Here is a 56684-nt window from a genome sequence, read left to right on the forward strand (position 1 = left end):
CGATCGTCTGAGGCATCTCGCATTTGATTTAGGCACAAAACTGCTCCCCGAAGGAGGCTCCAAGCACGCCTTCGCGTTCTTGACACCGCTCGTGAGGTTTCTATTAAGCGCATCCATCGCGTCCCGCGGGGCGCGAATTGCCGCGGCGAAACACGCGCAGGGCGTGCCGCCCGCGCCGATCCAGGCTCATTCGGACGACCGGGGCATGCCGCGCCGCTCGCTCCATTCGCGGGCCGTACTTTCGAGGTGCTGCAGGAACACCGTCGCGACCGGCGACAGGCGCTTGCCGCGCGGGTACAGCGTGAACCAGCTCGACTGCACCGGGAAGCCTGCGACGTCGAGGATCGCGAGCTGGTCGTCGCCGGGGCGCGCCGCCAGCGCGTGGCGCGAGATCACCGCGAGGCCGAGGCCGCCCGCGACGGCCTGCTTGATCGCCTCGTTGCTGCCCAGCGCGAGGCGCACTTGCGGCACGAAGGCGTTGCGGGCGAAGTGCGCGTCGCACGCGAGGCGCGTGCCGGAACCGCGTTCGCGCAGGATGAAGCGTTCGACGGAAAGGTCCGCGAGTTCTAGCCCTTGCCCCGCCAGCGGATGCCCTTCGGGGGCGATCACGACGAGCGGGTTGGGCAGGAAGGCATGCTGCTCGAGATCGAGGTTATCGGGCGGCATCGACATGATGTAGAGGTCGTCGCGGTTTTCGCGCAGGCGGGCGACGACGCCGTCGCGGTTGAGCACCTCCAGGGCGATGTCGATGTTCGGGTGCTCGGCGCAGAAACTGCCGAGCAGGCGCGGCACGAAGTACTTCGCGGTGCTCACGAGCGCGACGCGCAGCCGCCCGCGCTCCAGCCCCTTCATCGCATCGATGCCCTGCTCGAACGCGAGCCATTCGTTGAGCATTGCACGCGCGGTGTCCGCGAGCGCCTCGCCGGCCGCCGTCAGATAGAGGCGCTTGCCGATCTGTTCGTAGAGGGGCAGGCCGACGGCATCGGCGAGCTCGCGCAGCTGCATCGACACGGTCGGCTGAGTGACGTGGCAGGCCGCGGCGGCGGCGGTGACGCTGCCGTGCTCTGCAAGCGCCAGGAAGAGGCGCAGCTGACGGAAGGTGGCGTTCATAGAGTTTTCTCGATGCACATCATCACTAATATCGATTATTTATTATTTTCACCCCTCGGTAACATCGCGGCCAACGTCAATTGCCCGAAGCTGAGCTGCGCCCCGCCATGAAAACCCATACGTCCGAAACCCAGGCCACCGTCACCCCGGCACTTGCGCTGCAGCTCCTCCGGGAGGGCAACGCACGCTTCGTCAACAACCTGCGCATGAGCCGCGACCTGTTGCAGCAAGCCAACGAGACGCGCGACGGCCAGTGGCCGTTCGCCACCATCGTCAGCTGCATCGACAGCCGCACCTCGGCCGAACTCATCTTCGACCAGGGCCTCGGCGACATCTTCTCCGTGCGCATCGCCGGCAACGTGATCAACACCGACATCATCGGCAGCCTCGAATTCGCGTGCCACGTGGCCGGGTCGAAGCTCATCGTCGTGCTCGGGCACACCTCGTGCGGCGCAATCAAGGGCGCGTGCGACCACGTCGAGCTCGGCAACCTGACCGAGCTGCTGTCGAAGATCCAGCCGGCCGTGTACGAAGAGAGCCGGACCCCGGATCCGGCGCAGCGCAACTCGAAGAATGCCGTGTTCGTCGAGAACGTGGCCGACCTGAACGTGCGCCGCTCGGTGCGCTCGATCGTGAACCGCAGCTACATCCTCGAACACATGATCGCCGACGGCCAGGTGGGCATCATCGGCGGCAAACACGACCTGGCCAGTGGCGAGGTGACGTTTTTCGACGACACCTGGTTGCACGACAACGCGTCGATGCAGTTCATTGCCGGCGAGCTCCGCTCCCGGGCTGGCTGAACGCGAGCCGCGCCATGACCGGGAAGTGGTCGGACGGATAGCGCCGGCCCGAGAACCAGGTGTCGGCGCCGGCCGCCACGGTGCGAAAGTGCGGCGAGGCGAGGATCCAGTCGATCGCCTCGCGCACCGCGGCGCGGCCGTAGTCGTGATAGGTGCCGACCGCCGCGCCCGCTTCCTGCAACACCTCGCGCAGCACGCCGCCGGCGGTGAGCTCGCGGAAGGTTTCCGAGTCGCGTTCGGAGTTGAAGTCGCCAGTGACGATCAGCCCCTCCTCCCGCGACAGCGCCTGCGCCCAGTCGCGCAGCTGCCGCGCCGACTCCTCGCGCGCCGTGCCCTGGTAGTCGAAGTGCGTGTTGAGGAAGGTGAAGCGGCTCCCGCTGCCGTCGCGCGGCACGAGCCGCACCCAGCTCGCGGTGCGCGGATAGGCCGCACCCCAGGACTGGCGACCCGGCGTGTCCGGGTCGTCGGCGAGCCAGAAGTGGCCGCGCGCGAGTTCGTCGAAGGCGGCGCGGCGGTACAGCAGCGGCGCCATCTCGATCGCCGGATCGCCCGCGCCGCCGCGCGGCACGCCGACGAATTCGTAGTCAGGCAGGGCGGCGCGCACGAACGCGGCCTGCTCGTCGTCGCGGCACTCCTGCAGACCGAGCAGGTCGGGGTCGAAGGCGCGGATGCGCTCGATCACCAGCGCCTTGCGCTGCGCCCACGCGTGCTCGCCGTCCGGCGCCGAGGCACAGCGGATATTGAAGGACATCACCCCGAGCTGCATGCTCTCCTCCCGTGCGACGCGAGGGCCCGACGCCCCCCGATGAGGCGCGCCGCAATCCTGCTTCGCCCGACTTGCGAAGCAGACCACTAGATCACGGTCCACGCGAGTACGATTGCGCTAGTCTAAGCAGTGCAACAATACTTTCGCGTGACGGGGACGGCCAGATGATCGTTGCAGCGACGCTCGACCGCAGCACGCCGGCACCGTCACGGACGGTCGTGCGCAGCGGCACGGTCGCCTGCACGCAAGCGTCCGACTCGCAACCGGCGCGAGACCGCTGATGGCACCCGCCGAGCCCTCATCGGCTTCCCCACCCGCCGCCCCCGGCCATGCGGTGCGGCGCTTCGCCCGCCTGGCGCTGCCCTACTGGAAGTCCGAGCGGCGCTGGCTCATCGCCGGGGCGACGCTGGCCTTCCTGCTGCTGACGATAGGGCAGGTCGCGCTCGTGATGTGGACCTCCTACTGGAACCGCGCCTTCTTCGATGCGCTGGAGGCCCGCTCGCTCGACGCGCTGCTGCATCAGATCCTCGTCTTTGCGCTGATCCTCGCACTGACGATGGCCGTCACCGCGGTTCACATGCACGTGAAGCGCTGGCTGCAGCTCGATTGGCGGCGCTGGCTCACCGCCAACCTGGTCGGACAGTGGATGACGCACTCGCGCCATTACCGCCTGCAGTTCATCAAGGGCGAGCACGACAACCCCGACCAGCGCATCGCCGAGGACATCCGCATCGCCACCGAAGCGGCGATCAGCCTCGCGCATTCGCTGACCTATTCGCTGCTGGTGGGCTGGGGCTTCATCGCGATCCTCGCGGAAGTTTCGGGCAGCGCACCGATCCCCGGCAGCGAATTCCAGGTACCCGGCTACATGGTGCTGCTGGCCTTCATCTATGCGGGCGGGGGCGCGACGATCGGTTACCTGCTCGGCCGGCCGCTCGTGCGCGCGACGAACCGCCTGCAAAGTGTGGAGGCGAACCTGCGCTTCAGTCTGGCGCGGGCGCGCGAGAACGCTGAGGCGATCGCGATCGCCCACGGCGAGGGCATGGAAAGGCGCAGCGCCGTGCAACTCTTCGGCGACGTCGCGCGCGTCTGGGACCGCCAGACACTGGCCTACCTCGGCATCGTCTCGTTCTCGACCGCCTACGGCAACCTGATGCCGATCTTCCCGATCCTCATCGCGGCGCCGCAGTTCATCGTCGGCGCGCTGACGCTGGGCGGCCTGATGCAGTCCGCCCAGGCTTTCGAGCGCCTGGCTTCGGCCTTGTCGTGGCCGATCGACAAGCTGGGCGAGATCGCGATGTGGCGCACGTCCGCGGGGCGTGTCGTGAATCTGCATCACGACATGGTGAAGCTCGATCTCATCGACAGCCGGGGCGAAACGTCGCGCATCAGGCTCGGGCATTCGCCCCGGCCCGAACTCCAGTTGCGCGGCCTGTCGCTGGACACGCCCGCCGGCGAGCCGCTGCTCCGCGACCTGGACCTGTCCGTGCGGCGCGGCGAACGCATCCTGATCGTCGGCGACGCGCACGTGACGCTCGCGCTCTTCAAGGCGGTGGCCGGGCTGTGGCCGTGGGGCCGCGGCGAGATCCTGCTGCCCGACGGCCAGGAGATGGCCTTCCTGCCGCAACGCCCCTTCCTGCCGACCGATACGCTGCGCGCGGTGCTGTGCTACCCGCAGCCACCCGAGCACTACACGACGAGCGAACTGCAGCGCGCACTCGAATGCGCGGGCATCGGCTGGCTCGCACCGCGGCTAGACGAGACGGACGACTGGAACCACGTGCTGCCGCTGCGCGCGCAGCAGCGCCTGAGCACCTCGCGGCTGTTCCTGCAGCGGCCCGCCTGGGTGTTCCTCGAAGACACTACCGACGCCTTCGACTCCACGGGCGAAGCCCACATCATGGAAATGCTGCACCACGAGATGCCGGACATGAGCCTGCTGTCGGTGATGCGCCACGGCGGCCTGGAAGGCTTCTTCCACCGACGTATCGAGCTCCATCGTGGCAGCGCGGCCGTCGCGATGGAGGGTACGGAGAAGGTCTCGTCGATTGCCGCGCCAGTGGCCTCTTCAGCCGAGATCGGACGCTAGCCAGCCGTAGCTCGACGGCAGCCAACCACGTTCGACGCAGTCGCGGAAGGACCACGCCGGCGTGGTTTCCGTCTTGTAGCTCCAGAAGAACCAGCCGAGGTATTTTTCGAAGGCGAGGAGCTGTGCCGCCGCGTAGCCGCGATTCGCGACGTCCTGCTCGAAGGCGTCCATGTGCTCCAGGGCGTGATTGAACGGCCCCTCGGCCCACAGCGACACGACGCGCAGGTCCAGCCCCAGGCTCCACTCGCCGCATATCGCCGGCAGGCCCAGCCCGGTGATGATCGCGTCGGCCTCGTCGCGCCACTCGCCGCCGGCCTTCGCCATGTGGGCGAAGATGTCGGAGTCGATATCCCTGCGGTCGAAGCACTGGTAGCGGTGCAGGTCGAACATCACGTTACGGTACGCCGGCGCCTGCATGAAGCCGACGTATTCGCGAAAGGAGCGGAAACCGTCGTGGAACACCACGGCGACGCGCTCGTCCGGGCAGTGCCGGCGGATGCGCTCGTAGGCCTCCGTGTAGAAGTCCTTCAGGTAATCGGTCGGCACGTCCCAGCGCGGCTCATTGAGGCATTCGATCGCGTACAGCGCGGGATGGCCGCGGTAGCGCCGCGCCATGCGTTCGAGCACCGACAGTGCGTGCTCGCGATACTCAGCCTTCGTGTGCCACTCGCACACATTGAGGATGCCGCCGTTGTCGAAGCCGTTCTGGCAGCCCGGCGCGGCGTGCAGGTCCAGCATCACGCGCAGGCCGAACTCGGCCGCCCAGTCCATCGCCCGGTCGAGCACCTCGATGCCGCCTTCGACGAAGGGATGCGGGTTCGCCCCGTAAGCGCGGTGGTACGGATAGTCCGGACCGAAGATCCAGTGTCCGAACGGAACGCGCACCGCGTTGAGGCCGCGCTCGGCGATCCACGCGAAGTCCTCGCGCGTGATCCAGCGGTTCCAGTGTCCGCGCAGGCGTTCTGCGGCGGCCGGCCCCAGCTCTGCGCAGAAGCTCGTCTCGTCGGTCGCGGCAAGCCCCTCGAACAGGCTGGGCACCATCCAGCGCTCCAGCAGCAGCCAGCTGCCGAGATTGACGCCACGCAACTCGGGGCTGATCCAGTCCATGTCCTCGCCCTCCTCCGTTTTGCCCTGCCGGCAACCATCCGGGCAGAGGGGGATGCTCCCCTTTCGAATAATGTAGTGCGCGCCCGACGCCCGGTCCCTGCAGTTTTGCACAGAAACAAGCGCCCGCCTGCGGCAGACTGGCGACATGCGATGCACACGGAGCGTGCACGATGGACGACAGATGGTGGCAACGGGCAGTCGTCTACCAGATCTATCCGCGCAGCTTCATGGATACCGACGGCGACGGCATCGGCGACCTGCCGGGCATCCTCGCGCGACTCGACTACCTCGAGTGGCTGGGCGTCGACACGCTGTGGCTGTGTCCGATCTACCGCTCGCCCAACGACGACAACGGTTACGACATCTCGGACTACTGCGCGATCATGGCGGAGTTCGGCACCATGGCCGACTTCGACCGCCTGCTCGCCGAAGCGCACCGCCGCGGCATGCGCGTGATCCTCGACCTCGTCATCAACCACACCAGCGACGAGCACCCGTGGTTCCGCGAATCGCGCAGCTCGCGCGACAACCCGAAGCGCGACTGGTACATCTGGCGCGACGGTCGTGACGGCAATCCGCCGAACAACTGGGAGAGCATCTTCCGCGGCCCCGCCTGGGAACACGACGCCGCGACGGAGCAGTGGTACCTGCATCTCTTCACGCGCCGCCAGCCCGACCTCGACTGGGAGAACCCGGCGGTGCGCGCGGCGATCCACGCGGTGATGCGCTGGTGGCTGGACAAGGGCGTGGACGGCTTCCGCATCGACGCGATCACCCACATCCGCAAGGCGCCGGGGCTACCCGACATGCCCAACCCGCAGGGACTTCCACAGGTCGCCGCCTACCCCTGCCACATGAACGTCGCCGGCATCCTCGACTACATCGACGAACTGTGCCGCGAAACGCTCGCCGGGCGCGACGCGATGACGGTCGGCGAAGCCAACGGCATCGGCCCCGTCGAGGCCGAGGAGTGGACCGGAACCGACCGCCGGCGCCTGTCGATGATCCTGCAGTTCGAGGACTGGCACCTGTGGTCCGACCACCCGCAGGCGGCGCTCGACGTGCTCGCGTTGAAACGCATCCTCGGCCGCTGGCAGCGTGCACTGCACGGGCGCGGCTGGAACGCGCTGTACCTCGAAAACCACGACCTGCCGCGCGTCGTCTCGCGCTGGGGCGACCCGCAGCGCCACCCGCGCGCAAGCGCCACCGCGCTGGCGACGATGTACTTCCTGATGGAAGGCACGCCCTTCATCTACCAGGGGCAGGAGTTGGGCCTAGCGAACGCGGAATTCGCGAACCTGGACGAATTCCGCGACCGCTTCGCGCACAACCGCATTGCCGAGATGCGCGCTGCTGGAATGCACGAGGACGCGATCCTCGACGAGATGCGCCGCACCGGCCGCGACACCTCGCGCACCCCGATGCCCTGGGACGACGGCCCGCAGGGCGGTTTCACGACCGGCACGCCGTGGCTCGCGGCGCACCAGGACTACCGCGGCGCCAACGTCGCCCGCCAGCAGGCCGACCCCGACTCGGTGCTCCAGCACTACCGCGCGCTGATCGCGCTGCGCCGGCGCGAACCGGTGCTGATCCACGGCCGCTACACCGCGCTCGCGCCACGTAGCACGCGCATCTACGCCTACACCCGCGGCGAAGGCGACGAACGCATCGCCGTGATCTGCAACCTCAGCAGCCGCCCCGCGACCTTCCGCCACGCAGGCTTCGCGCTCGCCGCGGAGGGCCTGCTGCTCGCGAACCGTCCCGTGGCACCGCACGGCCCGCGTCACGCGCTGCGCCTCGCGCCGTGGGAGGCGCGCGTCTACCGCGTCGCGGCCGAGTAGGGCGGAAAAGCGCTGCGCCTTCCGCCGGATGGCGGCGGCCGGAACTGCACATTCGGCGGATAACGCCTTCGGCTCATCCGCCCTACGATTCTGAGCCTGTCGAAGCCCTGCCGAGATCCCGCCCTTCAACGCGCCCGGGGCAAACGGGGTATTTGATGGGGGTCAGGAGTCGTCCCCGCCCTCCTCCGCCGCCTCGACCAGCGCTTCCGGCAGCACCTTCGCCGGCTTCACCCCCAACTGCTTCAGCATCTCCGCCTGCCGGATCACGTTGCCGCGCCCGCTCGCGAGCTTGTTGTGCGCGGCGTGGTAGGCCTTCTGCGCCTGCTCGAGGCGGTTGCCGACCGAATCCAGATCCTCGACGAAGCCGACGAGCTTGTCGTAGAGCTCCGCGCCGCGCTTCGCGATGTCCTGCGCGTTGCGGTTCTGCGCCTCCTGGCGCCACAGGTGGGCGACGGTGCGCACGACGAAGAGCAGCGTAGACGGGCTCACGAGCAGCACGTTCTTCTGCCACGCGTCCATGAAGAGCTCGCGGTCGTGCGTCACCGCGAGCATGAAGGCCGGTTCGACCGGCACGAACATCAGCACGAAGTCGAGCGACTTCAGGCCGTACAGGTCCTGGTAGTTGCGCTCCGACAGGCCCTTGATGTGGCCGCGCACGGAGTCGAGATGGCGTTTCACCGCGGCGTTGCGCTCGCCCTCGTCCTCGGCGCTCGCGTAGTCCTCGTAGGCGGTCAACGACACCTTCGCGTCGACGACCAGATGGCGGTCCTCCGGCAGATGGATCACCACGTCGGGCTGCCCGCGCGAACCGTCGTCGCGCGTGTGGCTTTCCTGCACGTCGTATTCTTCGCCCTTCCTCAGGCCGGAAGCCTCCAGCACGCGCTCGAGGATCAGCTCGCCCCAATTGCCCTGTGTCTTGCTCGATCCCTTGAGCGCGCGCGTCAGGTTCTTCGCGTCCTGGCTCAGCGCCTGATTGAGTTCCATCAGCTGGCGCACCTGCTCCGCCACCGCGCTGCGGTCCTTGCCCTCCTGCACATAGACTTGCTCGACCTTGCCCTGGAATTCGTGCAGCTTCACGCGCAGCGGATCCAGCAGCTGGCCGAGGTTGGTCTGGTTCTGCTCGGTGAAGCGCTTCGCCTTCTCCTCGAGGATGTCGTTGGCGAGGCTCTTGAACTGGTCGGTGAGGCTCTCGCGCGCCGCAATCAGCATCGCGAGCTTGTCGTCGGCGGCGCGACGCTCGGCGTCGAAGCGGGTGTCGAGTTCGGCAAGCCGGTTGCGCGCCTCCGCGAGCTGTGCCCCGGTCGCCGCAAGCTGCTGCTCCAGACCTGCGACGCGGGAGGCGCGCTCCGCCAGCTGCGCCCGCTCGTCACGCACCGCGTCGAGCGCGTCGCGCCATTCGCCCGCCTGCCGACGCAGCGCGTCGAACTGGCTGATCGCCTGCGCGCGCCCCTGCTCCAGCGCCCGCACCCGTTCCGTCGCCGCCGCGAGCTCGATGCGCACCTCCGCGCGCCCCTGCTCGACTGCCGCCGCGGCCGCCTCGGCCGCCCGCCCGCGCAGCAGCAGCCACACCAGCACGGCCCCGGCAAGCACACCGCCCAGCACCGCGACCAACGCCGTCACCGCCCCCACCGAACCACTTTCCATCGTCCCGCCATCCCGTTTCGTGCGCCATGCCCCGGGCGGGGCGGGCGAAAGGCGAAATGGTAGCGCCCGCACGTTAGAATTGCCTGATGAGACGCGGACCTTCCACTGCACTGCCCGGCCCCGAGCCGACCGAACGCCACGACTGGCAGACGATCAAGAGCCTGTTCCCCTACATCTGGGCCTACAAGATCCGGGTGCTGTTCGCGCTGTCCTGCCTCATCGCCGCCAAGGGCGCGAACGTCACGGTGCCGCTGATCTTCAAGCGGCTCATCGACGGGCTCGCGCTCACCACCGACCAGGCCTTCATCGTCGTCCCGGCAGCGCTGCTGCTCGCCTACGGCGTGCTGCGCTTCTCGACCTCGCTATTCACCGAGCTGCGCGAGATCGTGTTCGCGCGCGTGACGCAGAACGCCGTGCGCGAGATCGCGCTGCGCGTATTCCGCCACTTGCACGCGCTGTCGCTGCGCTTCCACCTCGAACGCCAGACCGGCGGCCTCACGCGCGACATCGAGCGCGGCACGCGCTCCATCGGCTCGCTGATCAGCTACACGCTGTACTCCATCCTGCCGACCCTGATCGAGATCGGGCTGGTCGTCGGCATCCTGCTCATTAAGTACGACGCGGTGTTCGCACTGATCACGCTCGGCACACTCGTCCTCTACATCTTCTTCACGGTGCGCATCACCAACTGGCGCACCGTGCTGCGCCGCCACGCGAACGAACTCGACTCCGCCGCGAACGCGCGCGCGATCGACAGCCTGATCAACTTCGAGACGGTGAAGTACTTCAACAACGAGGACTTCGAGGCGCGCCGCTACGACGAACAGATGCGCAAATGGACGAACGCGCAGGTCACCAACCAGAAGTCGCTGTCGGCGCTCAACATCGGCCAGGCGGCGATCATCGCGGTCGGCGTCACGGCGATGATGTGGCAGGCCGCGAGCCGCGTCGCCGCGGGCAGCATGACGATCGGCGACATCGTGCTAGTGAATGCCTTCCTCATCCAGCTCTACATCCCGCTCAACTTCCTCGGCGTGCTGTACCGCGAGCTGCGCCAGTCGCTCACCGACATCGAGCGCATGTTCGGCTTGATGCACCAGCACCGCGAGGTCGCCGACGCGCCCGACGCGGTCGCGCTCCCCGCCGGCCCGGCGAGCGTGCATTTCGAGCATGTCGGCTTCGCCTACGACCCCAAACGCACCATCCTGCACGACGTCGATTTCGCGATTCCCGCCGGGCGTACCGTCGCCGTCGTCGGCCACTCAGGCTCGGGCAAATCGACGCTCGCGCGCCTGCTGTACCGTTTCTACGACGTCCAGCACGGCGCGATCCGCGTGAACGGCCACGACCTGCGCGCGCTCACGCAGGCGAGCCTGCGCCAGGCGATCGGCATCGTGCCGCAGGACACGGTGCTGTTCAACGACACGCTGTACTACAACATCCAGTACGGACGCCCCGACGCGAGCCGCGCCGAGGTGGAGGCCGCCGCGCGTGCCGCCCAGCTCACCGACTTCATCGCACGCCTGCCCGACGGCTGGGAGACGCGCGTCGGCGAGCGCGGCCTGAAGCTCTCCGGCGGCGAGAAGCAGCGCGTCGCGATCGCACGGGCGCTGCTGAAGAACCCGGCGATCCTGATCTTCGACGAGGCCACCTCCGCACTCGACTCCAAGACCGAGAAAGCGATCCAGGCCCAGCTCGACCTCGCCGCCGAAGGCCGCACCGCGCTCGTGATCGCGCACCGGCTGTCGACCATCATGAACGCCGACGAGATCATCGTGCTCGACCAGGGCCATATCGTCGAACGCGGCACCCATGCCGAACTGCTCGCACGCGGCAGCGACTACGCCCGCATGTGGGCGCTGCAGCAGCAGGAACGCGAGGAGGCCCTGCTGGCGGGATCCAATCCGTGACACCCGCGCTGCGCGGGCGGCGCGATCGCCCCGTCGGCAGCGTGATCCGCGCGTTCTGAGGACGCACCGATCCGCTAAACTATGAGGCTGGCAATTAAATGCCGTTCGGGCTCAGGGCGAACGGTGGCATTTGATTGCCGCCTTGATAACGGCACATACAAATACAAAGTCCCCCGATGGACGCGCACGACGCACCCGCCTTTCTTCACGAAGTCATCCTCTTCCTCGCGCTCGCCGGCGTGCTGATCCCGCTGCTGCAGCGGCGCAGCATCAATCCGGTGCTCGGTTTCCTCGCGGTCGGTATGATCGTCGGGCCCTTCGGCCTCGGCCAGCACACCGACAACTCGCCGTGGCTGCGCTACCTGACCTTCTCGCGCCAGGAAGACGTCGCCGTCTTCGCCGAGTTCGGCGTGATCTTCCTGATGTTCATGATCGGGCTGGAGATGTCCGTAGACCGCCTGTGGGCGATGCGCCGCCTCGTGTTCGGGCTGGGACACCTGCAGGTGGGCCTGTCGGCACTCACAATCGGCGGCATCGCCTACGCGTTCGGCAACACCATCGAATCGTCCGTCGTGCTCGGCCTCGTCCTGAGCTTTTCCTCGACCGCCGTCGTGATGCAGCTGCTCACGCAACGGCGCGAGCTCGGCACCCCGCTCGGCCAGGCGACCTTCTCCGTGCTGCTGTTCCAGGATCTCGCCGTCGTGCCGCTGCTCGTCCTGGTCGCGGTGCTGGGCCAGAAGTCGGGCGAAAGCGTCGCCGCGCTGATGGCCATCGCCGCGCTCAAGGGCGTCATCACCGTCGGCCTGATCTACTTCATCGGCAGCCGCGTCGTGCGCCCGCTCTTCCACCAGATCGCGGCGAGCCGCCAGTCCGAGTCCTTCATGGCCGTGACGCTGCTGACGACCCTGGGCGTCGCCGTGCTCACGCAAGCCGCCGGCCTGTCGATGGAGATGGGGGCGCTCCTCGCGGGCCTGCTGATCGCCGAGACCGAGTTCCGTCATGAGGTCGAGGTCACGATCGAGCCCTTCAAGGGCCTGCTGATGGGCGTGTTCTTCATGTCCGTCGGCATGGGCATCGACATCAGCGCGATCCTCGCCAAGCCGCTGCTGCTGCCGCTGTCGGTAATCGGCGTGCTCGCGATCAAGGCGCTGATCCTGATCGTGCTGTTCCGCCTCTTCGGCCTGTCCTGGGGGCGCGCGACCGAAGGCGGCATCATGCTCGGCCAGGGCGGCGAGTTCGCCTTCATCGTCATCGGCATGGCGCTCGGCCTCGACCTGATCGATCCGCGGGTCGGTCACTTCATGCTGCTGGTCGTCGGCCTGTCGATGCTCATCACCCCGCCGCTCACCCTGCTCGGACGCAAACTCGGCAACAGCATCGATACACGCGTCGGCAAACCCGTCTTCGAGGAAGACCGGCAACTCGAACAGCTCAGCGGCCACGTCATCGTCGCCGGCTACGGCCGCGTCGGCCGGCTGATCGGGGAGCTGCTGTCCGAACAGGGCATCCCCTACCTCGCGCTCGAATCCGACGCGAAGCTCGTCAAGCAGATGCGCGCGGAGGACGCGCCGATCTACTTCGGCGACGCCAGCCGGCCCGAACTGCTGCGCCGCCTGCACCTCGAGCGCGCCGTCGCAGTGGTGCTGACGATGGACCGCACCGCCGCCGCGCTGCACGCCGTCAAGGGCATCCGTGCGACCTCGCCCAACATCCGCATCGCCGCCCGCGCACGCGATGAAGCGCATGCGCAGGCGCTGCGCGAAGCCGGCGCCACGGTGGTGATCCCCGAGACGCTGGAATCGGGGCTGCAGCTCGCCGGCTCCGTGTTCGAAACCCTGGGCGTCCCGGGCGACGTCGCGACCCGCCTGCTCGAACAGGAACGCGCGCGCCGCATCGCGGTCTTCCGTCCAGGCTGAAACCAAGGGGAACGCGATGCCCACGCTCGCACTGATCGCCACCGGCGGCACGATCGCCGGCGTCGCCGCATCCGCCACCGACACCACCGGCTATACCGCCGGCGCGCTCGGCGCCGACGCGCTGCTCGCCGCCGTGCCGCAGCTCGCAGAGGTCGCACAGATCCGCGCCGAACAGCTGTTCAAGCTCGACAGCAAGGACATGGAGCCGGGCCACTGGCTCGCGCTCGGCAGGCGCGTGCAGGCCCTGCTAGACGACGACGCCATCGACGGCATCGTCATCACGCACGGCACCGACACGCTGGAGGAGACGGCCGCCTTCCTGCAGCTCACGCTCGCCGGCACCAAGCCCGTCGTCCTCACCGCCGCGATGCGGCCCGCGACGGCGCTGTCGGCCGACGGTCCGATGAACCTCTACAACGCCGCCTGCGTCGCCGCCCACCCCGACAGCGCAGGCCGTGGCACGCTCGTGAGCTTCGGCGAAGCGATCTTCCCGGCGCTCGGCCTCAGAAAGTGCCAGACGCACCGCCTCGACGCCTTCGCCGGCACCAGCGCCGGCGCGATCGGCCGCCATGATCCGGTGCGCTACTTCGCTCCCGCTGCCGACGCGCCGGCCCGGACCTTCGCCGCTCCCGCGGACGCAGCCGCGCTGCCGCGCGTCGATGTGCTCTACGTCGGCGCCGGCACGCCGCCCGACCTCGTCGACCTCGTCGTCGCGAACGGCGCGCGCGGCATCGTCCTCGCGCTGCCCGGCAACGGCAGCCTGCCGGCCGGATGGGAAACGCCCATCGCGCGAACCGTCGCCGCCGGCATCCCCGTCGTCTGCGCGAGCCGCGCCGTGCTCGGCGCCGTGAACCGCAAGACGCTCGACGACCGGCCAGGCACCGTCGCCGCCGGCGAGCTGCCCGCCTCCCAGGCGCGCGTTGCGCTGATGCTGGCGCTCGCCGGCGGCGACGCAACCGCGCTGGACCGCCTGCTGGCGGACGGCTACATCCCGTAGTCCTCGCCACCGCCCGCCAGCGCGACATCCACCATGCGCCGCGTCAGGTGCGGCGCGAAGAGCTCGATGAAGGCATACACGTAGCCGCGCAGGTAGGCGTTGCGCCGCAGGCCCACGCGCGTCGTGCTCGACTCGAAGAGGTGCGACGCATCGACCATGCCCAGCGCCTTGTCGGTCGCGGCATCGTAGGCCATGCGCGCAACGATGCCGATGCCGAGGTCCATCGCGACATAGGTCTTGATCACGTCAGAGTCGAGCGCCGTCAGCACCACGTTCGGCCGCAGGCCGCGCCCGAGGAAGGCCTTGTTGATCAGGCTGCGGCCGGTGAAGGCGTCGTCGTAGGTGATCAGCGGATAGCGCGCGATCGCCTCCAGCGTCAGCGGATGTTCCTTCAGGATCGGATGGCGCGGCGCCGCGACGATGCAGCGGTTCCACTGGTAGCACGGCAGCATCACCAGCTCGTCGTACTCGGCGATCGCCTCGGTCGCGATCGCGATGTCCGCCTCGCCCGACATCACCATGTCGCACACCTGACGCGGACTGCCCTGATGCAGCGACAGCTTCACCTGCGGGAAGCGCTGCATGAAGTCGCGGATCACGCGCGGCAGCACGTAGCGCGCCTGCGTGTGGGTCGTCGCGATCGACAGCCCGCCCGCGATCTCGTTGGTGAACTCGTCGCCGACCTGCCGCAGATTGTCGGCATCGCGCAGCATGCGCTCGGCGATCGCCAGCACCTGCCGCCCCGGCGCCGTCACGTCCACGAGGCGCTTGCCGTGGCGCACGAAGATATCGACCCCCAACTCGGCCTCGAACTGCCGGATCTGCTTCGACACCCCCGGCTGGGAGGTGAACAACGCCTCCGCCGCCTCGGACACATTCAGCCCGCGCCGCGCGACTTCATGGATGTAACGCAGTTGCTGGAGGTTCATGACCACCTCTTTATAACCAAAACTTCTTAAAGTTTAACGCAAACCATCTTTCTGATCCCGTTCGTCGCACATACGATGCACTGCAGCATACAAAGGGGAAACTTTCATGGATTTTGCCTACACAGTTGCCGGGTTCGCGGTCGGCGCCATCGTCGGATTGACCGGCGTAGGCGGCGGATCGCTGATGACGCCGCTGCTCGTGCTGCTGTTCGGCATCCACCCCTCGGTCGCGGTCGGCACCGACCTGCTCTACGCCGCCATCACCAAGACCGGCGGAACCCTGGCTCACGGCCTGAAAGGTACGGTCGACTGGACGGTGACAAGACGCCTCGCCACCGGTAGCATTCCGGCCTCCATCGCCACCCTGCTGCTGGTCGGCAAGTTCGCGCCCGGCGGCATCGACGGCGCGGCCGGACTCATCAAGGTGGCGCTGGGCTTCGCTCTGCTATTGACGGCAGTGGCGCTGATCTTCCGCAAGCAGATCCAGGCTTACGCCGTGCGACGCTTCGGCGGCCAGCCCAATCCCGCGCGCACCGCCCGGCTCACGGTCCTGACGGGTGCGGTGCTCGGCGTCCTGGTGACGATCTCCTCGGTCGGCGCGGGCGCACTGGGCGTGACCGCACTGTTTTTCCTGTATCCCCGGATGCCTGCGCTGCGCATTGTCGGCTCCGACATCGCCCACGCGGTGCCGCTGACGCTGGTCGCGGGCGCCGGCCACTGGATGCTCGGCAGCGTCGACTGGTTCCTGCTCGGCAGCCTGATCGTCGGCTCGCTCCCCGGCATCTGGATCGGCAGCCACATTTCGACCAAGGTGCCGGACCGCGTGCTACGCCCGATCCTGGCAACGATGCTGGCGCTGGTGGGCGCCAAACTGGTGAGCCAGTGAGCCGCGACAGAATTTTAGGTATTCAACGAGAGAGACGCGATGTACCGATACGACGCCTATGATCAGAAACTCGTGGATGAGCGCGTCGCGCAGTTCCGCGACCAGATGCGCCGCCACCTCGCGGGCGAGCTCAGCGACGACGAGTTCCGTCCCGTACGCCTGCAGAACGGCCTGTACATCCAGCGCCACGCACCGATGTACCGGATCTCGATCCCCTACGGCCACCTCGCCAGCCGCCAGCTGCGCAAGCTCGCGTACCTCGCACGCACCTACGACAAGGGCTACGTGCATTTCACGACGCGCCAGAACGTCCAGTTCAACTGGTCGCCGCTGGAGGTGATCCCCGAGATGTGCGCCGAGCTCGCCAAGGTCGAGATGCACTCGATCCAGACTTCGGGCAACTGCATCCGCAACTTCACCTCCGACCCCTTCGCCGGCGTCGCGGGCGACGAACACATCGACCCCCGTCCGTGGGCCGAGATCCTGCGTCAGTGGGCCACTTTCCACCCCGAATTCGCCTACCTGCCGCGCAAGTTCAAGATCGCCGTTAACGGCGCGACCGAAGACCGCGCCGTGATCCAGGTGCACGACATCGGCCTCGACCTGAAGAAGAACGAGGCGGGCGAGATCGGCTTCCGCATCCTCGTCGGCGGCGGCCTCGGTCGCACCCCCATCATCGGCCGCGAGATCGAATCCTTCATCCCGTGGCAGCACATCATCACGTACTGCGAAGCCATCCTGCGCGTGTATAACCGCTATGGCCGCCGCGACAACAGCTTCAAGGCGCGCATCAAGATCCTCGTCAGCGCGCTCGGCATCGACGAATTCCGCTGGCAGGTCCGCGAGGAATGGGCGCACATCAAGGACGGCCCGAACACGCTGACCGTAGAGGAAGTGCACCGCGTCGCCGACTTCTTCGAGGATCCTTCCTACGAGAACCTGCTGGCCGACGACGCCGGCTACCACCACCACATCGCCGAGGACCTCGCGTTCGCGTCATGGGTGAAGCGCAACGTGCGCGCGCACAAGAAGCCCGGCTACGCATCGGCCGTGCTGTCGCTGAAGAAACCTGGCGTCGCCCCCGGCGACATCACCTCCGACCAGCTCGACCTCGTCGCCGACTGGGCCGACCGCTTCAGCTTCGGCGAAGCGCGCGTCACGCACGAACAGAACCTCGTGCTCGCCGACGTGAAGCAATCGGAGCTGTTCACGCTCTGGCAGCTCGCGCGCAAGGCCGGTCTCGCGACCCCCAACATCGGGCTGCTCACCGACATCATCTGCTGCCCGGGCGGCGACTTCTGCTCGCTCGCAAACGCCAAGTCGATCCCGATCGCCGCGGCGATCCAGGAACGCTTCGACGACCTCGACTACCTGCACGACATCGGTGACATCGAGATCAACATCTCCGGCTGCATGAACGCCTGCGGCCACCACCACGTCGGCCACATTGGCATCCTCGGCGTCGACAAGAACGGCGAGGAGTGGTACCAGGTCACGATCGGCGGCAGCCAGGGCAACAGCGCGGCGATCGGCAAGGTCATCGGACCGTCCTTCGCGCGCGCCGAGATGGCCGATGTGATTTCCGAGATCATCGAAACCTACATCGAAGAACGCCACGAAGACGAACTCTTCATCGACACCGTGCGCCGCATCGGCCTCGAGCCGTTCAAGGCCCGCGTCTATGCCGAACGTCAGCCCCACAAGAAGGTTGCCAATGTCTAAAGTCATCCAGAACGGCCGCATCGTCTCCAGCGACTGGCAGATCGTCACCGTTGCCGAAGGCGAAGAGGCCGCGGCTGTCGCCATCCCCGCCGGCCGCGTGATCGTGCCGCTGGCCGCGTGGCTCGCGCGCCGCGACGAACTCGCCGCACGCGGCGACGTCGGCGTGTGGTTCGCCAGCAACGAGGGCCCCGAGGCGCTCGCGGCCGACATCGCCCGCATGCCTGTGATCGCGGTGAACTTCCCGAAGTTCGTCGATGGCCGCGGCTACTCGACCGCCGTGCTGCTACGCACGCGCTACGGCTACACGGGCCAGCTCATCGCCTTCGGCGATGTCCTGCGCCAACAGTTCAACTACCTGTCGCGCTGCGGCTTCGACACGCTGCAGCCACGCGAAGGCCGCTACTCCGACGCCGAGCTCGACGCTGCCGTTGCGAACCTGAACGACTACACCGAACCCTACCAGGCCTCGGTGCTCCACCCGCAGCCGATGTTCCGCCGCATCGCGCGCGCCGGAGCGAAGGCATGAACGGCGCGGTCTCGATGCTGCGGCCGCCCGCGACCAACCCCGCGACGCGCCCGGAACTCACCGACGCGCTGCGCGCGAGCGTCGCCGCGAAGTCGGCTGCGGCGGTCGAACTGCTGCGCGCGGCGGTCACCGAGTTCGGCTCGAACGGAGAAGTGACCTTCGCGAACAGCTTCGGCGCCGAGGACATGGTCCTCACCGACCTGATCCTGGGCGAAAAGCTGCCGATCGAGATCTTCTCGCTCGACACCGGCCGCCTCCCCGCCGAGACCTACACGCTGATGGGCGAAGTCGAGCAGCGCTACGGCACCCGCCTGAAAGTCTTCTTCCCGAAGTCCGACGCGGTCGAGACCTACGTGCGCACGCACGGCATCAACGCCTTCTACGAGTCCGTCGACATGCGCAAGGCCTGCTGCCACATGCGCAAGGTCGAGCCGCTGCAACGCGCGCTCTCCGGCAAGAAGGCGTGGGTCACCGGCCTGCGCGCCGCCCAGTCGACGACCCGCACCGGCCTGCCGACACGCGAACTCGACGCGGGCAACGGCCTCGTGAAACTCAACCCGCTGTCGGACTGGTCCGAAGCCGAAGTGTGGGCCTACATCCGCATCCACGAAGTGCCCTACAACGCGCTGCACGAACAGTTCTACCCCAGCATCGGCTGTGCGCCCTGCACCCGCGCGATCGCGGTGGGCGAAGACGTACGCGCCGGACGCTGGTGGTGGGAAGATCCGGCCTCCAAGGAATGCGGGCTTCACGTCAAGAAGGACTGACACCATGAAACACCGACCGGAAACCGCGAACGCGGCGGCAGCCGCCCACCACCACTCGCCGGCGGCCCCTTATTCGCAGCCCGGCCTGCGCCGACGCCTGGCGGCGCTGCGTGCGGGAATGCAGGCAGCAATGCGCGCGCTGCGCGCCAAGAACACGAGTAACTGAGAACCAAGATGTCCACGCTGACCCGTCAAACCCTGTCCCACCTCGACTGGCTCGAAGCCGAGGCGATCCACATCATGCGCGAGGTCGCCGGCCAGTGCTCGAACCCCGTGCTGCTCTTCTCCGGCGGCAAGGACTCGATCTGCATGCTGCGCCTCGCCGAGAAAGCCTTCCGCCCGGGCAAGTTCCCCTTCCCGCTGATGCACATCGACACCGGCCACAACTACAAGGAGGTGGTCGAGTTCCGCGACAAGCGCGCGGCCGAGCTGGGCGAGCGGCTGATCGTCCGCTCGGTGGAAGACTCGATGAAGCGCGGCACCGTCGTCCTGAAGCACGAGAACGAGTCGCGCAACAAGCACCAGTCGGTGACCCTGCTCGAAGCGATCGAGGAATTCGGCTTCAACGCCTGCATCGGCGGCGCCCGCCGCGACGAGGAGAAGGCGCGCGCGAAGGAGCGGATCATGAGCTTCCGCGACGAGTTCGGCCAGTGGGACCCGAAGAACCAGCGCCCCGAGCTGTGGAACCTGTACAACGCGCGCAGCCACAAGGGCGAGAACATCCGCGCCTTCCCGATCAGCAACTGGACGGAAATGGACGTGTGGCAGTACATCGAGCGCGAGAAGCTCGAACTGCCGTCGATCTACTTCGCCCACCAGCGCCCGGTCGTCATCCGCCAGGGCGCGATCGTGCCGGTCAACGTGCCGCTGATGAGCGGCGAACTGACCAACCTGCCCAAGGCCGGGGAGGAAATCGTCGAACGGCAGGTGCGTTTCCGTACCGTCGGCGACATCTCCTGCACGGCGCCGGTGGAGTCGGACGCCGACACCGTGGAGAAGATCGTGATCGAAACCGCCACCACCACCATCACCGAACGCGGCGCCACCCGTCTGGACGACCAGACCTCGGAGGCGTCGATGGAGCAACGGAAGAAGGAAGGGTATTTCTAAGCAGGATACCGGTTGAGGCTTCGGCTGTTTGAAGTGCGGGGTGCTAAACGAGCGGAGCGGGGAATTTGCTCCGTCGGCTGCGGAACTCGCGCAGCGGCGCGCTTCCGCGCCTGCGCTCAAACAGTCCTCGCCGCTCCGCAAACACCCCGACCCGCTCTTGCTGCGTGGTGGCTGAACGGAAAGGCAAAAGCGTATTGAACCTAGCCCGTCGCCAACTCCGAACGTAGCCGGGGACGTGTGGGGTGTTCGCGGCGCGGCGAGGACTGCCTGAGCAGACAGCGCGGAAGCGCGCTGTACTGCGAGTTCCGCAGCCGCAGAGCGAATACCCCGCGCGGCGCCGGCGGCTCAGCAGCACCGACCTGACCAGAACGAACAGCAGCAAAGACAACAGAATTCTCGAAAGATCTGAAGGAAAGAAAACCATGTCCGCCCTCGAAAACCTGCCCGACACCGACCACGGCCTGCTGCGCTTCCTTACCTGCGGCAGCGTCGACGACGGCAAGAGCACGCTGATCGGCCGTCTGCTGTTCGACACCAAGACCATCCTCGCCGACACGCTCAACGCCATCGAGAAGACCTCCGCCAAGCGCGGCATGAGCGCCGTCGACCTGTCGCTACTCACCGACGGCCTGCAGGCCGAGCGCGAGCAAGGCATCACCATCGACGTCGCCTATCGCTACTTCTCCACCGGCACCCGCAAGTACATCATCGCCGACGCCCCGGGCCACGAGCAGTACACCCGCAACATGGTCACCGCCGCGTCGACCGCCAACCTCGCGATCATCCTCATCGATGCGCGCAAGGGCGTGCTCACGCAGACCCGCCGCCACTCCTACCTCGCCAGCCTCGTCGGCATCCCGCACCTGCTGGTCGCCGTGAACAAGATGGACCTCGTCGACTACGACCAAGCCACCTTCGAGCGCATCAAGGCCGACTACCTCGCCTTCGCCGCAAAACTGGGCATCAAGGACGTGCGCTTCATCCCGCTGTCCGCCCTCGCCGGCGACATGATCGTCGACCGCGGCGACCGCCTCGGCTGGTACGACGGCCCGACGCTGCTCGAAATCCTCGAAACCGTCCCCGCCGCACACACCGAACAGGCCGAAAACTTCCGCTTCCCGGTGCAATTCGTCTGCCGTCCGCAGGACTCCGCCAACCCCGAACTGCACGACTTCCGCGGCTTCATGGGCCGCGTCGAATCGGGCGCGATCACGGTCGGCGACGCCGTCACCGTGCTGCCCTCGGGCCGCAGCAGCACCGTCAAGGACATACTGATCGGTGGCACGAGCATCGAGCGCGCAATCCACGAACAGTCGGTCACCCTGCTGCTCGCCGACGAGATCGACATCTCCCGCGGCGACATGATCGTCAAGACGACGGAACAGCCCGAGCAATTGAAACAGATCGATGCAACCCTGTGCTGGCTGTCCGAGACGCCGATGTCGCCCGCACGCACCTACCTGCTGCGCCACACCACGCGCGAAGTGAAGGCCAAGATCGCGAAGATCGACTACCGGCTCGACGTGAACACGCTGGAACAGGAACCAGCGACGGCACTCGCGATGAACGATATCGCACGCCTGACGCTCAAACTTGCGCAACCGGTGTTCGCCGATGCGTACATCGACAACCGCGCCACGGGCGCCTTCATCGTCATCGACGAGAGCACGAACAACACCGTCGGCGCCGGCATGATCGGCTGAACGGCGCGCCCACGGCCCCGAAAACCCACACCCCGGCCGTCGCTGCGACGGCCGGGGTGCAAGCGCTTTTCCCTTTCCGGGCCCGGCTGTGGGAAAATCCCGCCTTGCCGATTTGTCTGCTGGCCGGCACAGCAACGCAATGTAGAAGACACATATGAAATGTCTCGATGATTTCCGCCTGCGGTTCGGGAGCAGGGAATACGTACCGATCATGATTGGCGGGATGGGCGTAGACATCTCCACGTCCGACCTGTCGCTCGAAGCCGCGCGCCTCGGCGGCATCGGGCACATCTCCGACGCGATGATCCCGACGGTGAGCGACCGCCGTTACGACACCAAGTACGTGCGCGACAAGCTCAAGCAGTACAAGTACAACGTCGCCAACACCAACAAGTCGGAAGTGCAGTTCGACCTCGGCCTGCTCGAGGAAGCCCAGAAGATGCACGTCGCGCGCACCATGGAGCGCAAGCGCGGCGACGGGCTGATCTTCATGAACTGCATGGAAAAGCTCACGATGAACGGCCCCAAGGAGACGCTGCGCGTGCGCCTGCGTGCCGCGATGGATGCCGGCATCGACGGCATCACGCTCGCGGCCGGCCTGCACCTGGGCTCCTTCGGCCTGATCGAGGACCACCCGCGCTTCCGCGACGTCAAGCTCGGCATCATCGTCTCCTCGCTGCGCGCACTCGTGCTCTTCCTGCGCAAGTCCGCGCGCACCAACCGCCTGCCCGACTACGTCGTCGTCGAAGGCCCGCTCGCCGGCGGCCACCTCGGCTTCGGCATGGACTGGGCGCAGTACGACCTGCACACCATCGTCGCCGAAATCCGCGAATACCTCGTCGCCGAAAAGCTCGACATCCCGCTCATTCCCGCCGGCGGCATCTTCACCGGCAGCGACGGCGTCTCCTTCCTCGAGGCGGGCTCCGCCGCGGTCCAGGTCGCCACCCGCTTCACCGTGTCGCACGAATGCGGACTGCCGCCCGACGTGCAGCAGCATTACTTCGGCGCAAACGAAGACGACATCGAGGTCAACAACACCTCGCCCACCGGCTACCCGATGCGCATGCTCAAGAGCAGCCCGTCGATCGGCTCCGGCATCCGCCCGAACTGCGAAGCCTACGGCTACCTGCTCGACGGCAACGGCAACTGCGCCTACATCACCGCCTACAACCGCGAACTCGCGCTGCACCCGGACGAGAAGCGGCTCAAGGTGATGGACAAGACCTGCCTGTGCACGCACATGCGCAACTTCGACTGCTGGACCTGCGGCCACTTCACCTACCGGCTCAAGGACACCACGCACCGGCGCGCCGACGGCAGCTACCAGATCCTCACCGCCGAGCACATCTTCCACGACTACCTGTACAGCAAGGACAACAAGATCGCGCTGCCTGCGGTCGAAGCCTGCGAACCGGCCAGGTCCGCCTGATTCCCGCCGGCTCCGGCCGGCTGCACGATCAAGCAGGGCGTGCCCGCCACATCGGCGGCCACGCCCTGCTTGCGTCCACCGTCCGTACACCTGCATTTCCGGCAGGGGAGGGGGAACGCTCGCGGCCGCGCCGCACTCATACGATCGGATGCTTCATGCATGCCGCACACCGGATGCGTTCCGGCGCCAGGAATGCGTATGCGCAGAACGATATGGGCGCTGCTCGCGCTCGCACTGCTGACCCTCGGCTTCCTGCTGCTCGACCGCCCCGCCGCCGCGCCGACGGGACGGGAGGTCGTCGTGCTGCGCATCGACGGCGTGATCGGCCCGGCGACTTCCGACTTCTTCGCGCGCGAACTCCGCCACGCGCACGAGCGGCAAGCCGCCCTCCTCGTGCTCGCGATGGACACGCCCGGCGGACTCGACACCTCGATGCGCGCGATCATCAAGGACATCCTCGCCGCACCGCTCCCCGTCGCCACATGGGTCGGCCCCGAAGGCGCACGCGCCGCGAGCGCCGGCACCTACATCCTGTATGCCAGCCACATCGCAGCCATGGCCCCCGCCACCAACCTCGGCGCGGCGACGCCGGTGGCGATCGGCATGCCCGCAGGCAAGCCCGAAGGCGGCACGCCACGCAAGGACAAGACGGACGGCAAGGCCACGGAAGGGGACGGCAAATCGGCCGGCGAAGCGGCCGGCATCGGCGACGCCATGATGGAGAAGGTCCGCAACGACGCCGCCGCCTACCTGCGCAGCCTCGCGCAACTGCGCGGCCGCAGCGGCGATTTCGCCGAACGGGCGGTGCGCGAGGCCGCCAGCCTGTCCTCCGAAGAAGCGCTCGCCGCGGGCGTCATCGACGTGATCGCCGCCGACCTGCCCGAACTGATGAAGAAGCTGGACGGGCGCGACGTCAAACTCGGCGACGGGCGCACGCTGCGCCTCGCCACCGCCACCGCCGCGCTCACCACGATCGCGCCCGACTGGCGCATGCGCGTACTCGCCCTGCTGTCCAATCCCCAGCTCGCGCTGGTGCTGATGATGATCGGCGTCTACGCACTGTTCTTCGAATTCACCAGCCCCGGCTTCGGCGTGCCGGGCGTAGCCGGCGCAATCTGCCTCGTCGTCGCCCTTTACGCGTTCCAGCTCATGCCCGTGAACTGGGCCGGCGTCGCGCTGCTCGCCCTCGGCGCGATCCTGATGCTTGCCGAGGCCTTTATCCCGAGCTTCGGTGCGCTCGGCGTGGGCGGCATCGTCGCCTTCGTCGTCGGCGGACTGTTCCTGATGGACACGGAAGCCCCCGGCTTCGGCATCCCGCTCGCCTTCCTGCTCGGTCTCGCGATCTCGAGCGCGCTAGCGATCGGAGCCATCGGCAGCTTCGCCGCCCGCACCCGGCGGCAGCCCGTCGTCAGCGGCCGCGAACAGCTGACGGGCGCCGTCGCCACGGTCAGCACCGTCACGCCCGCGGGTACCTGGGCGAACGTGCAGGGCGAATCCTGGCGCGTGCGCTGCGACTCGCCCCTCGTTCCCGGCGCACGTGTGCGCATCACCGGCCTCGACGGCCTCACCCTGCTCGTCGAACCGCTCGACACCGACCCGACCACCCACCGCGGAGGACACCCCTCATGATCTTCGATCTCAACCTGGGCCTCGGCACGATCCTGCTCGTGATCGTCGCACTCGTCGCGAGTTCGCTGCGCATCCTGCGCGAATACGAGCGCGGCGTCGTGTTCATGCTCGGCCGCTTCTGGAAGGTCAAGGGCCCCGGCCTCATCATCGTGATCCCGGGCATCCAGCAGATGGTCAAAGTCGACCTGCGCGTCGTCACACTCGACGTGCCAAGCCAGGACGTGATCTCGCGCGACAACGTCTCCGTGAAGGTCAATGCGATCATCTTCTTCCGCGTCATCGACCCGCAGAAGGCGATCATCCAGGTCGAGAACTACCTCGTCGCCACCAGCCAGCTCGCGCAGACGACGCTACGCGCGGTGCTCGGCAAGCACGAGCTCGACGAGATGCTGGCCGAACGCGAGCGCCTCAACCTCGACGTGCAGCAGATCCTGGACGCACAGACCGACGGCTGGGGCATCAAGGTCGCCAACGTCGAGATCAAGCACATCGACCTCAACGAAAGCATGATCCGCGCGATCGCCCGCCAGGCCGAAGCCGAGCGCGAGCGGCGCGCCAAGGTCATCCATGCGGAAGGCGAAAAGCAGGCGGCGGAGAGCCTCATGAACGCGGCCGAGATGCTCTCGCGCGAGCCCGCCGCGATGCAGCTGCGCTACCTGCAGACCCTCACCCAGATCGCCGGCGACAAGGCTTCGACGATCGTTTTCCCGATCCCGATCGACCTGTTGAAAGGACTCATCGCCGAGGCGGCAAAGAAAACGCCACCGGCTTGATCAGGGCAGCACCATCGCCAGCGCGATCGGCAGGAACGCGACCGCCGCGACGTTGCCGATCAGCACCATCGACGCGACCGCCTCCGGTTCCTGATCGTAGCGCTCGGCGAAAATGTAGTTCAGCACCGCCGGCGGCAGCGCGCCGAACACGATCACCAGCGCGCGCTCCTGCGCCGCCAGGTCGAAGAACTGCAGCACCGCGAGCGCCAGCAGCATGCCGACGACGGGCCGCGCGATGGCCGCATACAGGCCCAGGCCGAGCGAGGCGATGCGCGAATCGGTCAGCCGCACGCCCAGCGCGAACAGCATCAGCGGAATCGCGATATCACCCAGCATCTTGATCGCGAGCATCAGCGGCGGCCACACCTCGATGCCGGCGATCCCGACCGCGAGGCCCGCGAAGGTCGCCAGCACCGACGGCACCCGCCACACCGTCCACACCTTGATGCGGTGGTCGAGCAGCCACGCGCCGAAGGAAAAGTGCAACAGATTCGACACCATGAACATCACCACTGCCGGGGCCAGCGCCGCGTCGCCGAAGGCTAGCACCGCCAGCGGCAGACCCAGGTTGCCGCAGTTGTTGAACATCAAGGGCGGCACGAAGCTCTTCGGGGCGATGCCCGACAGGCGCGCGAGCATGTAGCCGACCGCACCCGAACCGATCACCATCAGCAAGGTCGCAAGCGTCAGCGAACCGAACTCGGCGATGTGGAACTCCTTGTTCGCCAGCGCCGCAAAGACAAGCGCCGGGATGAACACGTCCATGTTGAGCTTGTTCGCATGCGACAGATCGGGCCGCATGCGCCTGCCGACGAAATAGCCGAGGGCGGTCAGCGCGAACAGCGGAAAAAGGATGGCGACGATGCGAATCAGCATGGAAGACAGGCCGGCTCAAGGGATACGCTGCCGGATGGCAGAAACGAAAAGGGCCCGACCGGGCCCTCGCGACGACGAGCCGGGAGGCTCAGAAACTTGCGCCGATCACGAACTGGTGCAGGTCGATGCCGTCGTTGGGCATCTCGATATCGCCGTTCGAATAATGCGAAAAGCGCCAGCCCACCGAGAAGCGATCGCCCAACTCGAGGCCCAGCCCCACGTGCTCGGAAAACTGGAAATTGGTCGAAAACTCCTTCGACCCCAGATCGGTCCGGCTCAACAGTGCGCCACCGAGCCCCAGCTCGGCGTAGGGCCGCAAGCCGCTCTTGCCACGCACTAGGCGCAGCATGCCGATCGCACCCGCCTGGTTCATCGTGTCTGCCCCGCTGCTCGAACCGTCGTAGCGGAAGCGGCTCAACTCGAACTCCGGATGCAGGCCGACGTGCCACGCACCCCAATCGGTCGCCCACATCGGCGCCAGCCGCAGCGACAGGCCCGTCCGATCGTAATTTTCGTACTCGCTGTGAAATACGCTGATTGCCGGCTCCGCCGCCGAAACCGAACCGGCCGCCAGCAGCGGCAACGCCAGGCACATCAGGAACTTCATTCGGCACCTCACAGGACATAGCGCGCGAGATCCTCGCGCTGGGCCAGCACATCGAGCCGGGCATCGACATAGACGGCGTCGATCAGCACCTTGTCGAGGCCGCTCTTGCCGGCATCGAAGGACACTTCCTCGAGCAGCCTCTCCATAACCGTGTACAAGCGGCGCGCACCGATGTTCTCGGTCTTCTCGTTCACCTGGAAGGCGATCTCGGCGAGGCGCCGGATCCCGGCGTCGACGAATTCCAGCATCACCCCGTCGGTCGCGAGCAGCGCCTGATACTGTCGCACGAGGCAGGCGTCCGTCTGCGTCAGGATGCGTTCGAAATCCTCCACCGACAGGCTCTCCAGCTCGACCCGAATCGGGAAGCGGCCTTGCAGTTCCGGGATCAGGTCGCTCGGCTTCGACAGGTGGAAGGCGCCGCTGGCGATGAACAGGATGTGATCCGTCTTGATCATGCCGTACTTGGTCGACACGGTCGTGCCTTCGACCAGCGGCAGGAGGTCGCGCTGCACGCCCTGGCGCGACACGTCCGCGCCGTGCACATCCGAACGCGCGGCGATCTTGTCGATCTCATCGAGGAACACGATGCCGTTCTGCTCCACCGCGCGGATCGCCTCCGCCTTGATCTCCTCGTCGTTGATCAGGCGTGCGGCCTCCTCGTCGGCCAGGGCCTTGAGCGCCTCGCCGATCTTCATCTTGCGCAGCTTCTTCTTGCCGCCGCCGAGGTTCTGGAACATGCCCTGGATCTGCTGCGTCAGCTCCTCCATTCCGGGGGGCGCGAAGATCTCGGCCGTCATCGCGTGCGCGGCGACTTCGATCTCGATCTCCTTGTCGTCGAGCTCGCCCTCGCGCAGCTTCTTGCGGAATTTCTGCCGCGTCGCCGTGTCCTGCACCTCCGGTTCCGCGGCGAAGCCGACCGGCCGCGCCGACGGCAGCAGCGCGTCGAGCACCCGATCCTCGGCCCCATCCATCGCCCGGTCACGCACGGCCTTCATCGCCCGTTCGCGCCCGTCCTTGATCGCGATCTCCGCCAGATCGCGGATGATCGTCTCCACATCGCGACCGACATAGCCCACTTCGGTGAACTTCGTCGCCTCGATCTTGATGAAGGGCGCGTTCGCCAAGCGCGCGAGCCGGCGCGCGATCTCGGTCTTGCCGACGCCGGTCGGCCCGATCATGAGGATGTTCTTGGGCGTGATCTCGCTGCGCAGCGGCTCCTCGACCTGCGCACGCCGCCAGCGGTTGCGCAGCGCAATCGCAACGGCCTTCTTCGCCTTGCCCTGTCCGACGATATGCTTGTCGAGTTCGGAGACGATCTCCGGCGGGGTCATCTGCGTCATCCCTCGATCACCTCGATCACATGGCTCTGGTTGGTATAAATACACAGATCGCCGGCGATCTGCAGTGACTTCTTCACGATGTCCTCGGGCGACAGGTCGGTGTTCTCGAGCAGCGCGCGCGCCGCCGACTGCGCATACGCGCCGCCGCTGCCGATCGCGACGATGCCCAGCTCCGGCTCCAGCACGTCGCCGTTGCCGGTGATCACCAGCGAATTGTCGCGATCCGCGACCGCCAGCATCGCCTCCAGGCGACGCAGGATGCGGTCGGTACGCCAGTCCTTGGCGAGCTCCACCGCACTGCGCAGCAGGTTGCCTTGATGCTTCTCCAGCTTCGCCTCGAAGCGCTCGATCAGCGTGAAGGCATCGGCCGTGCCGCCCGCGAAACCCGCAAGGATCTTGCCCTGGTAGATCGGCCGCACCTTGCGCGCCGTCGCCTTGATCACGATGTTCCCAAGCGTGACCTGGCCATCGCCGCCCAGTGCGACGCGATTGCCTCGGCGCACCGAGAGGATCGTGGTGCCGTGATACTGTTCCATTCGATATTCCTTGAGTCCGAGAGGACGGCAAACCCGGTCAGCTGCGCAGCAGCACCACCGCAACCTGATCGACGCCCATCATCCGCAACAAGGCCGCGACCATCGCATTTACATTGCGCAGCACGACCGTCTTACCCTGCGCCTGCAGGGTTGCAAGAATATTGAAAAGCGTCCCTGCGCTGACGAAATCGATACGGCGCAACTGACCGCAATCGACCCCCAGGCTCTGCAGACCGCTCGCGTGCGCGGCCAGCTTGCGGATCTTCTCGACCGCGGCGCTGGTGATCTCGCCGTCGAGCACGAAATCGCCGCTCACCGGCGCATCGAGATCGAGCGCGACCTCATGGACCATCGTCGTCGAGGCCACCTGAGCGACCCGCGCCTCCCAGGAAGGCGGCGACTCCTCGAAGGTGATCGCATAGTCCACCGCGAGGTCCTCGAAACGCTCCTGCTCGCCTGTGTGCTGCAGCATCTCCAACAGCAGCAGCCAGATATCGCGCCCGCTGGGCTCACCCGTGCGCACCTGCCCGGCCAGCATCTCCGCGAGCTGGCCGCAGTTCAGCAGCGACACCTTCACGCGCTCCGCCACGAGTTCGCGCAGCAGGTCGCGGAACAGCGTGCATCCGTTTTCATCGACCGAGCGCAGACGCCCCAGATCGATGCGGATCGCGCCGCTTTTCTTGCCGATGACGCCCATTTGCTGAAACTGCGCCGCGGCCTGCCCGGAAAGGCTGCCCGACATGTTCACCATCGGCGCCACGTTCGAGCGCGCAGTCTCCGGCGCACTCGACAAGTCCGTCCACGGCGGCGGCGAACGCTCGAAGCGCGTCGCGTAGTCCAGCACCCGCACTTCGAACCGCTGGCGCTGCCCGGTCAACCGGTACAGGTCCAGCAACATCATCCACAAGCCTTCGCCCGCATGGCGGCCCTGCCCGTCCAGCACCGCATTGAGCGCTGCCTCGGCCTCCACCGTGTTTCCGTTTGCGTACAGCACGGCGGCTTCCTCGTAGGCGGCGCCGATGCCCGCCCCCATTTCCTGGACTTCGACCTGGCCGGCGCAATGCGCCAGCGCGTGCGTCGGATCGCCGACCGAAAAATCCAGTTTGGACAGCTCCGGCGGCTCCGCCGGAGGCGCAGCCGACGAAGGCACCGTACCGGCCGACGCACCTGAAGGCTGCGTGCCGGGAGCTGGCTTCTTGCCGAAGAATGGAAGAACCACGTTACGACCTGTACGAACGGAAATCGACTAATCGGGGATGCGGAAGGATAGCATCTCGGACCCCGCTCTTGCGCTCCCTGAGAGGCGCGGACAGCCGCAAGATCTACCGCACCTTACCTTTTGCAAAACAGTGCGGGCGCCACAGGTGTAAAAGAATGCACACCGTCGGCTAGAATGTTGCGATGCACCCATCTCGCCCGTCGTCGATCTCCGGCGAAAACTGCGTATTTTCGCTGCCGGTCCGCGTGTATTACGAGGACACAGACGCCGCCGGAGTCATCTACTACGCAAACTACCTGCGCTACTGCGAACGCGCGCGCACCGAATGGCTGCGCGCGGCGGGCTTCGAACAGCAAGCCCTGCTGACCGAGCAGCGCATCGGTTTCGTCGTCCGATCCGTCACCGGCGATTATCTGTCAGCAGGAATGCTCGATGATGCGTTACATGTCACGGCGGGGGTCGAAGCGCTCCGCGGAGCAAGCCTGGTGTTCGTGCAGAAGGTGATGCGCGGCGACGAAGTCCTGTTCCGCGGCCGCTTCATCATCGCGTGCGTCGACCTCGACAGGAAACGCCCCACCCCCCTCCCCGCAGACATGCGCATAAAACTGGAAAAAATCGTACAAGCATGACCGTCACCAACGATCTCTCGATCATCAGCCTCATCGGCCAGGCCAGCGTCCTGGCCCAGCTCGTCATGGCCCTGCTCGCAGGCCTGTCGCTCGTTTCCTGGTACTGGATCTTCCGCAAGTCCTTCCAGATCCGCGCTGCCCGCAACAAGACCAATGGCTTCGAGCGCGACTTCTGGAGCGGCGGCGATCTCAACGCATTGTTCCAGTCGGCCGCTGCCGCACGCCACGATACCGGCGGAATGGAGCGCATCTTCGAATCCGGCTACCGCGAATTCACCAAGCTGCGCAGCAAGAACCACGACCAGGCCTCGATCATCGACGGCGCACGCCGCGCGATGCGGGCAACCTACCAGCGCGAGGTAGACGACCTCGAAGCGCACCTCGCCTTCCTCGCGTCGGTCGGCTCGGTGTCGCCCTACATCGGCCTCTTCGGCACCGTGTGGGGGATCATGAACGCCTTCCGCGGCCTGTCGAACGTCCACTCGGCGACCCTCGCGAACGTCGCCCCGGGCATCGCCGAGGCACTCGTTGCCACCGCGATCGGCCTCTTCGCGGCGATCCCCGCGGTCGTCGCCTACAACCGCTTCGCGCACGACATCGACCGCATCAGCATCCGCTTCGAGAGCTTCATGGAAGAGTTCTCGAACATCCTGCAGCGCCAGTTGCGCTGAGCGGGAGGAAACACCGATGCGCCAGCGCCGCCTGATGAACCAGATCAACGTCGTGCCCTACATCGACGTGATGCTGGTGCTGCTCGTGATCTTCATGGTCACCGCGCCGATGATCCAGACCGGCAGCGTCGATCTCCCCACCGTGGGTGGAGTGCCGCAGCCACCGGCCGAAGCGATGGTGGTGTCCGTGAAGAAGGACGGCTCGCTGACCTTCAAGGGCACGAGCAACTCGACCGAACAGAAGATGAGCAACACCGAACTGCTGCGCGAACTGCACAACGCGCTGCAGCGCAATCCGCAACAGCCTATCCTGGTCGCGGCGGACAAACAGGTGTCGTACGAACGCGTAATGGACACGCTCGACAGCATCCGCAAGGCCGGATTCCAGAAGGTCGGCCTCCAGACGAGCACCAGCAGCACCCGATGAAAGACACGCATCTTGACCTGCAGCGCGACGAGCCCGGCAAATGGGCCTCGATGGCGCTGACGGCGGTCGTTCACCTGGGCCTCGCTGCCTTCCTGATCTTCGGCATCCGCTGGCAGAGCAGTCCGCCCGCGGCGCTCGAGGTCGAACTCGTCGCCCCGCCGGCGGCCGAACCGGCACTACCGCCGCCCGCGCCGCAGCCCAAGCCCGAACCGAAACCGGAACCCAAGCCCGAGCCGCCCAAGCCCCAGCCCAAGCCGGAACCGAAACCCGAGCCCAAGCCCGAGCCGAAGAAACCCGAGCTCAAGCCGGACATCGCAACGAAGGCCCCCGAAGTCAAGAAACCGCCGAAGCCGGAACCGAAGCCCGAGCCCAAACCCGAGCCGAAGAAACCCGAGCCCAAACCGGAGCCGAAGAAGCCCGAGCCCAAGCAGGTGACGCCGCCCAAGGACGACTATCTGGCGCAAAAGCTCGCACAGGAAACGGCTCAGACCCGCGCCCGCTCCGACCTCGAACGCATGATGCGCGAGGACGCAGCCCGCTCGTCGGCCGCGCGCACGAAGGGCATCGTCGAGGCTTACCAGAACGCGATCCGCACCAAGGTGCGCGGCAACCTGCTGCGCCCGCCCGGCCTGAGCGGCAATCCCGAGGCGGTGTTCGAGGTCGATCAGCTTCCCAGCGGCGAAGTGCTCGCGATCCGGCTCAAGCGCTCCTCGGGCGTCGCCACGCTCGACGACGCGATCGAGCGCGCGATCCGGCGCTCGAGCCCGCTGCCGCTGCCCAAGGACCCGGAGCTGTTCGAGCGCACGCTCGAACTGCGCTTCCGTCCGCTCGAAGAATAAGGGAACCAATTCGAATCAGTTTCGATCTTTAAGCATCGCGTTCGACTCCATTCGCTATAATCCGCCTTTAGGCAAGCCCCAGCCATGAGAAAACTCCTCTCCGCATACCGCCTGCTCATCGCTGCCACGCTGACGCTGGTCAGCGCCGTCGCGCATGCGCAGCTCTCGATCGAGATCACGGGTGCCGGCGCGAGCCGCTTCCCCGTCGCGATCCCCGTGTTCGAAAACGAAGGCACCCTGCCGCGCGGCGTCACCGACGTCGTGCGCGCCGACCTCGAGCGCAGCGGGCTCTTCAGCCTCGTCGACACGGGCCTGGCCGCCTTCCCCGTCACGACCGTTCCCGACATGGCCTCGGTCCGCGGCCGCGGCGCGGACGCAGTGCTGACCGGCAGCATCTACCAGCAGGGCGACGGCCGCTTCGAAGTGCGCTTCCGTCTCTTCGACACGCAGAAGCAGACCGAACTGGGCGGGCTGTCGATGCGCATGGCCCCGGCGCAGAACCGCGCCATCGGCCACAAGATCGCCGACTTCGTCTACGAGAAGCTCACCGGCCAGCCCGGCTACTTCTCGACCCGCATCGCGTACGTCGTCAAGAGCGGCCCGACCGCCGCACCCCGCTACGAACTCCAGATCGCCGACGCCGACGGCATGAACTCTGCGACTGCACTGGCCTCGCGCGAACCGATCATCTCGCCCGCCTGGGCGCCGGACGGCCAGCGCATCGCCTACGTGTCCTTCGAGGCCAAGAAGCCGGTGATCTACGTTCATACGCTGGCGACCGGCCAGCGTCAGGTGGTCGCCAACTTCAAGGGCTCCAACTCCGCCCCCACCTGGGCTCCGGACGGCCAGCGCCTCGCCGTCGTGCTCACGAAGGACGGCCAGTCCCAGCTTTACGTCCTCAACGCCGACGGCTCGGGCGTGCGCCGCCTCGCCACTTCCCCCGGCATCGACACCGAACCCGCATGGTCGCCCGACGGCGCGTGGATCTACTTCACGTCCGACCGCGGCGGCAGCCCGCAGATCTACCGTACCTCATCCAGCGGCGGCAGTGCCCAGCGCGTCAGCTTCGAAGGCAGCTACAACGTGACCCCGCGCCTCTCGGCCGACGGCACCAGCCTAGCCTTCATCACGCGCAACAGCGGGCGCTTCCAGGTGGCCATCATGGACCTCGCCAGCCGCCAGACCACGATCCTCACCGACTCGGCACGTGACGAGTCGCCCAGCTTCGCGCCCAACGGCCGCATGATCCTCTACGCCACCGAAACCGGCGGGCGGGGAGTGCTTGCAGCAGTTTCGTCCGATGGCCGGGTGAAGCAGCGCCTGTCGGTGCAGGCCGCCGATGTCCGCGAGCCCTCCTGGGGCCCGCAGATCCGGTAACTCCCTCCCGCACGCAACAACACTGTTCGACTAGATCAGGAAACCCCCATGAAAAAAGTGCTCGTCCCCGTCCTCCTTGCAACCCTTCTCGCCGCTTGCAGCAGCACCGGCACCTTCGACCAGCCCGCCGGCGGCGCCGCTGTCGATGAGCGCAGCAAGGGCGAAGGCTCCGGCGTCGCGACCGTGACCGCCCCGAGCGCATCGGGCTCCGGCATTGCCGCGCTGACCGATCCGAAGAACATCCTGTCCAAGCGCAGCGTGATGTTCGACTTCGACAGCTACATCATCAATGACGAGTTCCGTCCGCTGGTCGAAGCGCACGCCAAGTTCCTCGTCCAGAACCCGACGATGAAGATGCTGATCCAGGGCAACGCCGACGAGCGCGGCAGCCGCGAGTACAACCTGGCCCTCGGCCAGAAGCGTGCCGACGCCGTGCGCAAGGCCCTGACCCTGCTCGGCGCGAAGGAAGCCCAGATCGAGTCTGTCAGCCTCGGCGAGGAAAAGCCGCGCTGCACGGAAGCGACGGAAGCCTGCTACGCGCAGAACCGCCGCGGTGACATGCTCTACTCGGGCGAATTCTGATGAAGCGCCTCCTGCCGCTCGCTGTCGTTGCCGCCCTGTCGCACATGGCGCCGTCCCACGCGGCGCTGTTCGACGACGACGAGGCACGGCGCGCGATCACCAACCTGCGCACGGACATCACCCCCCGCGTCGAACGGCTGGAGGCCAGCAGTCGCGGGCAGCTCGAACTGGCGAACCAGAACGAGCTGCTTCGCACCGAAGTATCGAAACTCCAGGGACAACTCGAAGTCCTCCTGCACGAGATCGAATCGCTGAAGCAACGCCAGCGTGATTTTTACGTCGATCTCGACAACCGCGTGCGCAAGCTCGAGACCACCCCGGTGGCGGCCACGCCCGAGAATCCCGCGCCCGACCCCGCGGCGGAGTCGCGCGACTACGAAGCCGCGCTGAACCTGCTCAAGGAAGGCAAGTACAAGGACGCACAGGCCGCCTTCGACCAGTTCATCAAGCGCTACCCGCGCAGCGCCGTGCAACCCGGAGCGCACTTCTGGGCCGGCAATGCCGCGCTGCAGGCGAAGGACGTCGCGGTTGCCAACAACTATTTCAAGAACGTGCTGGCGAACTGGCCGAACGACCCCGTCGCGCCCGACGCCATGCTCGGCATGGCCAACTGCCAGCAAGCCCTGGGCGACGCCAAGTCGTCGCAGGAAACGCTGAAGAAGCTCGCCGAGCGCTTCCCCGACAGCGCGGCAGGCAAGGCGGCCAAGCAGCGTCTCGCTCGCAAGCCCTGAAGTTCGCATGAACCTTTCCGAAACCGCCGGCCCCAGGCTGCGGATTACCGAGATCTTCGCGTCGATCCAGGGCGAGTCGACGCGCGTCGGCCTGCCCACGGTGTTCGTGCGCCTGACCGGCTGCCCGTTGCGCTGCAGCTGGTGCGACACCGAATACGCTTTCCAGGGCGGCGAAAGCCGCAGCGTCGCGGAGGTGTGCGACGCGGTCGCCGCGCACGGCATCCCGCACGTCTGCGTAACCGGGGGCGAGCCGCTGGCGCAGAAATCCTGCCTCGCTCTGCTCACGGCATTGTGCGACGCAGGCTTCTCCGTGTCGCTCGAGACCAGCGGCGCGCTCGATATCGCTGCGGTCGATCCGCGGGTGTCGCGCATCATGGACCTCAAGGCCCCCGGCTCGGGCGAAGTCGCGCGCAACCGGTGGGAAAACCTCGCCCACCTCGCAGCGCACGACGAGATCAAGATCGTCCTCGCCGACGAGGCGGACTACGCCTGGGCGAAGGCCCAGATCGCGCTGCACGATCTCGCCGGGCGTTGCACCGTCCTGCTGTCGCCGGTACAGGGCAGCCTCGACCCGACCGTGCTCGCCGAATGGATCGTGCGCGACCGCCTGCCGGTGCGCTTCCAGCTGCAACTGCACAAGATCCTGTGGAACGACGCCCGGGGACGCTGAGCCCCGGCAGCACCCTTCAGTTTTCGCCTCCCCCCGGAGCCCCATCCCATGACCGACCATCCCAAGCGCGCCGTCATCCTGCTGTCCGGCGGACTGGACTCCGCCACCTGCCTCGCGATCGCGCGCGACATGGGCTTCGAGACCTACGCGCTGTCAGTCGCCTACGGCCAGCGCCACGCGGCCGAACTCGACGCTGCACGGCGTGTCGCTGCCGCACTCGGCGCGCGCGAGCACCGCGTCGCGAGCGTCGAACTGGGGCAGTTCGGGGGCTCCGCGCTGACGGACGAGAAAATTCCCGTTCCCGTCGAAGGCAGCTCCACCGGCATCCCCGTGACCTATGTCCCGGCCCGCAATACCGTGATGCTGTCGATCGCGCTGGCCTGGGCCGAGGTGCTCGGCGCGAACGACATCTTCGTCGGAGTGAACGCGGTCGACTACTCCGGCTACCCGGACTGCCGCCCCGAATTCATCTCCGCCTTCGAAAAGATGGCGAACCTAGCCACCAAGGCCGGCGTCGAGGGCACGCACCTCGCAATCCACGCTCCGCTGATCGCACTGTCCAAGGCCGACATCATCCGCCGCGGCAGCGCCCTGGGTGTCGATTACAGTCAGACCGTGTCGTGCTACCAGGCCGACGACGCCGGACACGCATGCGGCGTGTGCGACGCCTGCCGCCTGCGCCGTGCGGGCTTCGAGGCGGCCGCAGTTCCGGACCCCACGCGGTATGCGTAAGGTCTGATCACGGACGGCCCCGGCCGTTGCCTGCCGATCATGACCTGCGGCGGGTCCGCCGTCCCCGGCCGGCCACCCATTTCGTCATAGGTGGCCCGTCAGAACCCTTTGACATAAGTCATCCCTGATTGCAGAAAGGTTTTGTAACATGTCCTGCTGTGACCTTGCGTCCTTGCGGGAGGCCTTTCGATGCAGTTCCGTCTAGTCCGGTATTTCACGCTCGCCAGCCTGGGCATGTTCGCCCTCGTCGCACTGAGCCTCATCTACTTCGAACGTCAACAGGGCAATTTCTTCCGCCAGACCGGTGACGAACAGCGGACCTTTTTCGGCGAAGTTCAGCAATCCTTCGCGAAGCAGCAGGAAGAATCCGCGCGGCGCGACCTGCTAACGATTCACGAATCAGGCAACGTCAACCTCACGCGCCTGTTCGCGAACGCGCTGTGGGAGAAGGATTTTGCCCCCTTCGTCGCCCAGGTCCAGGCCATCGACGTCGATGGCTGCCAGGCGATCGCCGATATCACCGACGACCAGGGCAAGAAGGCCGTACCGCCCGAAAAGAAGGCCTGCTTCGCCGACATCGGCAAGCGCATCACGACCCTGCCCGGCTTCAAGGCGATCGACGCAAAGGTGTTCGACTCGATGAAGAAGAGCACCGTGTTCAAGATCAAGGTGTTCGACCTGCGCGGCATCACCGTGTATTCGTCCGAGCACGCGCAAATGGGCGAAGACAAGAGCACCAACGAAGGCTGGCGCAGCGCCGCCTTCGACGGCGTGCCCAAGAGCGAACTCACTCACCGCGGCAAGTTCAGCGCCTTCGAGGGCGTGGTCGAGAACCGCGACCTGATCAGCAGCTACCTGCCCGTCCTCGACCCCGGCAGCTCGCGCATCGTCGGCGTGTTCGAGGTGTATTCCGACGTGACGCCCTTCCTGAAGCAGATCCAGCAGACCTCGGCGCAGATCCGCGCCACCGCGGCCGGCAACCAGCAGAAGCTCGAAGCCGCCGGGGCCGAAAACCAGGCCGCCGTCGACGCCACCTCCCACCGCCAGCTTGCCACCATCGCGGCCCTGCTGGCCCTGCTGTTCGGCGCGCTGCTCGTGATCGTGACGCGCGCCGACAGGATCATCCAGCAGCAGGAAGCCGACCGCGCCCAGGTGCACCAGCAGCTCGCACAATCGGAAAAGATGGCCTCGCTCGGCCAGATGGTCGCGGGCGTCGCTCACCAGCTCAATACCCCGCTCGCGTTCTCGCAGAACAACATCCTGATGGTCAAGGACGCGCTCCAGAGCATGGAACTGCCGATGAAGGTCGCCGGCAGGCTCTCCTCCATCCTTGAGGACGTCGAGGGCGACAAGGTCACGATCAAGGTGTCGCAGCTCAAGGCGAACCTCGACAAGCTGCAGGATGGCAATGTCGACGTCGCCATGCTGCAGGAAATGCTCAAGGACGTCCTCGGCGGTATCGACCAGATGTCCGAACTCGTCGTGAACCTGCGCGACTTCACCCGCCTCGACCGTGCCGCAACGACCAACGCGGACCTCAACAAGTCCCTGCACACCGTCGCCTACATCGCGCAGACGGTGATCCCGAAGAACATCGAACTGATAGAGGAATACGGCGAACTGCCCGAGGTCGAATGCAACCCCTCGCAGCTCAACCAGGTGTTCCTGAACCTCATCAACAACGCCGCCCAGGCCATCGAAGGCCCCGGCCGCATCCGCGTCCGCAGCTCGGCTGCCGGCGACAAGGTCCGCATCGAGGTGCAGGATAACGGCCGCGGCATCCCGGACCATGTGCTACCGAATATCTTCGACCTCTATTACACGACCAAGCCTGCCGGCGAAGGCACCGGTCTCGGTCTCGCCATCGCGCGTAACATCGTCACCGAACACGGCGGCGATATCAGCGTCAGCACGCGCGTCGGCGTCGGCACCACCTTCACCGTCACGCTGCCCGTGCGCCAGCAGCCCCCCCTGGCCAAGGCCGCCTGACGCAGGCAGGAGAAACCCATGACACGACTGGCCGGCAAGGTGCTCTGCGTCGACGACGAACCGGGCATAGTCCGCTCCCTGCAGTGGCTGCTGCAGAAACAGTTCGAGGTATTCACGGCGACCGGCGGCGCCGAAGCGCTCGAACTCGTGAAACAGCATGACTTCGACGTCGTCATCAGCGACCAGCGCATGCCGGCGATGACCGGAGTCGAGGTCCTGCGCGAAGTGCGCAGGCTCTCGCCGCGCACCATGCGCATCCTGCTGACCGGCTACACGGACATGCAGGCGATCGTGCGCTCGGTGAATGAAAGCGAGGTGTTCCGCTTCATCAACAAACCGTGGAACATCTCCGAACTCCCCAAGGTCGTCGCACAGGCCATCACGATCGCAAAAACCCAGCCCGTCGAGGCACCGGCCCCGGAGGTCTCCGACGACGCGCCGATCGTTGCGAACGGCGAACGCATCCTCGTCATCGACGACGACCCCGACATGGGACGCGCCGTGTCCGATCTCGTCGGGGCGAGCGCAATAGTCTCCTACACGCGCAACCTTGCCGACGCGGTGGGAATCCTCAACGCCGAGCCGATATCGGTGATCATCTCCGAAACCCGGGTGGGCTCGATCGACGCCACGCGGCTCGTGCGCCTGATGAAAAGCAAGCACCCCGAGATCGTCACCGTCATGCTCACGGCCGAGAGCGACGCCGACACCATCACAACGCTGATCAACCAGGGCCAGATCTACCGCTTCGTCCCCAAACCCATCCGCACCGGCTACCTGAAGCTCGTGCTGCAGTCGGCGCTGCGCAAGCACAGCGCGCTCGCGAGCGACCCGGCCCTGACCTTCCGCCACACGGTCGAGGCCACCTCGGCAGGCGCCATGGAGTCCCTGATGTCCGACGTGCGGCAGGCCGCGCCGCACGCCGAAACGGCCGCAGCGGCAAAGAGCGGCGGCTTCATGGCCTCGCTCGGCGCAGGGTTCCGCCGCCTCTTCGGAGCCGGATAACGCATTTCCTGTCACAATTGCTTGACGGACCTCGAGTCGTTGCATAAAATTCGGATCCTTCTGCACGGGGGGTCGTTAGCTCAGCTGGTAGAGCAGCGGACTTTTAATCCGTTGGTCGCAGGTTCGAATCCCGCACGGCCTACCACCGAATGGTGGAACTTCCTGCAGAACTCCGGGGGTATAGCTCAGTTGGTAGAGCAGTTGACTCTTAATCAATTGGTCGTAGGTTCGAATCCTACTGCCCCCACCAGATAATCAAGCACTTAGGCCAGCTCTTCGGAACTGGCCTTTTGCTTTTCTGGGGATTGGGGAGGAATTGGGTAGGAATAAAAATCGTCGACCGCTTCCGAGGCAACTCCGGTTGCTCCCGTGTCCGCTGCAAGCTCGCCGTACCGACTCGCTGCACGGGAAGACGTCACCAGTGAATGGTGCGATATGCCGCCGCCCTTGCGCGCTCCACGAGCTCTTCCATGATGAGCGCGGGGTATAGATCGAGGATCTTGCGGTCCTCACCGCTCGCATTCGCCCCGCCGGCCTTTCGCCATGCCGCGATCAGCGCCTCGAGCGTTTCGTCGGGCAAGGCGTGGAACGCCTGCTCCACTGCGGGCAGAAAGTGGTCCTGCGCCGGATACCAGGTCTGATACCCGGCGTCGAAGATCTGCCGCTTCAACTCCCACCACGCCCACCTGCGTCGGCGCCGCACCTTGGCGATGGTGTCGCGCAGCAATCGCTGCTGCTCACGATTCATTTCCGCACCCCTTCGTCACTGGTTCATAAATCCCGCCTTCAGCATCGCGCCTGCAATCCCCCGCGTCGCGTCGCCCCCCTGTCGCCGGACTTGCCGCCAAGGACGCCAATGCCCTTCCCAGACCAGCCGTTGCTTTGGGTATGCGCGATCGATCGGTCGCGCCTGGTAGGCGTATCGATTTCAATTCTGGCAAACATATTGCCCATCGTATAATCCAGCGGCATAGAGTAAGCTACTGAAGCAGCAGATACCGCGCCAACGGAGTCCGATGAACCAAGACCTGAGCGAAGCCTGCGCGTTCGGTAAGCTTGACCGCCACCCCGACGGTGTGACGTGGCACCCACTCGTCGATCATCTAGCGGACGTCGCGGCGGTTTTCGAGGCGCTCTGTACCTGCCGGGGGATCCGCCGATCGCTTGAAACTGGCGCAGGTCGCTCGCTGGATGAGCAGGACATTGCTCGACTCTCCACCCTCGTCTTCCTTCACGACTTTGGTAAAGCAAATGCAGGGTTTCAGGCCAAACGCTGGCTTAACGACGAACGGCCGCGTGGCAGGCTGTCCGCCGGGCACGGTGCTGAGGCAGTCGCACTGCTCGAGGCGAGCGATTACAGCGAGGAAGCAGAAGGACTGCTCCTGCGCCTGCCCCTCCTGGAAATGTGTGAATGGGGTAGTCCTGAAACGCTGAACAACCTCCTGCGCGCAAGCATTGCGCACCACGGCCGCCCGATCGCCGAAGCTCCTGACTGGTTCAACGCGCGGATCCATTGGACGGCACACGATGGCTACGATCCCGCCGAGCAACTTGATTGCATCGGCGCGACCTTGAAGCGTTTTCTACCAAGGGCCTTCGCAGAAGGGGGACTCCCCCTGCCTGATACCCCGCGGTTTGCACATTATTTCGCAGGCTTGGTGCAGCTGTCCGACTGGCTGGGGTCCGAAACACGGTTCTTTCGTTTCTCGGAATGCGGCGAGGACCGCCTAGTCACGAGCCGTACGCGCGCTCGCGACGCGGTGCGCGATATCGGGCTGGATGCGGAACCATACCGGCAGCAACTCGAGCACACTCTGCCATCTTTCGCCGACGTGTTCGCTGCCCCCGCCGCCTATCCTTCTCAAGCAGCGATGGCTGACGTGGCACTTGGTAGGGTCGTCGCACTCGAAGCCGAGACTGGCAGCGGCAAAACCGAAGCTGCGTTGTGGCGCTTCTTTCATCTCTTCGAGCGGGGCCACGTCGATAGTCTCTACTTCGCGCTACCGACCCGGGTCGCTGCCACACAGGCCTACCGACGCGTTTGCGATGCCGTCGCGCGCGTTTGGCCCACAAGCACACCAGTCGCGGTGCGCGCGCTTTCTGGTTACGCAGCAGCCGACGGAGAGACTGCGCAGGCATTGCCCGACTTCAAGGTATTGTGGAGCGACGAGCCTTCCGATGCTGACGCCGGCCGCCGGTGGGCGGGCGAAAGCGCCAAGCGTTTTCTCGCCGCGCCGGTTGCCGTCGGCACCGTCGATCAGGCCCTACTCGGCACACTGCAGGTCAAGCACGCCCACCTGCGCCACGCGCTGGCCGCGCGTTCGCTTCTGGTAATCGACGAGGTGCACGCCTCCGACGCCTACATGGGCGTCCTGATCGAACAGTTGATTGCTGCGCAGGTTGCGCTCGGCGGCCACACGCTGCTGCTGTCGGCGACCCTCGGTGCGGCGGCCCGCGCGCGCTACCTTGCTGCCGGCACACGCAAGGCACTGCAAACTCCGACGCTCGCCCAAGCGAGCGCGATGCCCTATCCGGCAATCAGCGACGTCACGGGCCTGCGCGCCACAAGCGGCGCTCAGCGCGAGAAATGCGTCGCCTGGAGATGCGAGGATGCCATCGATGACGTCGACCGTGTCGCCGCGCTCGCGCTCGACGCAGCTGCACAAGGTGCCCGCGTGCTAGTGATCCGCAACACCGTGCCGGCCGCTGTCGCCACACTTGCTGCGCTGGAAGCGTCCACACCAGACGCCAGCTTGCTGTTTGGTCACGCTGGGGTCATCACCCTGCACCACAGCCGTTTTTCGCGCGAAGACCGTCCAATGCTCGATATGGCCGTCGAAACCCAGCTCGGCAAGAAGCGGCCGAACGGGCCGCTGATCGTAGTCGGAACGCAGACGCTCGAGCAAAGCCTGGACCTCGACGCCGATTTTCTGATCACCGACCTGTGCCCTATGGATGTGCTGCTGCAGCGCATCGGTCGGTTGCACCGTCACCTGCGCCCACCCGAGGCGAGACCGACGCCGTTCCGCGAGGCACGCGTGGTCGTGTTGGCGCCATCGGGTGGCGACCTAGAACCATATCTTGCCCGCCCGCGACACGGCCTTGGCCGCTTCCGGGACGGTGGCGGGGTGTATGCGGATGTGCGCACTCTTGAAGCGACGCGCCAGCTGATCGACAGCGAACCGCACGTCCGCATCCCTGCCGACAACCGGCGATTGGTCGAGTCTGCCACCCATCCCGACGCCCTTCAGGCCATGGCGGCGCTGGGCGAAGCCTGGGCGGCGCATGGTCAGCAGATCGACGGCGATACCGGCGCTCGTCGCACCAGCGCCAAGCTCGGGCTGCTGCCGTTGGACACGGCGTTCGCCGAACTCGCTTTCCCAAAAGAGGTGAAACTCGCCACCCGCCTCGGCGCCGCTGACCGGGTCGTGAACTTTTACCCGCCTCCGCTTGGCCCCTTCGGCAACCGCATTCGTGAATTGCCGATCCGGCACCACCTTCTTCCCGTTGGACTTCCGCTGGAAGCCCAGTCAGAAGACATAGAAGCGGAAAGCGGAGGGTTCACCTTTCGCCTCGGCGAGGCACGCTATCGATACAGCCGCCTTGGCCTCGAAAGACTCGCGCAACCCGCCACCCCGGAGTAATGCATGGAGAGCCCCCGCCTGAACCTGCTCGATGAGCCCCTGATCCGCATCCGCGACTTGGAAGGCAAATTGCAAAAGGTGTCGCTGCCAGAGCTCTTCGTTCTACTCGGCCAAGACGCCGTGCGCGATTACCCCGCCCTGCGCCCGCATCAGCGTCACCCATGGCACGCGCTGCTCGTACAACTGGCCGCGCTCGCGCTGCACGAAGCCGGCAGGACTGTGCCGTGGGATAACGCGGCCGACTGGCGAGCCGGACTACTTGCTCTGACACCCGACTATCCAGACGGTTGCGCCTTCAGCCTTCTCACTCCGCACGACAAGCCCGCCTTTCTGCAGGCGCCGGTGCCGGGCGGCAAGCTCGATGGGTGGAAAGAGATTTCGACGCCCGATGCGCTCGACATGCTCGTAACGTCGAAGAACCACGACCTCAAAGGCGAGCGAATGCGACATGCCGAAGAGGACGATTGGCTCTTTGCCTTGGTGAGCTTGCAGACCCAAGAAGGCTTTCTTGGGGCCGGAAACTACGGCATCTCACGTATGAACGGCGGCTTTTCGAGCCGCCCCGCAATCGGCGTAGTGCCTGCTGGCGGGACAGGTGTGCGGTGGCGCCGCGATGTCGCGGCGCTGCAGTCCGCGCGCGACGAAATTATCGAGATTCACGGACTAAAAAGAGAAGGTGGGCTCAGGCTGCTCTGGTTACCCTCTTGGGATGGTTCGAAGAGTGTAGCTTTTGAAGCTCTCGACCCGCTCTACATTGAGATATGCCGTCGGGTCAGATTCACCGTCGGTCAATGCTGCGAGCTCAGTGCGCGCGGCACTGGATCAAAGGCGGGACGTGTCGATGCTTCGGTGCGTAAGGGTGTCACGGGGGACGCGTGGATTCCTGTCGAAGAGGACAAGGCCCTCACGCTCGGTGCTGACGGATTCAACTACAGCCTCGGTGCTGAATTGGCCTGGGGATCGAAGTATCGCAAGACGGTCGCTCAAGTACTGCGGCCAGAGGACGGAACATCCGGCATCGCGCTACTCGCACAGGGCCTAGTGCGTGGGCAAGGCAAGACCGAGGGCTACCACGAACGCCGGATTCCGCTCACGAAGAAATCGATCGCCTTCCTTCGCAGCGGTCGGACAGACCTACCTGCGACGATTGCAGCCGCGAGGGTGAAGGACGTGGCCACGATGCGCGGTTCGGTGCTTCGCACCGCGCTCTTTTACCTTCTCGAAGCAGGAACCGACAAGATCGACTTTGATCGCCGCACCGCCAAACAGCAGATCGAAGCCTTCACGCAGGCTTTTGAACGCACCGAAGACGGGCGCTTCTTCGACGACCTAAATCAGGAAATCGAGGCCGGCGATCCCAATGCAGAACGGTTGACGTGGCTGATCGGCCTCGCCGAGCGTGCCGAAGCGGTGCTGCGCAGCGCCTTCGCAATCGGCCCTCAATGTGGCGAGCGGCGTTACCGCGCCCGTTCGCGCGCACTGTCCTACTTTCATGGCGCCTTGCGCGGCGATAAGCACTTCCCCGCGCTCGCTCTCCACCTTCGCGCTCAACCGGCGGCAGAGGAGGCCGCATCATGACTGAACAAAATTCGACGGCGCCCACTTCCCCGCTCGTCCGCCTGGCCCAAGTCATCGCGAAGCCGCCGCGTTTTCGCGGTGACACGGCCGCTCTGGACAAGGGCGAACAGGCTGCACTGGCACGCCTCGACCCCGACGGTCTACGTCCGCATCAAATCGGCGCGCTAGCTCGCGCTTTGGTGCTGGCCGGCATTTCCCCGGACGACTGGTCACCTGAGACCTGGCAGCGTTGGGCGCTCATTGCCCACGGCATCGCCCTCGCAGGCCACGACGGAACGGCACGCCTCGGCACGCAACTAGCCGCGCACGGAGACTCCAAACGTGCCGTATCCGAAAGTCGCGTAACGCGGTTTCTTACTTCACGCGGAGACGCCTTCCGCCAGCAGGTGCCGCGCCTTTTGCGCCTGATGGCAAGTCGCGGGCTCGCCCCTAACTGGCTGGAATTTGGGGGATTGATCCTCGCCACGGACCGCGAAGAAGCGCACGCCGAGACGCTCCGTTTGCGCATCGCCGGCAGCTATTACGCCGCCGCCCATCGTTGAATCGAACCCATCCAATCGACTTCGTCTAGGAAAACACCATGAGCCTTCCTCGCTTCATTCAGATTCACACGCTTCATACCTACCCCGCGGCCTTGCTCAACCGTGACGATGCCGGTCTCGCCAAGCGTCTGCCCTACGGCGGAGCGATTCGCACACGCATCTCCTCGCAATGCCTCAAGCGCCACTGGCGTGTTGCGGATGACGCCTTTTCCCTGGCACAACTGGGCGTTCCGATGGCGACGCGCACGCGTTACGTAGCCGAGCTCATCCGCCAGCGGCTCGTGGCACAACAGATAGACGAATCGCGAGCCTTCGCGACCGCGGAAGCTCTGCTCGAAGCCATGTTCGGCGAAAAGGCCGACAAGAAAAAGGAGGGCACCAAGGCCTTGCAGACCGGTCAGGCCGTTCTCTTTGGCAACGAAGAAATCGCTTACCTAGCGCGCCGGTGCCGCGACATCGCGAGCGATTTCTCCGAACCGGCAGAACTGAAGGCCGCCGTCGGGAAATTCCTCAAGGAGGAAAAGAAGAACATCGAGACAATGAAACTTGGCAGCGGTCTCGAATCTGCGCTGTTCGGCCGCATGGTCACATCCGACGCACTCGCCAATCGCGATGCATCGGTTTCGGTCGCGCACGCCTTCACTGTGCATGAAGCGCAGGTCGAGAACGACTATTTCACTGTGGTCGACGACTTCGCCCAAGAGGAAGACGGCGCCGGTTCGGCCGGCATCTTCGACACCGAGCTCGCATCGGGGCTCTACTATGGCTACGTCGTGATCGACGTACCGCAGCTCGTTGCCAACCTTGAAGGCATCGATGCGAAGGACGTCTTCGCTACCAGCACGGCACCTGCTACCCGCGAACTAGCCGGCAAGGTGGCGCAGCACCTCCTGCATCTCATTGCCACCGTAAGCCCCGGCGCCAAGCGCGGCTCCACCGCCCCGTATGACTGGGCCAAGTTCGTATTGGTCGAAGCTGGCGATTGGCAGCCCCGCAGCCTCGCCGCAGCCTTCCACGACCCGCTCCCGCTCAAGGGCGAGCTTCCGATCCGCGCCCGCGCTGTTGGTAAGCTGACGAGCGAAATCGGCGCGTTGGACACGGCCTACGGCATGCCCACTGCGCGACGCTTCCTGTCGCTGGATGAAATTGCAGTGCCGTTGGCTGAACGTGCCACGCTCACGCAACTTGGCCAGTGGATCACAGAAATCGTTCGGGACGGGGCGTGCTGAAATGGCAAGGCACCTGTTGCTGCGCCTCGAAGCGCCACTGATGGCCTTCGGCGGTGAGACCATCGACAACCTCGGCGTAATCCGCGACTTCCCGGCACAGTCGATGTTCACGGGACTGATCGCGAATGCGCTTGGGTGGCGGCGCGAGGACGCAGCAGAACACGATCGGCTGCAGGCGCGGCTCGTATTTGGGGCGCGGCTGGACCGGCCGGGCGCGCGGCTCCGAGACTATCAGACTGCTCGATTGGGGATGAATGACCGAGGGTGGACGACAAGTGGGGAGCCTGAAGGGCGCGAGCCGAGTCCATCCTATCGGCCCGACCAAACCGGAGAAAAGGTTCTGACTTTGCAGCGTTATCGAGATCATCACGCCGACGCAGCCGTAATGGTTGCCTTGCGTCTCGAACCTGCTGACGAAGCCCCCACGCTTGAGATGGTGGCCGACGCCCTGCAACGCCCCGCACGTCCGCTCTTCCTCGGACGCAAACCCTGTCTCCCCGCTTCACCGTTGTTTGCCGGCTGGTGCGATGCGCCGGATCTGCTCACCGCCCTGCAGAAGGCCGCTCCACTGGCCACCAATGCGCACCCGCGCGTGTTGTGGCCGGCCGGCGAGGGCGAGTTGCACGGTAGCCGGCAACTCGATGTGTGCGATGAACGCAACTGGACCAGTGGCGTTCACGGTGGCTGGCGCCCCGTGTGCGAAGGCGTTTTGTCGCGGGAGGCCGACGCATGAGCTTGAATCTGATTCAATGCCATCCCGACCCGCGCAGGCTGGCTGCATGGGCCACACGCTTCGGTTTGACTGCAGGCGGCGATGACCTGGGCTATGCACTTCACGCGCTGCTCACCGCTACCTTCGGCGAGGCCGCGCCCAAACCTTTCCGCCACTTCGGCGATGTCCGCGGTCTATTGGCCTACACCGCGCACGACGCCGAGGGACTAAAACTGGCTGCCGAAATGGCCGCGCCTGACGTCCATGCTGCGCTCGGACTGGACCGCTTCGCCACACGCAATTTCCCGGCCGAATGGGCCTCCGGTCGACGTCTGGGATTTGAGGTACGCGTGCGTCCGGTGCTGCGTACCCGCGAGGGCCGTGAACGCGACGTCTTCCAGATGGCCGCCGAGACTTTCGGTGATGGTGGGTTCAGCGAAGCGCGCGAGGCCGCTTATGGAGAATGGCTGGCACGCGAGCTGGCACGTAACGACGCCGCGCAGGTCGAACATGCGCGGCTCGACGCATTTAAGCTTACTGCTAGCCTGCGCAAGGGCCGCGCCGCCGAAGGTAAGCGCCCCGCCCAGCGAGTGACCGGGCCCGATGCGCTGTTTTCCGGCGAGCTCACGGTGCGCGACCCAATCGGGTTTGCAGCCCTGCTCGCACGGGGTGTCGGCCGCCATCGCGCATTCGGTTTCGGCATGCTGCTGCTGCGCCCGCCCGCCGCATGCTGAAGGGTCGCCTGGGGTTAGAGACGGCCCGCATACCGCATGCAGACCGTCATGGTCTGCTGTGGTTGGAGCGTGGTGAGCTGTGCGTCATCGACGGCTGCCTGCACTTCATGGCCGGCAAGGACAGCCTCACGCCCTACATCGACCAGATCCCGCACCAGGCGGTATCCATGATCCTCCTGGGCCCTGGCAGCAGCGTCACGCACGATGCGCTGCGCCTCCTCGCGCGTCACGGCACGCTGATGGCAGCGGTAGGGATGGATGGCGTACGCAGCTATACGGCGCCGCCGCTTCTTCCGGATCGGTCGGACGTAGCGCGCCGTCAGGCGGAACTCAGGGGTAATCCGCGCCGGCGCATCGCTGTGGCCCGCCGCATGTACGCCCTGCGCTTGGGTGAGATCCTCCCCCACCGCGACCTGGACACGCTGCGCGGCATCGAAGGTTCGCGCGTCAAAACGCTGTATCGGCTGACCGCGGAACGCTATGGTATTCCGTGGAAAGGTCGACATTACGACCGCGCGGCCCCCGATGCAGCGGATACACCGAATCAAGCTATCAATCATGCGGCAACGGCAGTGCAGGCTGCAGCGGCGATTGCGGTACAGTCCCTCGCGGCAATCCCGCAGCTCGGTTTCATCCACGAGGACTCGGGTCAATCCTTCGTTCTCGACATCGCGGACCTGTACCGCGACTCGATCACGCTGCCAATCGCATTCGCCGCTGCGCGCAAGGCGCTCGACGGCGCTCCGGACACCATCGATCGCCTAGTGCGGCGGGAAGCTGCAACTGTGTTCCGTAAGAAATCGGTGATCCCGTCGATGATCGACAGCATCAAGTCCGTTTTGCGCATGGAAGAAGTCGATGCCGCTGGCAGTGATAGTAACGCGTGACGTCGCCGACCGCTTCCGCGGTTTTCTCGCCTCCGTAATGCTAGAGATTGCACCCACCGTCTTCGTCTCGCCCCGAATGACCAAAGGCGTGCGCGAACGAACTTGGAAGGTCCTCACCGATTGGCATGACTCTGAGCCGCGCGGCAGCATCGTTATGGTCTGGCGCGACAACAACGAAACTGGAGGCGTCGGACTTGCCCATCTCGGTGAACCGCCAAAGGAGTTGATCGAATTGGACGGCATGTGGGTGGCGCGAGCCAGACGGCAGGTCCAAGTTCTTTAACAATTTGGGAGATGGTACAGTCTGTTTTTCTTTTGAAGTCATGAACTTGACTTCAAGAGGCTCCCCCGCCCACGCGGGGATAGGCCGTTGGACCACCGCGTACTCCGCCGCCTCCCCGGGCTCCCCCGCCCACGCGGGGATAGGCCCCGTTCCCACCCCCCCGAGCATTTTTGATTGCGGGCTCCCCCGCCCACGCGGGGATAGGCCCGAGGACGGCGCGACCGTCGCCCCCGTCAGCCAGGCTCCCCCGCCCACGCGGGGATAGGCCCCACCGAACAGATACCAGTCGTTCTCATGACCAGGCTCCCCCGCCCACGCGGGGATAGGCCCTTCGCCGCTCAGGATGGTCTTGATTTCGAGCAGGCTCCCCCGCCCACGCGGGGATAGGCCCTGACCAATCTGCTGCAGGAATCAACCGAGACGGGCTCCCCCGCCCACGCGGGGATAGGCCCCTGACATTCACGCCATCCGCTTCAGTCGGCTCGGCTCCCCCGCCCACGCGGGGATAGGCCCTCATCACCTTCAGAAAAGTCGCCGTATTTCTTGGCTCCCCCGCCCACGCGGGGATAGGCCCTGGAGAGCAGCCGTGATCCGCCGAACCCATCAGGCTCCCCCGCCCACGCGGGGATAGGCCCTTGTTATCGACCGTTGCGCCGGCCCCATCGATGGCTCCCCCGCCCACGCGGGGATAGGCCCGTTGGCGATCTCGTCGCGCAACACCCGACCAAGGCTCCCCCGCCCACGCGGGGATAGGCCCGCGGGCTGGAAATCTTCGCGTTGGCAGAAGTTGGCTCCCCCGCCCACGCGGGGATAGGCCCAAACTGCTGCACATCGGACAGCGCCCGTTGCAGGCTCCCCCGCCCACGCGGGGATAGGCCCCGTTGCGACCTACCTCGATGAAGGGCAGGCGGGGCTCCCCCGCCCACGCGGGGATAGGCCCCGTGTATGGAGTTCAGGTGTGCAATGCAGTGTGGCTCCCCCGCCCACGCGGGGATAGGCCCTATGTCCAGTGGGCCAGCCCGACAAACAACTGGGCTCCCCCGCCCACGCGGGGATAGGCCCTTCAACGCCGCAATCGACGCCGCCAATGCCGCGGCTCCCCCGCCCACGCGGGGATAGGCCTTCATCAAGAGCGGCGAGGCCGTCGTGACCTTCGGCTCCCCCGCCCACGCGGGGATAGGCCCGTACCGTGCGATATCGGCAAACACACCAGAGGGGCTCCCCCGCCCACGCGGGGATAGGCCCATGGTGGGTTTGTTCCGCGTCGATGATGCAATGGCTCCCCCGCCCACGCGGGGATAGGCCCTTCGCGGACGGTGCGTTGAATACCGCTGTCGGGGCTCCCCCGCCCACGCGGGGATAGGCCCTTCGCGCTCGCCGAACTGCGCGGCCTGTAAGCGGCTCCCCCGCCCACGCGGGGATAGGCCCGACGGAATCCGGTACCCACTGTGCGTTTGCGAGGCTCCCCCGCCCACGCGGGGATAGGCCCCACTGTTGCCGATCATCGACACCCGCGGTGTTGGCTCCCCCGCCCACGCGGGGATAGGCCCGACCCCACTACCCCGGCAGCATCGCGCCGGCCGGCTCCCCCGCCCACGCGGGGATAGGCCCCGATCAGCCATCGCATCCGCTGATTCTGAGTAGGCTCCCCCGCCCACGCGGGGATAGGCCCGCTGTTTGGAGTGGCTGGAAATTGGCGGCAGTGGCTCCCCCGCCCACGCGGGGATAGGCCCTACGCAGCACGACGCCGCCCGGCCAGCCCGACGGCTCCCCCGCCCACGCGGGGATAGGCCCTTGTGCGTGTGGACCGTGGCCGACTTGTAAGCGGCTCCCCCGCCCACGCGGGGATAGGCCCCCGGCAAAGGCCGTCGTGACGCTGATCGAGCTGGCTCCCCCGCCCACGCGGGGATAGGCCCTCGACCATGCCCGTCGCAGACGCGCCGATCAGGGCTCCCCCGCCCACGCGGGGATAGGCCCTTGCGCATGGCGTGATGGGTGCGGCGGATCATGGCTCCCCCGCCCACGCGGGGATAGGCCCTTGGCCTCGGCCTGGGCCGAGCGCGGCAGATCGGCTCCCCCGCCCACGCGGGGATAGGCCCTTTGACGATGGACGCTGCCCTTACCGCGTTCTGGCTCCCCCGCCCACGCGGGGATAGGCCCTGCTAGGCCACGCCAGCGAGACGACGACGGCGGGCTCCCCCGCCCACGCGGGGATAGGCCCGTCACGGCGGATACGTTCCAGCTTGAGGGCGTGGCTCCCCCGCCCACGCGGGGATAGGCCCGGCAGGCCGTAGCGCGTGAGCTTTCCGAGAGAGGCTCCCCCGCCCACGCGGGGATAGGCCCGATTGAAGCTTCCAGCGCGCCCCATCCGATGCGGCTCCCCCGCCCACGCGGGGATAGGCCCGGCGCGACGGCACAAGCAGTAACCGTGCAGATGGCTCCCCCGCCCACGCGGGGATAGGCCCGACTCCGGCATCCGCGACCAGTCGGGCGAATTGGCTCCCCCGCCCACGCGGGGATAGGTGACGACAAGTTGGGAAGGTCTTCCCGAGGTATGACGAGCAATACGCCGAGAACTCCCGCGCCAAGTGCTACTGCTTGCGCGGCGACCTCACGCGGATGATGTTTCCGGTACGAGGATCGTGGAGGCAGAAACCGCTCTCGCCGTGCTGGCGTCGGGCCTCCCAGTAGCGCCGGGCACGATACTGGTGGATCGCCTTGAGGACTTGCACGATCAGGTACAGCACCATACCTAGGCCCATGATTCCGATGAGAAGCCGTACCGCAAAGTTTTCCATGGACTGTGATTCTATGTGGTCCGCATTAACGTGCGGAGCCTAGCAGAGATCGTCGTGCTGCGCAGGGAACGGCGGGCAATAGGAGGGGCCGAGGGCGGTGATACCTACCCTTTCGGCCAGCAATGCAGTCCAGCTGCACGCCCACCGCACCATCGTGGCTACTGTTCTACCTGTCGGGCGCCCATAACGTGGGCCAGTCGCCTTGCATCACCATGCCATTGCCCGTTTTCTGCGGTCGCCAGTAGAACGCCGCTGCGCCGGCCCCTCAGTGCAAGCGCATCCGCTTTTCTGCAGGGCCGCCACGGACATGGGCGCGCGAACTCTCGTGCTGCGGACGGTCGTTCGGGACGCCTACAGCAAGAAACCCGCGATGCACATGGGTGGACCTTGGCCTTGGCAGGGCAGCATGGAGCGGCTGAGGGACGCGGAATCAGCAAACGCGAGGCCGTACCATGCCGTGCAAGGCCCACCGATGAACACCGCGGGCTTCGTTCGCTCAATCTATTTTCCTCTGCCGCACGGTGCCACCCGAACAACGGCAGAGAAATTACGTGAGCTCACGTATGCGTTTTGCCTATCCGACCTATTTCGGGGGCAAACGCGAAAATAATCCTTTGCAGGCCGCCCCGCGGGCGAGAACACGCGGCCCCGGCGCTCCTTGCGAGTGCCGCGGAATCATGCCGATCCGACGCTCGTACGACCTGCGCCGCGCTCCGTCGAAAGCGAGTCGCCTCGGCATCCGCTCGCGCGCAGCAGAGGATACGGATAGCATAGAAGCGGAATCACTGACCTCGCCATGAAAACGATCATCCTCGCCGTCATCACTCTATTGCTGCAGCCCGGCGTCGCCTTGGCCGTCGCCGGCTCGCACAACGCAGACAGCGGCGGCGACACGCTCAACGGCCCTGTTTCGCTGGTCGGACTGCTGATCGTCGGCGGGCTCTTCTGGTTCTTCGGGAGGAAATGACTGTGCCCTTCACCCCTATTCACTTCGGTGTCGGCGCTCTCGGGAAAGCCGCCCTGGGCCGTCGCTTCTCGTTTGCCGTCTTTGCCGGCTCACAGGTGCTGATGGATCTCGAGCCCGGGATCAAGATCCTTGGTTTGCTGGACGGCCCGCTGCATGGCCCCACGCACACCGTCCTCGGCGCACTGCTGATCGCGGTCGCGACCGCTGTGATCTGGGAGGTGTGGCAGCGATATGGGCCGAGCGCAATTGTCGATCGCATCGGCCGCGCACGGCACGGTATTGTCGTCGGCACGGCCCTCTTCGGGACACTATCGCACGTTGCGCTCGACTCGATCATGCACAGTGACATGGGGCTTAACGCGGAAATGCGGGCGGCCTTCGGGACAGGCGACCTTCCGGCGCAGTGGGCCGACATCATCTGTTTCGTCGCGCTCATGAGCTCTCCCGCCGCTTGGCTCGTCCGCCGCTGGATCGAGCAACTGAACGCGGACAGGCTGTTTCCGGCCTTCAGTTCGATTGTGGTGCGCCCTCCTTCGACAGACGAATGAGAGCTTGGCGCGCGTCACCGCGCTCCAGCAGGGCGTAGCAGAAAGCGGGGAAGGACCCGAATTCTGCGATGGCTTGCTCCAGCGAGTAACCGAAGGTGGCGCAACAATCCGTGGCAGTGCCACCAGCACGCGCATACCCGCTACTGGCAGCCTCTATCGCGGCAACCCTTTTCTCAAGCCGCTTCATCAACCAACCTCCACTCCCCATTACCTGCCACTTCGTATTTGGTCTGGTGACCGTTTTCATCGAAGACGATACGCGACGTCTCCGCCATCGTGTCTGCATCGACAAAGCGGATATCGAAGGCCACAGCCCCGGAATCCGAACCTCCTTGCCGTTCAAGCTTCTGAATACGACGTTCGAGATTCCTCATGCAGCGCCCTCCATGACGCGATACCCGCAGTCACCAAGCCTAGGTAAGGCCGCCGCAAGGTGACGGTGCGGCCATGATCCGTGTAATGCGTTGCCTTCGAACGGCTGGCTGCGGCGGGCGGCGAACCGGCACCGCGGCGCGTCCGGGACAATCAGAGCATCAACTGCCTTGCTCGCCGCCAACCATTTGATCGAGACCTCCGCGTGCATCAGCTGCCCGTCGCACGGTCAATGTTCTCGAGTGCGGAAATGCGTGCTTCGAGCTCCTGCGTCTCGAGCGCCTTCCGCCGCGCTTCGACGATTCCGCTGAGCGTGCTTGCCTCGCCCGGCGTGAGGGCACCAGCAGCCACCGCCTCCAGAATGTGCTGTTGAGCCTGAGACACGCCGGCCGCGGTCGCAGTATCGGGCAGTTCCGGGAGATCGACGCGCCGCTCCTTCGCACTGGGAATCAGCTTGTCGAGCACGATCCTCGCCGCCATCAGATCGCCGCCGCGCGCCGCCTCGACGACCACGCCGGCCACGTCTTCGATGCCGCTCTCGAGCAGCTCCATTGCCAGTGTGGTCGCGCGGTGCTTCGCGCCCCGCGGCTTGCCGGCATTGCCACGAGTGAAACGACCTTTCGCGTCACGTCCGTCCGTTTTCATTCCGATTTTTCGGTTCTCGCTGCTCAATTTTCAATCCTCATGCTTCAGTGTTCTACACAGTTCCGTTCGCTGCGCGACCCTGCGTAATGCCCGAAATCCCTTTCCCGAAATTCCCGAAACGGGAAAAAACGGGAAAGAACGGGAACGCCGGGATTTCCCGATCTTCCCGCCGCCCCCTATAGGGGGGCGGGAAAACGGGAAGGCGCGGAATACTGATCAGGGAAGCCATATCCACCCACCGTCGAAGGCGAGGTTCTTGCGGCTAACCAGTGACGTGATGGCGTCCTGAGCGCGCTCACGCTGGCGCTTCGACTCGCAGGGAAGACATTCCGCCGCAACGGCGACCGCCTCGTCAAACCTGATGCAGGGCCGCCCAGGCGGGGCGGACGCCTGACCGAAGCTGCGCGCGTCCTTCAACGCGGCCGAGATGGCATCGAAGGTCAGGCCCATGTTCCCGCGACGAGGCGGTGCAGCACGACGTACTTCTTTCGGTCGTTGCACATCGGGCTCGACAACACAACTGGTCACCGTCTCACCGTCCCTGTCCTCGCCGAGTTCCACGACCGCCAGACTGAACGGGCGCGAAACCCCGTCCTCACCGTCCTTGGACTTGGCGACACGCCATGCCCGGCGGTCGCCCTCGCGCGTAACCTCGATCGCGGCATCAAGGGCGGCGAAAAGGCTCGAGTGCCCCCGCATGCCCTTGTTCGAGTCCTTGCCGGTGTGATGCACCAGGATCACCAGTCCGCCCACATCGGCCTGCAGCCGCTTCACGCTGGAAATGATTTCGCCCATATCCGCGGAGCTGTTCTCGTCGGCGCCGGGCGCGCTGGCGTTCAGAGTGTCGATGATGACCACGCCATTACCCGCACCCGCCGCGAGAATTGCAGCGCCGAGCTCCTGCACGTCCTCCCCCTCCAAGACGGACAGCGGTGCGGTGATGAAGCGGACATTGGAGCCTGCACCGCGTCCGCACGTACTGCGGTAGGCGCGCACACGCTGCGCCAGCCCGGCCGCCCCCTCGAGCCCGACGTAAGTCACCGGGGCGGCGCGCACTCTGTAGTCGAACCAGGGCAGCCCGTCGGCAATACTCATTGCCGCATTCAGAAGCAGGAACGTCTTGCCGCTGCCGCTCGGTCCATAGACGGCGGCGATGCCCTGCTCGGGCAGGATGTGCTTGATCCGCCATTCGAGCGGCGGCTGCGATGCGAGCACCTCCGCAGTCAGAAGCGGGAAGCGTTGCGGCGGCCCCTTCGGAGCGGCGAGCAGCGCGGCCAGTGCTTCAAGACCGTTGTCTGCCGCGTAATCGTTCGCGTCATAGTTCGACGACGACCCGGCGGGCATCTCGACCCACAACGCGCCAACGTCCTTCGAGATCCTCGCGCAATGGAGCTCCTTGCCGGCATCGGCGACGAGCACGAGACGCGCAGCGGCATAGCGCATGCGGATTTCGCGCGCGACAGCCTCCATGCGACCGGCGCCGAAGCACACCACCGCCGCGGATCCGGTCGCCTGCCGACATGCCCACGCTACGCCAATGCCTTCGCCGACGTATACGGTCTGCGCCTCGCCGGGCGGGGCGAGCTGCCCGACAGTGAACACGCCATCCATCGAATGACCCGGCGCATTGACCTTCTTGCCGACGGGCGGAATGAACTGCACCGTGCGGAGAGCACCGTCGAAACCGAGAGCAGGCACCATCAGCGCACCATCCAGCGCCTGACCCGCGATGACGAGCGGGCCGCGATACACACGCAGTCCGACCGGATCACCGCGCTTCTTGGCGACATAGGGGTGTTCGTCGTTTGCGAGCTCGCCCGCCTTCCACACCTCTTGGACGTCGAACGCGGCCAACGTG

52 protein-coding genes, 2 tRNA genes and 1 CRISPR repeat array (1 of these 55 cut by a window edge) are annotated in these 56684 nt (G+C 66.1%); of the genes, 39 read left to right on the plus strand and 15 right to left on the minus strand.

Going from position 1 to position 56684, the window contains the following annotated elements; genetic code table 11:
- Nucleotides 1-186: 186 nt before the first annotated feature.
- Nucleotides 187-1110: a LysR family transcriptional regulator gene (locus F464_RS0103305; protein WP_018988353.1), complete on the minus strand. Its 924-nt coding sequence runs from the start codon at nucleotides 1108-1110 to the stop codon at nucleotides 187-189.
- 107 nt (nucleotides 1111-1217) lie between these two features.
- Between F464_RS0103305 and F464_RS0103310 the strand changes: the two genes are divergently transcribed.
- Nucleotides 1218-1913, plus strand: a complete 696-nt coding sequence (locus F464_RS0103310) for a carbonic anhydrase family protein (RefSeq protein ID WP_018988354.1) — start codon at nucleotides 1218-1220, stop codon at nucleotides 1911-1913.
- Here the strand turns inward: F464_RS0103310 and F464_RS0103315 are convergent.
- Nucleotides 1879-2679: an endonuclease/exonuclease/phosphatase family protein gene (locus F464_RS0103315; protein ID WP_018988355.1), complete on the minus strand. Its 801-nt coding sequence runs from the start codon at nucleotides 2677-2679 to the stop codon at nucleotides 1879-1881. The genes F464_RS0103310 and F464_RS0103315 overlap by 35 nt on opposite strands.
- A gap of 280 nt (nucleotides 2680-2959) precedes the next feature.
- Here F464_RS0103315 and F464_RS0103320 point away from each other — a divergent pair, with 280 nt between their 5' ends.
- Nucleotides 2960-4768: an ABC transporter ATP-binding protein/permease gene (locus F464_RS0103320; protein ID WP_018988356.1), complete on the plus strand. Its 1809-nt coding sequence runs from the start codon at nucleotides 2960-2962 to the stop codon at nucleotides 4766-4768.
- Here the strand turns inward: F464_RS0103320 and F464_RS0103325 are convergent.
- Complete coding sequence (locus tag F464_RS0103325) at nucleotides 4748-5875, minus strand: glycoside hydrolase family 5 protein (protein ID WP_018988357.1); 1128 nt, start codon at nucleotides 5873-5875, stop codon at nucleotides 4748-4750. The two genes, F464_RS0103320 and F464_RS0103325, sit on opposite strands and share 21 nt — an antisense overlap.
- A 170-nt stretch (nucleotides 5876-6045) precedes the next feature.
- Here F464_RS0103325 and F464_RS0103330 point away from each other — a divergent pair, with 170 nt between their 5' ends.
- Nucleotides 6046-7716 carry a glycoside hydrolase family 13 protein gene (locus F464_RS0103330; RefSeq protein ID WP_018988358.1) on the plus strand — a complete coding sequence of 557 codons (1671 nt, stop codon included), beginning with the start codon at nucleotides 6046-6048 and terminating at the stop codon, nucleotides 7714-7716.
- Nucleotides 7717-7878: 162 nt separating this feature from the next.
- Here F464_RS0103330 and rmuC read toward each other — a convergent pair whose 3' ends face one another.
- Nucleotides 7879-9360, minus strand: coding sequence for a DNA recombination protein RmuC (gene rmuC / locus F464_RS0103335; RefSeq protein ID WP_018988359.1), 1482 nt, complete (start codon nucleotides 9358-9360; stop codon nucleotides 7879-7881).
- Nucleotides 9361-9446: 86 nt separating this feature from the next.
- Here rmuC and F464_RS27790 point away from each other — a divergent pair, with 86 nt between their 5' ends.
- From F464_RS27790 to F464_RS0103350, 3 genes are all read left to right on the plus strand, one after another.
- A complete protein-coding gene (locus F464_RS27790; RefSeq protein WP_018988360.1) occupies nucleotides 9447-11270 on the plus strand; it encodes an ABCB family ABC transporter ATP-binding protein/permease in 1824 nt (607 codons plus the stop codon).
- A gap of 176 nt (nucleotides 11271-11446) precedes the next feature.
- Complete coding sequence (locus F464_RS0103345) at nucleotides 11447-13186, plus strand: cation:proton antiporter domain-containing protein (protein ID WP_018988361.1); 1740 nt, start codon at nucleotides 11447-11449, stop codon at nucleotides 13184-13186.
- A gap of 16 nt (nucleotides 13187-13202) precedes the next feature.
- Nucleotides 13203-14183 (plus strand): asparaginase, encoded by a 981-nt coding sequence (locus F464_RS0103350; protein WP_018988362.1) that lies wholly within the window; start codon nucleotides 13203-13205, stop codon nucleotides 14181-14183.
- Here F464_RS0103350 and cysB read toward each other — a convergent pair.
- A complete protein-coding gene (gene cysB, locus F464_RS0103355; protein WP_018988363.1) occupies nucleotides 14171-15112 on the minus strand; it encodes an HTH-type transcriptional regulator CysB in 942 nt (313 codons plus the stop codon). The two genes, F464_RS0103350 and cysB, sit on opposite strands and share 13 nt — an antisense overlap.
- A 106-nt stretch (nucleotides 15113-15218) precedes the next feature.
- Between cysB and F464_RS0103360 the strand changes: the two genes are divergently transcribed.
- The 10 genes from F464_RS0103360 (at nucleotide 15219) to F464_RS0103405 (ending at nucleotide 25657) form a co-directional block, all read left to right on the plus strand.
- Nucleotides 15219-15998 carry a sulfite exporter TauE/SafE family protein gene (locus F464_RS0103360; protein WP_018988364.1) on the plus strand — a complete coding sequence of 260 codons (780 nt, stop codon included), beginning with the start codon at nucleotides 15219-15221 and terminating at the stop codon, nucleotides 15996-15998.
- A gap of 39 nt (nucleotides 15999-16037) precedes the next feature.
- Nucleotides 16038-17720 (plus strand): nitrite/sulfite reductase, encoded by a 1683-nt coding sequence (locus F464_RS0103365; protein WP_018988365.1) that lies wholly within the window; start codon nucleotides 16038-16040, stop codon nucleotides 17718-17720.
- Complete coding sequence (locus tag F464_RS0103370; RefSeq protein ID WP_018988366.1) at nucleotides 17713-18246, plus strand: DUF934 domain-containing protein; 534 nt, start codon at nucleotides 17713-17715, stop codon at nucleotides 18244-18246. Before F464_RS0103365 ends, F464_RS0103370 begins: the two co-directional genes overlap by 8 nt.
- Nucleotides 18243-19013 carry a phosphoadenylyl-sulfate reductase gene (locus tag F464_RS0103375; protein WP_018988367.1) on the plus strand — a complete coding sequence of 257 codons (771 nt, stop codon included), beginning with the start codon at nucleotides 18243-18245 and terminating at the stop codon, nucleotides 19011-19013. Before F464_RS0103370 ends, F464_RS0103375 begins: the two co-directional genes overlap by 4 nt.
- A 4-nt stretch (nucleotides 19014-19017) precedes the next feature.
- A complete protein-coding gene (locus F464_RS30805; protein WP_018988368.1) occupies nucleotides 19018-19179 on the plus strand; it encodes a hypothetical protein in 162 nt (53 codons plus the stop codon).
- Nucleotides 19180-19187: 8 nt separating this feature from the next.
- The gene (cysD, locus tag F464_RS0103385; protein ID WP_018988369.1) at nucleotides 19188-20123 is read left to right on the plus strand and encodes a sulfate adenylyltransferase subunit CysD; all 936 of its coding nucleotides are present in this window, start codon (nucleotides 19188-19190) and stop codon (nucleotides 20121-20123) included.
- 422 nt (nucleotides 20124-20545) lie between these two features.
- Nucleotides 20546-21826 (plus strand): sulfate adenylyltransferase subunit CysN, encoded by a 1281-nt coding sequence (cysN, locus tag F464_RS0103390; RefSeq protein ID WP_018988370.1) that lies wholly within the window; start codon nucleotides 20546-20548, stop codon nucleotides 21824-21826.
- A 154-nt stretch (nucleotides 21827-21980) separates the two neighbouring features.
- The gene (locus F464_RS0103395) at nucleotides 21981-23255 is read left to right on the plus strand and encodes a nitronate monooxygenase (protein ID WP_026295707.1); all 1275 of its coding nucleotides are present in this window, start codon (nucleotides 21981-21983) and stop codon (nucleotides 23253-23255) included.
- Between the two features lie 198 nt (nucleotides 23256-23453).
- Nucleotides 23454-24884, plus strand: a complete 1431-nt coding sequence (locus F464_RS0103400) for an NfeD family protein (RefSeq protein WP_018988372.1) — start codon at nucleotides 23454-23456, stop codon at nucleotides 24882-24884.
- On the plus strand, nucleotides 24881-25657 hold the full coding sequence (locus F464_RS0103405) for a slipin family protein (protein ID WP_018988373.1): 777 nt from the start codon (nucleotides 24881-24883) through the stop codon (nucleotides 25655-25657). The genes F464_RS0103400 and F464_RS0103405 overlap by 4 nt, the downstream gene beginning before the upstream one ends.
- Here the strand turns inward: F464_RS0103405 and F464_RS0103410 are convergent, their stop codons facing one another.
- The 5 genes from F464_RS0103410 to F464_RS0103430 form a co-directional block, all read right to left on the minus strand.
- Entirely contained in the window at nucleotides 25658-26533 is an 876-nt protein-coding gene (locus F464_RS0103410) for an AEC family transporter (protein WP_018988374.1), read from the minus strand.
- A gap of 88 nt (nucleotides 26534-26621) precedes the next feature.
- Nucleotides 26622-27140 carry an acyloxyacyl hydrolase gene (locus F464_RS0103415; protein WP_018988375.1) on the minus strand — a complete coding sequence of 173 codons (519 nt, stop codon included), beginning with the start codon at nucleotides 27138-27140 and terminating at the stop codon, nucleotides 26622-26624.
- An 8-nt stretch (nucleotides 27141-27148) separates the two neighbouring features.
- Nucleotides 27149-28480 carry an ATP-dependent protease ATPase subunit HslU gene (gene hslU / locus F464_RS0103420; protein WP_018988376.1) on the minus strand — a complete coding sequence of 444 codons (1332 nt, stop codon included), beginning with the start codon at nucleotides 28478-28480 and terminating at the stop codon, nucleotides 27149-27151.
- Entirely contained in the window at nucleotides 28477-29016 is a 540-nt protein-coding gene (gene hslV, locus F464_RS0103425; protein ID WP_018988377.1) for an ATP-dependent protease subunit HslV, read from the minus strand. Before hslV ends, hslU begins: the two co-directional genes overlap by 4 nt.
- A gap of 37 nt (nucleotides 29017-29053) precedes the next feature.
- The gene (locus F464_RS0103430; RefSeq protein ID WP_026295709.1) at nucleotides 29054-30235 is read right to left on the minus strand and encodes an STAS domain-containing protein; all 1182 of its coding nucleotides are present in this window, start codon (nucleotides 30233-30235) and stop codon (nucleotides 29054-29056) included.
- Between the two features lie 182 nt (nucleotides 30236-30417).
- Between F464_RS0103430 and ybgC the strand changes: the two genes are divergently transcribed.
- The 13 genes from ybgC to F464_RS0103495 all read left to right on the plus strand — a co-directional run bounded on the left by ybgC (nucleotide 30418) and on the right by F464_RS0103495 (nucleotide 40137).
- Nucleotides 30418-30864: a tol-pal system-associated acyl-CoA thioesterase gene (gene ybgC, locus F464_RS0103435; RefSeq protein WP_026295710.1), complete on the plus strand. Its 447-nt coding sequence runs from the start codon at nucleotides 30418-30420 to the stop codon at nucleotides 30862-30864.
- Nucleotides 30861-31535: a protein TolQ gene (tolQ, locus tag F464_RS0103440; RefSeq protein ID WP_018988380.1), complete on the plus strand. Its 675-nt coding sequence runs from the start codon at nucleotides 30861-30863 to the stop codon at nucleotides 31533-31535. The genes ybgC and tolQ overlap by 4 nt, the downstream gene beginning before the upstream one ends.
- 16 nt (nucleotides 31536-31551) lie before the next feature.
- Entirely contained in the window at nucleotides 31552-31962 is a 411-nt protein-coding gene (gene tolR / locus F464_RS0103445) for a protein TolR (RefSeq protein WP_018988381.1), read from the plus strand.
- Nucleotides 31959-32801 carry an energy transducer TonB gene (locus F464_RS0103450; protein ID WP_018988382.1) on the plus strand — a complete coding sequence of 281 codons (843 nt, stop codon included), beginning with the start codon at nucleotides 31959-31961 and terminating at the stop codon, nucleotides 32799-32801. Before tolR ends, F464_RS0103450 begins: the two co-directional genes overlap by 4 nt.
- An 84-nt stretch (nucleotides 32802-32885) precedes the next feature.
- The gene (gene tolB, locus F464_RS0103455) at nucleotides 32886-34178 is read left to right on the plus strand and encodes a Tol-Pal system beta propeller repeat protein TolB (RefSeq protein WP_018988383.1); all 1293 of its coding nucleotides are present in this window, start codon (nucleotides 32886-32888) and stop codon (nucleotides 34176-34178) included.
- Nucleotides 34179-34226: 48 nt separating this feature from the next.
- Nucleotides 34227-34760: a peptidoglycan-associated lipoprotein Pal gene (gene pal, locus F464_RS0103460; RefSeq protein ID WP_018988384.1), complete on the plus strand. Its 534-nt coding sequence runs from the start codon at nucleotides 34227-34229 to the stop codon at nucleotides 34758-34760.
- Complete coding sequence (gene ybgF / locus F464_RS0103465) at nucleotides 34760-35491, plus strand: tol-pal system protein YbgF (RefSeq protein WP_018988385.1); 732 nt, start codon at nucleotides 34760-34762, stop codon at nucleotides 35489-35491. The genes pal and ybgF overlap by 1 nt, the downstream gene beginning before the upstream one ends.
- A gap of 7 nt (nucleotides 35492-35498) precedes the next feature.
- Nucleotides 35499-36161, plus strand: a complete 663-nt coding sequence (gene queE, locus F464_RS0103470; RefSeq protein ID WP_018988386.1) for a 7-carboxy-7-deazaguanine synthase QueE — start codon at nucleotides 35499-35501, stop codon at nucleotides 36159-36161.
- 48 nt (nucleotides 36162-36209) lie between these two features.
- Nucleotides 36210-36893, plus strand: coding sequence for a 7-cyano-7-deazaguanine synthase QueC (gene queC / locus F464_RS0103475; RefSeq protein WP_018988387.1), 684 nt, complete (start codon nucleotides 36210-36212; stop codon nucleotides 36891-36893).
- 189 nt (nucleotides 36894-37082) lie between these two features.
- A complete protein-coding gene (locus tag F464_RS0103480) occupies nucleotides 37083-38882 on the plus strand; it encodes a sensor histidine kinase (protein ID WP_018988388.1) in 1800 nt (599 codons plus the stop codon).
- Nucleotides 38883-38900: 18 nt separating this feature from the next.
- Nucleotides 38901-39887 (plus strand): response regulator, encoded by a 987-nt coding sequence (locus tag F464_RS0103485; protein ID WP_018988389.1) that lies wholly within the window; start codon nucleotides 38901-38903, stop codon nucleotides 39885-39887.
- A 69-nt stretch (nucleotides 39888-39956) separates the two neighbouring features.
- A tRNA-Lys gene (locus tag F464_RS0103490) sits at nucleotides 39957-40032 on the plus strand.
- A 29-nt stretch (nucleotides 40033-40061) separates the two neighbouring features.
- Nucleotides 40062-40137 (plus strand) — tRNA-Lys (locus F464_RS0103495).
- A 165-nt stretch (nucleotides 40138-40302) separates the two neighbouring features.
- On the opposite strand, the gene F464_RS0103500 is transcribed toward F464_RS0103495, so the two are convergent.
- Entirely contained in the window at nucleotides 40303-40635 is a 333-nt protein-coding gene (locus F464_RS0103500; protein WP_018988390.1) for a hypothetical protein, read from the minus strand.
- A gap of 268 nt (nucleotides 40636-40903) precedes the next feature.
- Between F464_RS0103500 and F464_RS0103505 the strand changes: the two genes are divergently transcribed.
- The 8 genes from F464_RS0103505 to cas2e are packed head-to-tail and all read left to right on the plus strand — an operon-like array spanning nucleotide 40904 to nucleotide 49496.
- Nucleotides 40904-43531 (plus strand): CRISPR-associated helicase/endonuclease Cas3, encoded by a 2628-nt coding sequence (locus F464_RS0103505; protein ID WP_018988391.1) that lies wholly within the window; start codon nucleotides 40904-40906, stop codon nucleotides 43529-43531.
- Between the two features lie 3 nt (nucleotides 43532-43534).
- Nucleotides 43535-45109: a CRISPR-associated protein Cse1 gene (locus F464_RS0103510; RefSeq protein WP_018988392.1), complete on the plus strand. Its 1575-nt coding sequence runs from the start codon at nucleotides 43535-43537 to the stop codon at nucleotides 45107-45109.
- Nucleotides 45106-45651, plus strand: a complete 546-nt coding sequence (gene casB / locus F464_RS0103515; protein ID WP_018988393.1) for a type I-E CRISPR-associated protein Cse2/CasB — start codon at nucleotides 45106-45108, stop codon at nucleotides 45649-45651. The genes F464_RS0103510 and casB overlap by 4 nt, the downstream gene beginning before the upstream one ends.
- A gap of 38 nt (nucleotides 45652-45689) precedes the next feature.
- Entirely contained in the window at nucleotides 45690-46880 is a 1191-nt protein-coding gene (cas7e, locus tag F464_RS0103520) for a type I-E CRISPR-associated protein Cas7/Cse4/CasC (protein WP_018988394.1), read from the plus strand.
- 1 nt (nucleotide 46881) lies between these two features.
- The gene (cas5e, locus tag F464_RS0103525) at nucleotides 46882-47613 is read left to right on the plus strand and encodes a type I-E CRISPR-associated protein Cas5/CasD (protein WP_018988395.1); all 732 of its coding nucleotides are present in this window, start codon (nucleotides 46882-46884) and stop codon (nucleotides 47611-47613) included.
- Nucleotides 47610-48326 (plus strand): type I-E CRISPR-associated protein Cas6/Cse3/CasE, encoded by a 717-nt coding sequence (gene cas6e, locus F464_RS0103530; RefSeq protein WP_018988396.1) that lies wholly within the window; start codon nucleotides 47610-47612, stop codon nucleotides 48324-48326. The genes cas5e and cas6e overlap by 4 nt, the downstream gene beginning before the upstream one ends.
- Nucleotides 48320-49213, plus strand: coding sequence for a type I-E CRISPR-associated endonuclease Cas1e (cas1e, locus tag F464_RS0103535; RefSeq protein WP_026295711.1), 894 nt, complete (start codon nucleotides 48320-48322; stop codon nucleotides 49211-49213). Before cas6e ends, cas1e begins: the two co-directional genes overlap by 7 nt.
- Entirely contained in the window at nucleotides 49185-49496 is a 312-nt protein-coding gene (gene cas2e, locus F464_RS0103540; protein WP_018988398.1) for a type I-E CRISPR-associated endoribonuclease Cas2e, read from the plus strand. Before cas1e ends, cas2e begins: the two co-directional genes overlap by 29 nt.
- Nucleotides 49497-49554: 58 nt before the next feature.
- Nucleotides 49555-52022: direct repeats of the CRISPR family, unit length 29 nt; unit sequence GGCTCCCCCGCCCACGCGGGGATAGGCCC.
- Between the two features lie 65 nt (nucleotides 52023-52087).
- On the opposite strand, the gene F464_RS30810 is transcribed toward cas2e, so the two are convergent.
- Nucleotides 52088-52294 (minus strand): hypothetical protein, encoded by a 207-nt coding sequence (locus F464_RS30810; protein WP_157353539.1) that lies wholly within the window; start codon nucleotides 52292-52294, stop codon nucleotides 52088-52090.
- Between the two features lie 796 nt (nucleotides 52295-53090).
- On the opposite strand from F464_RS30810, the gene F464_RS30815 reads away from it, so the two are divergent.
- Complete coding sequence (locus tag F464_RS30815; RefSeq protein ID WP_018988400.1) at nucleotides 53091-53261, plus strand: LPXTG cell wall anchor domain-containing protein; 171 nt, start codon at nucleotides 53091-53093, stop codon at nucleotides 53259-53261.
- A gap of 2 nt (nucleotides 53262-53263) precedes the next feature.
- Nucleotides 53264-53809 carry a hypothetical protein gene (locus F464_RS29805; protein ID WP_051092243.1) on the plus strand — a complete coding sequence of 182 codons (546 nt, stop codon included), beginning with the start codon at nucleotides 53264-53266 and terminating at the stop codon, nucleotides 53807-53809.
- 173 nt (nucleotides 53810-53982) lie between these two features.
- Here F464_RS29805 and F464_RS0103560 read toward each other — a convergent pair whose 3' ends face one another.
- From F464_RS0103560 to F464_RS0103570, 3 genes are all read right to left on the minus strand, one after another.
- Nucleotides 53983-54183, minus strand: a complete 201-nt coding sequence (locus F464_RS0103560) for a hypothetical protein (RefSeq protein ID WP_018988402.1) — start codon at nucleotides 54181-54183, stop codon at nucleotides 53983-53985.
- Nucleotides 54184-54391: 208 nt separating this feature from the next.
- Nucleotides 54392-54853 carry a hypothetical protein gene (locus F464_RS0103565; protein ID WP_157353541.1) on the minus strand — a complete coding sequence of 154 codons (462 nt, stop codon included), beginning with the start codon at nucleotides 54851-54853 and terminating at the stop codon, nucleotides 54392-54394.
- A 189-nt stretch (nucleotides 54854-55042) separates the two neighbouring features.
- Nucleotides 55043-56684, minus strand: partial view of an AAA family ATPase gene (locus tag F464_RS0103570; protein ID WP_018988404.1) — the 3' portion only. Its footprint extends 356 nt past the window's final position; 1642 of the gene's 1998 nt are visible here — the last part of the coding sequence; its start codon lies beyond the right edge, outside the window — the gene reads right to left on this strand; it ends in the stop codon at nucleotides 55043-55045.

The organism is Aromatoleum toluclasticum ATCC 700605 (assembly GCF_000378245.1).
Classification (GTDB): domain Bacteria; phylum Pseudomonadota; class Gammaproteobacteria; order Burkholderiales; family Rhodocyclaceae; genus Aromatoleum; species Aromatoleum toluclasticum.

Excerpts from the sequence above, each read along its gene's own strand:
- F464_RS0103305 (WP_018988353.1), bottom strand. The coding sequence starts at position 1,110 with ATGAACGCCACCTTCCGTCAGCTGCGCCTCTTCCTGGCGCTTGCAGAG.
- F464_RS0103310 (WP_018988354.1), top strand. The coding sequence starts at position 1,218 with ATGAAAACCCATACGTCCGAAACCCAGGCCACCGTCACCCCGGCACTT.
- F464_RS0103315 (WP_018988355.1), bottom strand. The coding sequence starts at position 2,679 with ATGCAGCTCGGGGTGATGTCCTTCAATATCCGCTGTGCCTCGGCGCCG.
- F464_RS0103320 (WP_018988356.1), top strand. The coding sequence starts at position 2,960 with ATGGCACCCGCCGAGCCCTCATCGGCTTCCCCACCCGCCGCCCCCGGC.
- F464_RS0103325 (WP_018988357.1), bottom strand. The coding sequence starts at position 5,875 with ATGGACTGGATCAGCCCCGAGTTGCGTGGCGTCAATCTCGGCAGCTGG.
- F464_RS0103330 (WP_018988358.1), top strand. The coding sequence starts at position 6,046 with ATGGACGACAGATGGTGGCAACGGGCAGTCGTCTACCAGATCTATCCG.
- rmuC (WP_018988359.1), bottom strand. The coding sequence starts at position 9,360 with ATGGAAAGTGGTTCGGTGGGGGCGGTGACGGCGTTGGTCGCGGTGCTG.
- F464_RS27790 (WP_018988360.1), top strand. The coding sequence starts at position 9,447 with ATGAGACGCGGACCTTCCACTGCACTGCCCGGCCCCGAGCCGACCGAA.
- F464_RS0103345 (WP_018988361.1), top strand. The coding sequence starts at position 11,447 with ATGGACGCGCACGACGCACCCGCCTTTCTTCACGAAGTCATCCTCTTC.
- F464_RS0103350 (WP_018988362.1), top strand. The coding sequence starts at position 13,203 with ATGCCCACGCTCGCACTGATCGCCACCGGCGGCACGATCGCCGGCGTC.
- cysB (WP_018988363.1), bottom strand. The coding sequence starts at position 15,112 with ATGAACCTCCAGCAACTGCGTTACATCCATGAAGTCGCGCGGCGCGGG.
- F464_RS0103360 (WP_018988364.1), top strand. The coding sequence starts at position 15,219 with ATGGATTTTGCCTACACAGTTGCCGGGTTCGCGGTCGGCGCCATCGTC.
- F464_RS0103365 (WP_018988365.1), top strand. The coding sequence starts at position 16,038 with ATGTACCGATACGACGCCTATGATCAGAAACTCGTGGATGAGCGCGTC.
- F464_RS0103370 (WP_018988366.1), top strand. The coding sequence starts at position 17,713 with ATGTCTAAAGTCATCCAGAACGGCCGCATCGTCTCCAGCGACTGGCAG.
- F464_RS0103375 (WP_018988367.1), top strand. The coding sequence starts at position 18,243 with ATGAACGGCGCGGTCTCGATGCTGCGGCCGCCCGCGACCAACCCCGCG.
- F464_RS30805 (WP_018988368.1), top strand. The coding sequence starts at position 19,018 with ATGAAACACCGACCGGAAACCGCGAACGCGGCGGCAGCCGCCCACCAC.
- cysD (WP_018988369.1), top strand. The coding sequence starts at position 19,188 with ATGTCCACGCTGACCCGTCAAACCCTGTCCCACCTCGACTGGCTCGAA.
- cysN (WP_018988370.1), top strand. The coding sequence starts at position 20,546 with ATGTCCGCCCTCGAAAACCTGCCCGACACCGACCACGGCCTGCTGCGC.
- F464_RS0103395 (WP_026295707.1), top strand. The coding sequence starts at position 21,981 with ATGAAATGTCTCGATGATTTCCGCCTGCGGTTCGGGAGCAGGGAATAC.
- F464_RS0103400 (WP_018988372.1), top strand. The coding sequence starts at position 23,454 with ATGCGCAGAACGATATGGGCGCTGCTCGCGCTCGCACTGCTGACCCTC.
- F464_RS0103405 (WP_018988373.1), top strand. The coding sequence starts at position 24,881 with ATGATCTTCGATCTCAACCTGGGCCTCGGCACGATCCTGCTCGTGATC.
- F464_RS0103410 (WP_018988374.1), bottom strand. The coding sequence starts at position 26,533 with ATGCTGATTCGCATCGTCGCCATCCTTTTTCCGCTGTTCGCGCTGACC.
- F464_RS0103415 (WP_018988375.1), bottom strand. The coding sequence starts at position 27,140 with ATGAAGTTCCTGATGTGCCTGGCGTTGCCGCTGCTGGCGGCCGGTTCG.
- hslU (WP_018988376.1), bottom strand. The coding sequence starts at position 28,480 with ATGACGCAGATGACCCCGCCGGAGATCGTCTCCGAACTCGACAAGCAT.
- hslV (WP_018988377.1), bottom strand. The coding sequence starts at position 29,016 with ATGGAACAGTATCACGGCACCACGATCCTCTCGGTGCGCCGAGGCAAT.
- ybgC (WP_026295710.1), top strand. The coding sequence starts at position 30,418 with ATGCACCCATCTCGCCCGTCGTCGATCTCCGGCGAAAACTGCGTATTT.
- tolQ (WP_018988380.1), top strand. The coding sequence starts at position 30,861 with ATGACCGTCACCAACGATCTCTCGATCATCAGCCTCATCGGCCAGGCC.
- tolR (WP_018988381.1), top strand. The coding sequence starts at position 31,552 with ATGCGCCAGCGCCGCCTGATGAACCAGATCAACGTCGTGCCCTACATC.
- F464_RS0103450 (WP_018988382.1), top strand. The coding sequence starts at position 31,959 with ATGAAAGACACGCATCTTGACCTGCAGCGCGACGAGCCCGGCAAATGG.
- tolB (WP_018988383.1), top strand. The coding sequence starts at position 32,886 with ATGAGAAAACTCCTCTCCGCATACCGCCTGCTCATCGCTGCCACGCTG.
- pal (WP_018988384.1), top strand. The coding sequence starts at position 34,227 with ATGAAAAAAGTGCTCGTCCCCGTCCTCCTTGCAACCCTTCTCGCCGCT.
- ybgF (WP_018988385.1), top strand. The coding sequence starts at position 34,760 with ATGAAGCGCCTCCTGCCGCTCGCTGTCGTTGCCGCCCTGTCGCACATG.
- queE (WP_018988386.1), top strand. The coding sequence starts at position 35,499 with ATGAACCTTTCCGAAACCGCCGGCCCCAGGCTGCGGATTACCGAGATC.
- queC (WP_018988387.1), top strand. The coding sequence starts at position 36,210 with ATGACCGACCATCCCAAGCGCGCCGTCATCCTGCTGTCCGGCGGACTG.
- F464_RS0103480 (WP_018988388.1), top strand. The coding sequence starts at position 37,083 with ATGCAGTTCCGTCTAGTCCGGTATTTCACGCTCGCCAGCCTGGGCATG.
- F464_RS0103485 (WP_018988389.1), top strand. The coding sequence starts at position 38,901 with ATGACACGACTGGCCGGCAAGGTGCTCTGCGTCGACGACGAACCGGGC.
- F464_RS0103500 (WP_018988390.1), bottom strand. The coding sequence starts at position 40,635 with ATGAATCGTGAGCAGCAGCGATTGCTGCGCGACACCATCGCCAAGGTG.
- F464_RS0103505 (WP_018988391.1), top strand. The coding sequence starts at position 40,904 with ATGAACCAAGACCTGAGCGAAGCCTGCGCGTTCGGTAAGCTTGACCGC.
- F464_RS0103510 (WP_018988392.1), top strand. The coding sequence starts at position 43,535 with ATGGAGAGCCCCCGCCTGAACCTGCTCGATGAGCCCCTGATCCGCATC.
- casB (WP_018988393.1), top strand. The coding sequence starts at position 45,106 with ATGACTGAACAAAATTCGACGGCGCCCACTTCCCCGCTCGTCCGCCTG.
- cas7e (WP_018988394.1), top strand. The coding sequence starts at position 45,690 with ATGAGCCTTCCTCGCTTCATTCAGATTCACACGCTTCATACCTACCCC.
- cas5e (WP_018988395.1), top strand. The coding sequence starts at position 46,882 with ATGGCAAGGCACCTGTTGCTGCGCCTCGAAGCGCCACTGATGGCCTTC.
- cas6e (WP_018988396.1), top strand. The coding sequence starts at position 47,610 with ATGAGCTTGAATCTGATTCAATGCCATCCCGACCCGCGCAGGCTGGCT.
- cas1e (WP_026295711.1), top strand. The coding sequence starts at position 48,320 with ATGCTGAAGGGTCGCCTGGGGTTAGAGACGGCCCGCATACCGCATGCA.
- cas2e (WP_018988398.1), top strand. The coding sequence starts at position 49,185 with ATGCCGCTGGCAGTGATAGTAACGCGTGACGTCGCCGACCGCTTCCGC.
- F464_RS30810 (WP_157353539.1), bottom strand. The coding sequence starts at position 52,294 with ATGGAAAACTTTGCGGTACGGCTTCTCATCGGAATCATGGGCCTAGGT.
- F464_RS30815 (WP_018988400.1), top strand. The coding sequence starts at position 53,091 with ATGAAAACGATCATCCTCGCCGTCATCACTCTATTGCTGCAGCCCGGC.
- F464_RS0103560 (WP_018988402.1), bottom strand. The coding sequence starts at position 54,183 with ATGAGGAATCTCGAACGTCGTATTCAGAAGCTTGAACGGCAAGGAGGT.